At 64.8% G+C, this 55617-nt stretch carries 42 protein-coding genes and 8 pseudogenes; 29 read left to right on the top strand and 21 right to left on the bottom strand.

Translation table 11 applies throughout. From position 1 onward, the window contains the following. Positions 1-323: 323 nt before the first annotated feature. The 4 genes from lpqS (AWC08_RS39835) to AWC08_RS08615 all read right to left on the bottom strand — a co-directional run bounded on the left by lpqS (AWC08_RS39835) (position 324) and on the right by AWC08_RS08615 (position 3746). Positions 324-782, bottom strand: a complete 459-nt coding sequence (gene lpqS / locus AWC08_RS39835; protein WP_473234614.1) for a putative copper homeostasis (lipo)protein LpqS — start codon at positions 780-782, stop codon at positions 324-326. 119 nt (positions 783-901) lie between these two features. Beyond that, a complete protein-coding gene (locus tag AWC08_RS39840) occupies positions 902-2065 on the bottom strand; it encodes a PPE family protein (RefSeq protein ID WP_083271074.1) in 1164 nt (387 codons plus the stop codon). A gap of 93 nt (positions 2066-2158) precedes the next feature. Beyond that, positions 2159-2590, bottom strand: coding sequence for a hypothetical protein (locus tag AWC08_RS35055; RefSeq protein ID WP_142283478.1), 432 nt, complete (start codon positions 2588-2590; stop codon positions 2159-2161). 100 nt (positions 2591-2690) lie between these two features. Further along, the gene (locus AWC08_RS08615; RefSeq protein WP_055577414.1) at positions 2691-3746 is read right to left on the bottom strand and encodes an IS110 family RNA-guided transposase; all 1056 of its coding nucleotides are present in this window, start codon (positions 3744-3746) and stop codon (positions 2691-2693) included. 321 nt (positions 3747-4067) lie between these two features. On the opposite strand from AWC08_RS08615, the gene AWC08_RS08620 reads away from it, so the two are divergent. After that, on the top strand, positions 4068-5102 hold the full coding sequence (locus AWC08_RS08620) for an IS110 family RNA-guided transposase (RefSeq protein ID WP_065135592.1): 1035 nt from the start codon (positions 4068-4070) through the stop codon (positions 5100-5102). Positions 5103-5285: 183 nt separating this feature from the next. Here AWC08_RS08620 and AWC08_RS08625 read toward each other — a convergent pair. Next, positions 5286-5579, bottom strand: a pseudogene (locus AWC08_RS08625) (PE family protein); the annotation flags it as partial. A 308-nt stretch (positions 5580-5887) separates the two neighbouring features. On the opposite strand from AWC08_RS08625, the gene AWC08_RS38985 reads away from it, so the two are divergent. The 3 genes and pseudogenes from AWC08_RS38985 to AWC08_RS08635 all read left to right on the top strand — a co-directional run bounded on the left by AWC08_RS38985 (position 5888) and on the right by AWC08_RS08635 (position 7071). After that, positions 5888-6010: a hypothetical protein gene (locus AWC08_RS38985; protein WP_256101373.1), complete on the top strand. Its 123-nt coding sequence runs from the start codon at positions 5888-5890 to the stop codon at positions 6008-6010. Beyond that, positions 6003-6383 (top strand): annotated as a pseudogene (locus tag AWC08_RS08630) (HAD-IC family P-type ATPase); the annotation flags it as partial. The gene AWC08_RS38985 and the pseudogene AWC08_RS08630, both read left to right, overlap by 8 nt. Positions 6384-6450: 67 nt before the next feature. Beyond that, positions 6451-7071 carry a DUF5134 domain-containing protein gene (locus AWC08_RS08635; RefSeq protein ID WP_055576599.1) on the top strand — a complete coding sequence of 207 codons (621 nt, stop codon included), beginning with the start codon at positions 6451-6453 and terminating at the stop codon, positions 7069-7071. 747 nt (positions 7072-7818) lie between these two features. Here the strand turns inward: AWC08_RS08635 and AWC08_RS08640 are convergent. After that, the gene (locus tag AWC08_RS08640) at positions 7819-8733 is read right to left on the bottom strand and encodes an alpha/beta fold hydrolase (RefSeq protein ID WP_082986533.1); all 915 of its coding nucleotides are present in this window, start codon (positions 8731-8733) and stop codon (positions 7819-7821) included. 365 nt (positions 8734-9098) lie between these two features. Here AWC08_RS08640 and AWC08_RS08645 point away from each other — a divergent pair. After that, positions 9099-9721, top strand: a pseudogene (locus AWC08_RS08645) (DUF1275 family protein); the annotation flags it as partial. Positions 9722-9845: 124 nt separating this feature from the next. On the opposite strand, the gene AWC08_RS08650 reads toward AWC08_RS08645, so the two are convergent. Further along, on the bottom strand, positions 9846-11423 hold the full coding sequence (locus AWC08_RS08650) for a PPE family protein (protein ID WP_069433244.1): 1578 nt from the start codon (positions 11421-11423) through the stop codon (positions 9846-9848). Between the two features lie 313 nt (positions 11424-11736). Between AWC08_RS08650 and pstS the strand changes: the two genes are divergently transcribed. Both pstS and AWC08_RS08660 read left to right on the top strand, forming a co-directional pair. Continuing rightward, positions 11737-12843 carry a phosphate ABC transporter substrate-binding protein PstS gene (gene pstS, locus AWC08_RS08655; RefSeq protein ID WP_069433245.1) on the top strand — a complete coding sequence of 369 codons (1107 nt, stop codon included), beginning with the start codon at positions 11737-11739 and terminating at the stop codon, positions 12841-12843. 18 nt (positions 12844-12861) lie between these two features. Continuing rightward, positions 12862-14844: a serine/threonine-protein kinase PknD gene (locus AWC08_RS08660; protein WP_069433246.1), complete on the top strand. Its 1983-nt coding sequence runs from the start codon at positions 12862-12864 to the stop codon at positions 14842-14844. Between the two features lie 137 nt (positions 14845-14981). On the opposite strand, the gene AWC08_RS08665 is transcribed toward AWC08_RS08660, so the two are convergent. Then, positions 14982-15734, bottom strand: coding sequence for a DUF305 domain-containing protein (locus AWC08_RS08665; protein WP_232007807.1), 753 nt, complete (start codon positions 15732-15734; stop codon positions 14982-14984). Positions 15735-15859: 125 nt separating this feature from the next. On the opposite strand from AWC08_RS08665, the gene AWC08_RS08670 reads away from it, so the two are divergent. Next, on the top strand, positions 15860-16525 hold the full coding sequence (locus AWC08_RS08670; RefSeq protein WP_065135598.1) for a class I SAM-dependent methyltransferase: 666 nt from the start codon (positions 15860-15862) through the stop codon (positions 16523-16525). Positions 16526-16954: 429 nt separating this feature from the next. On the opposite strand, the gene AWC08_RS08675 is transcribed toward AWC08_RS08670, so the two are convergent. The 5 genes and pseudogenes from AWC08_RS08675 to lpqS (AWC08_RS39845) form a co-directional block, all read right to left on the bottom strand. Then, positions 16955-18097, bottom strand: a complete 1143-nt coding sequence (locus tag AWC08_RS08675) for a threonine synthase (RefSeq protein WP_232007808.1) — start codon at positions 18095-18097, stop codon at positions 16955-16957. 140 nt (positions 18098-18237) lie between these two features. Beyond that, positions 18238-20491 (bottom strand): annotated as a pseudogene (locus AWC08_RS08680) (heavy metal translocating P-type ATPase). A gap of 36 nt (positions 20492-20527) precedes the next feature. Next, on the bottom strand, positions 20528-20734 hold the full coding sequence (locus AWC08_RS08685; protein ID WP_082986209.1) for a heavy-metal-associated domain-containing protein: 207 nt from the start codon (positions 20732-20734) through the stop codon (positions 20528-20530). 600 nt (positions 20735-21334) lie between these two features. Next, entirely contained in the window at positions 21335-22444 is a 1110-nt protein-coding gene (locus AWC08_RS08690) for a PLP-dependent cysteine synthase family protein (protein ID WP_197521989.1), read from the bottom strand. Positions 22445-22549: 105 nt separating this feature from the next. Beyond that, a complete protein-coding gene (gene lpqS / locus AWC08_RS39845) occupies positions 22550-22888 on the bottom strand; it encodes a putative copper homeostasis (lipo)protein LpqS (protein ID WP_462686461.1) in 339 nt (112 codons plus the stop codon). Positions 22889-23286: 398 nt separating this feature from the next. Between lpqS (AWC08_RS39845) and AWC08_RS08700 the strand changes: the two are divergent. The 3 genes and pseudogenes from AWC08_RS08700 to AWC08_RS08710 all read left to right on the top strand — a co-directional run. After that, positions 23287-23718, top strand: a pseudogene (locus tag AWC08_RS08700) (response regulator transcription factor); the annotation flags it as partial. 306 nt (positions 23719-24024) lie between these two features. Beyond that, on the top strand, positions 24025-25218 hold the full coding sequence (locus AWC08_RS08705) for a sensor histidine kinase (RefSeq protein ID WP_065132756.1): 1194 nt from the start codon (positions 24025-24027) through the stop codon (positions 25216-25218). A gap of 1085 nt (positions 25219-26303) precedes the next feature. After that, on the top strand, positions 26304-26894 hold the full coding sequence (locus AWC08_RS08710) for a class I SAM-dependent methyltransferase (protein WP_069433249.1): 591 nt from the start codon (positions 26304-26306) through the stop codon (positions 26892-26894). Between the two features lie 465 nt (positions 26895-27359). On the opposite strand, the gene AWC08_RS37470 is transcribed toward AWC08_RS08710, so the two are convergent. Together AWC08_RS37470 and lpqS (AWC08_RS08720) are read right to left on the bottom strand one after the other, a co-directional pair. Further along, positions 27360-27647 carry a hypothetical protein gene (locus tag AWC08_RS37470; protein ID WP_178132175.1) on the bottom strand — a complete coding sequence of 96 codons (288 nt, stop codon included), beginning with the start codon at positions 27645-27647 and terminating at the stop codon, positions 27360-27362. A 173-nt stretch (positions 27648-27820) separates the two neighbouring features. Further along, positions 27821-28192 (bottom strand): putative copper homeostasis (lipo)protein LpqS, encoded by a 372-nt coding sequence (gene lpqS / locus AWC08_RS08720; protein ID WP_083271077.1) that lies wholly within the window; start codon positions 28190-28192, stop codon positions 27821-27823. Between the two features lie 459 nt (positions 28193-28651). Here lpqS (AWC08_RS08720) and AWC08_RS38990 point away from each other — a divergent pair, with 459 nt between their 5' ends. Together AWC08_RS38990 and AWC08_RS08735 are read left to right on the top strand one after the other, a co-directional pair. Beyond that, a complete protein-coding gene (locus tag AWC08_RS38990) occupies positions 28652-30643 on the top strand; it encodes a serine/threonine-protein kinase (protein WP_069433252.1) in 1992 nt (663 codons plus the stop codon). 1293 nt (positions 30644-31936) lie between these two features. Then, positions 31937-32475, top strand: a pseudogene (locus AWC08_RS08735) (ERCC4 domain-containing protein); the annotation flags it as partial. Between the two features lie 20 nt (positions 32476-32495). Here the strand turns inward: AWC08_RS08735 and AWC08_RS08740 are convergent. After that, positions 32496-33737 (bottom strand): annotated as a pseudogene (locus AWC08_RS08740) (IS701 family transposase). A gap of 372 nt (positions 33738-34109) precedes the next feature. Between AWC08_RS08740 and AWC08_RS39570 the strand changes: the two are divergent. Beyond that, complete coding sequence (locus tag AWC08_RS39570; protein WP_419196907.1) at positions 34110-34355, top strand: Lsr2 family DNA-binding protein; 246 nt, start codon at positions 34110-34112, stop codon at positions 34353-34355. Positions 34356-34712: 357 nt separating this feature from the next. Further along, positions 34713-36227, top strand: coding sequence for a multicopper oxidase family protein (locus tag AWC08_RS08750; protein WP_069433254.1), 1515 nt, complete (start codon positions 34713-34715; stop codon positions 36225-36227). A gap of 86 nt (positions 36228-36313) precedes the next feature. Here the strand turns inward: AWC08_RS08750 and AWC08_RS08755 are convergent, their stop codons facing one another. Continuing rightward, positions 36314-38566, bottom strand: a complete 2253-nt coding sequence (locus tag AWC08_RS08755) for a heavy metal translocating P-type ATPase (protein ID WP_085087691.1) — start codon at positions 38564-38566, stop codon at positions 36314-36316. A 36-nt stretch (positions 38567-38602) separates the two neighbouring features. Continuing rightward, positions 38603-38809, bottom strand: coding sequence for a heavy-metal-associated domain-containing protein (locus tag AWC08_RS08760; RefSeq protein ID WP_055581886.1), 207 nt, complete (start codon positions 38807-38809; stop codon positions 38603-38605). 205 nt (positions 38810-39014) lie between these two features. Between AWC08_RS08760 and AWC08_RS08765 the strand changes: the two genes are divergently transcribed. Further along, positions 39015-39425 (top strand): hypothetical protein, encoded by a 411-nt coding sequence (locus AWC08_RS08765; protein ID WP_055581868.1) that lies wholly within the window; start codon positions 39015-39017, stop codon positions 39423-39425. Positions 39426-39498: 73 nt separating this feature from the next. On the opposite strand, the gene AWC08_RS08770 is transcribed toward AWC08_RS08765, so the two are convergent. After that, positions 39499-40224, bottom strand: a complete 726-nt coding sequence (locus AWC08_RS08770) for an LOG family protein (RefSeq protein ID WP_055581869.1) — start codon at positions 40222-40224, stop codon at positions 39499-39501. Between the two features lie 281 nt (positions 40225-40505). Between AWC08_RS08770 and AWC08_RS08775 the strand changes: the two genes are divergently transcribed. From AWC08_RS08775 to AWC08_RS08810, 8 genes are all read left to right on the top strand, one after another. Further along, positions 40506-40850, top strand: coding sequence for an NADH-quinone oxidoreductase subunit A (locus AWC08_RS08775; RefSeq protein ID WP_055581870.1), 345 nt, complete (start codon positions 40506-40508; stop codon positions 40848-40850). Between the two features lie 116 nt (positions 40851-40966). Beyond that, a complete protein-coding gene (locus AWC08_RS08780; RefSeq protein ID WP_231752709.1) occupies positions 40967-42091 on the top strand; it encodes a hypothetical protein in 1125 nt (374 codons plus the stop codon). Beyond that, positions 42084-43004, top strand: coding sequence for a complex I subunit 1 family protein (locus tag AWC08_RS08785; protein ID WP_069433255.1), 921 nt, complete (start codon positions 42084-42086; stop codon positions 43002-43004). The genes AWC08_RS08780 and AWC08_RS08785 overlap by 8 nt, the downstream gene beginning before the upstream one ends. Positions 43005-43020: 16 nt before the next feature. Next, a complete protein-coding gene (locus AWC08_RS08790; protein WP_055581873.1) occupies positions 43021-43584 on the top strand; it encodes an NADH-quinone oxidoreductase subunit J in 564 nt (187 codons plus the stop codon). Further along, a complete protein-coding gene (gene nuoK / locus AWC08_RS08795; protein WP_055581874.1) occupies positions 43581-43883 on the top strand; it encodes an NADH-quinone oxidoreductase subunit NuoK in 303 nt (100 codons plus the stop codon). Before AWC08_RS08790 ends, nuoK begins: the two co-directional genes overlap by 4 nt. Positions 43884-43888: 5 nt before the next feature. Then, entirely contained in the window at positions 43889-45721 is a 1833-nt protein-coding gene (locus tag AWC08_RS08800; protein WP_069433259.1) for an NADH-quinone oxidoreductase subunit 5 family protein, read from the top strand. 4 nt (positions 45722-45725) lie between these two features. After that, complete coding sequence (locus AWC08_RS08805) at positions 45726-47216, top strand: complex I subunit 4 family protein (RefSeq protein WP_069433256.1); 1491 nt, start codon at positions 45726-45728, stop codon at positions 47214-47216. Between the two features lie 15 nt (positions 47217-47231). Next, a complete protein-coding gene (locus AWC08_RS08810) occupies positions 47232-48629 on the top strand; it encodes an NADH-quinone oxidoreductase subunit N (protein WP_065133454.1) in 1398 nt (465 codons plus the stop codon). A 108-nt stretch (positions 48630-48737) separates the two neighbouring features. Here the strand turns inward: AWC08_RS08810 and AWC08_RS08815 are convergent, their stop codons facing one another. Continuing rightward, the gene (locus AWC08_RS08815; RefSeq protein ID WP_055581888.1) at positions 48738-49043 is read right to left on the bottom strand and encodes a metal-sensitive transcriptional regulator; all 306 of its coding nucleotides are present in this window, start codon (positions 49041-49043) and stop codon (positions 48738-48740) included. A gap of 443 nt (positions 49044-49486) precedes the next feature. Between AWC08_RS08815 and AWC08_RS08820 the strand changes: the two genes are divergently transcribed. The 3 genes from AWC08_RS08820 to AWC08_RS08830 all read left to right on the top strand — a co-directional run bounded on the left by AWC08_RS08820 (position 49487) and on the right by AWC08_RS08830 (position 52833). Beyond that, complete coding sequence (locus tag AWC08_RS08820) at positions 49487-49792, top strand: DUF1490 family protein (RefSeq protein ID WP_065133457.1); 306 nt, start codon at positions 49487-49489, stop codon at positions 49790-49792. A 61-nt stretch (positions 49793-49853) separates the two neighbouring features. Further along, positions 49854-52148: a copper-translocating P-type ATPase gene (locus AWC08_RS08825; RefSeq protein ID WP_069433260.1), complete on the top strand. Its 2295-nt coding sequence runs from the start codon at positions 49854-49856 to the stop codon at positions 52146-52148. Between the two features lie 67 nt (positions 52149-52215). Then, on the top strand, positions 52216-52833 hold the full coding sequence (locus tag AWC08_RS08830; RefSeq protein WP_055581878.1) for a DUF5134 domain-containing protein: 618 nt from the start codon (positions 52216-52218) through the stop codon (positions 52831-52833). Between the two features lie 477 nt (positions 52834-53310). Here AWC08_RS08830 and AWC08_RS35070 read toward each other — a convergent pair whose 3' ends face one another. After that, positions 53311-53526, bottom strand: coding sequence for a glycoside hydrolase 64/thaumatin family protein (locus AWC08_RS35070; RefSeq protein WP_082986266.1), 216 nt, complete (start codon positions 53524-53526; stop codon positions 53311-53313). 272 nt (positions 53527-53798) lie between these two features. On the opposite strand from AWC08_RS35070, the pseudogene AWC08_RS39575 reads away from it, so the two are divergent. Together AWC08_RS39575 and AWC08_RS39580 are read left to right on the top strand one after the other, a co-directional pair. After that, a pseudogene (locus AWC08_RS39575) lies at positions 53799-54062 on the top strand (IS1380 family transposase); the annotation flags it as partial. Positions 54063-54213: 151 nt separating this feature from the next. Then, positions 54214-54762: a hypothetical protein gene (locus AWC08_RS39580; RefSeq protein WP_371934630.1), complete on the top strand. Its 549-nt coding sequence runs from the start codon at positions 54214-54216 to the stop codon at positions 54760-54762. Positions 54763-55617: the final 855 nt, after the last annotated feature.

A 55617-nucleotide genomic window follows, 5' to 3' on the forward strand; every position in this document is an offset into this window, starting at 1 on the left:
CTCGAGCTTGGCCCAGAACCCCCGATCGGCCGGAGTCAACGGCTCCGAGATCCGCAACACCGGAGTATTGCCCACCAACCCGGCGGGCTGGCGGTGACTTTCGGCGGCGGGCTGGCACTGTACGGGGCTGCTCTGGCGTTTCGCCAACGCCGTTGACCGTGGAGTGCACGAAAGGCGAGATTCCAAAGATTTCAATGGTGAGCGGGAGAAGTTGTTGTCCATCTGATCGTCGCTTTCTGGCAACAGGCCACAGACGCGGCCATTGGCAAGGGGCAGCGGCCACCGGCCGTCGTGACATGCACAAACGGCCTGGCGCTGACCAATCAGCGACGAATTAGGCGCAACCGAATCAAGAGATCTTGACCGGTCAAAACAGCGCGAAGCCCGCGCGGCGGGCCCCCCCCCGCCAGTATGTTCTGCTGCCACCCCGGACTCGCACCGGCAGCCGCCGCCACGACAACACCCAAAGCGGCAATGGCAGCGCCCGGCGAGTTAGGCAGCACGCCAACCGCAAACGCTTCGTGGTGATCTACCGTCGGCGACCCCTTCGACACATGCGGATGGTCGACGTTGACGGCAAATTGACTGCCGAACGAGGCAACCAGAGCATGCGGCGGGTGGGAGGCAGGAACCTGCGACCGCAACGCGGAGTGCCCACCGAAGACAAGCACCCACATCGCGACGCCGACCGCCACGACCGCCACACCGGCGGCAGCCCGCCACCGAGGCCGCCCGAAGACGCCGACGCGACCCGCGTCCGTTCGCATCCGCACTGCCCCCATACCCCTCGAGGGTACTCGACCTCGCGGGGCGCCGCCACTATGAATGCTTGGGCACAAGCGCGTTTCTCGGCCGGGCCAGTGCGAGGCCGCACTCGGCGGCGACACTCGCTGAATAAGACTCACTCGCAGTTCTTTAGCCCAGCAACTGCGTGGGCATCACCCTGGGCTTGACACCATAGCGTGGCGCGACGCCATAGCCTGCGCGATCGGCCGCGGCCAAGGCCGGCATACCGGCTGCGACCGTCGTCGCCGTGCCCCCTTCTACGGGGGCCGTCCATCCCGAGCCGACCAGGGTGGCGCCACCAGGCGCAGCCGAGGTGACCGTCGTCCACGCTGTCGGCACGGACAATTTCCCGACCGAGGACGCCGAGCCCATAACCACAGATACCGGCGACCCGCCGGAAACTGCGGCTGCCGGCCCCGCCGTGCCCGCCAGAATCGTTCCGAAACTCGGCGGAACGACAGCACCGGCAGCGGCCGAAGCGCTCTGCGACACACCATGACTGACCCCACCGGCAACCGCTTGGAACATGCCCGAAGAACCGACGCCTCCTATCTATCAGGCCGGTGATGCTATAGGCGTCGTTCCAGATACCAATGTTCGATCCCGAGCCAACAAGGTCGTTCAAGAAACCGTTGGTGCTGGAAACGAGTCCCGCAGAAGAAGACTCGGCAGAGCCCGCCAGGGGAGACGCCACCGGTTGCACCGCGGCTTGGCTGACTGCTGCGGCTTGGGCGCCCGGCCCGACCGGGTTGGTGGTCTGTGTCGGCGAGGTCAGCGGGTTCAACGTTGCGGCGCTTGCCGAGGATACCTGGTAGCCGTACATGGCGACGGCATCTTGGACCCACATCTGGGCGTAGGAGGCCTCGGTCGCCATGATCGCCGGCGTGTTCACCCCCAGGAAATTCGTGGCGACAAGGGCTGCCAGCTGAGCCCGGTTGGCCGCTATCTGGGCCGGGGGCACCGTCATCGCAAACGCTGCCTCGTAGGCAGCCGCGGATGCCATGGCCTGACTGGCTGCGTGTTCAACTGCCGCGGCGGTGATGTTCATCCACCCGATGTAGGGCTCGGTCGCGGCGGCCATGACTGCCGACGACGGGCCCACCCACGGCCCGCCCGTCAGCTCAGAGATCACCGACTCGTAGGCGGAGGCTGTGGTAGTCAACTCGGCGGCCAGGTTGTTCCAAGCCGCCGCAGCGGCCATCATCGGCCCGGGGCCCGGGCCGGTATACATCCATGTTGAGTTGACCTCCGGGGGTAGCGCTCCGAAATCGACAAGCATTTCTTTCACCTAACTCTTGCTCATTGAACGATTGCGTTCCGTTCAGTGCCGGCGTCGCCCGCCAGGCGCCCTAAACGGCTGCCGGCTTGGGCATCACGGTGGGCTTAACGCCATAGCGCGGCGCACCCAAGCCGCCGGACGTCCCTGCCCTTGCCACCGACGGCACATGCCGGCTGGCAAAGTTGTCACCGCTGCAGCCCCTGGCGCGGCGCTGGCCGAAGCCGCGCCTGCCCCGCCGCCGGGGGCCGCGCCTCCCGCTGGTGCGGTTTCAGCGGCCCAACTGGCGGGCGCAGCCAACCCGCCGACCGACGATGCTTGGCTCGCAACACCCGCGAGCAATGGCGCCCCACCGGCGCCGGATGCGCCGACCGGCCCCGCCGCACCGGCGGCCGGAGAAAGTCCGCCCAGCCCGCCCGAAGCGAGCCCTCCGGCGCCCAAAGTCTCGGCGCCGTCAGCCACGGAACCGTTGCCCCCCAGCGATGTCCAGGAGAACAGACCCGACGCACCGCTCCCAAACGTATTCATCTGCTGTATTCCGATGAGGCTGCCGTTATTCAGCGCTCCCGGGATGAGACCAAACTGTCCAAACTGGGTCAACTGATCGATGATGACGCTCCTATAGATGTCAAGTGCTGAGTTGGGCGTAGTCGGCGCGGAGTGCGTGGAAGATCTCGCGGGCCAGGTAGCGCTTTTGGCAGCGGATGATTTCGGGCATGGACAGACCTTCGGTGGTGCGGCGGTCGGCGTAGGCGCGGCTGCGGGGGTCGTAGCGCAGTCGCACGACGGTGGCGATGTGCAGCGCGCTGTTGCTGGCGCGGTCGCCGCCGCGGTGTAGCCGGTGGCGGTGGGTTTTGCCTGAGGACGCTGGGATTGGGGCGACGCCGCAGAGGTGGGCAAATGCGGCTTCGCTGCGCAGCCTGTCTGGGTTGTCGCCGATGGTGACCAGCAGTGCCGACACGGTCTCTGGGCCGAGCCCGAATATGGCGGTGGTGGCCGGTGCGGCGGTCTGGGTGAGTTCGTCCAGTTGCTTTCGTAGGGAACGTGTTTCGGTGTCGAGATGCTGAGCCCTTTGGGCGATCGAGCGTAGGGCTTGTTTGGCCGACTGGGCGGGGTCGAGGAGGTTGGTCGGGTCGGGTCGCAGACGTGCGCAGGCGGTGACGAGCTGCGCCGAGGACAGAGAACGTAGCTGGGTGCGCAGGGGTTCGGGTGCGGTGATGACTATCGAGCGCAGGGTGTTGAGGGCGGCGGTGCGGGCTTTGACGGCGCCGTTGCGGGCGACGCGCAACATCCGGATGGCTTCGATGGGGCCGTCGGCGAGCTTCGGCGCTCCGCTCGCTTTGCCTGCCAGTACGGTTCTTGCTGCTGCTTCGGCGTCGATCGGATCGCTCTTACCGCGTTGGCGGCGGAGTCGTCGGTCAGGTCGGGGAACTTCGAGTACCTCGATGGACTGCTGGTGCAGGTAGCGGGCAAGCCCGGCCCCGTAGGCGCCGGTTCCTTCGACACCGACCTGGCCGAGTTTCCCCTTCGACCGCATCCATGTGAGCATCGATGCGTAACCTGCTGGTGTGGCGGAGAATTCGGCATCAGCGATCAGCCGCCCGTTGCGATCGATGACCGCGGCGTGATGGGTGGCGCAGTGTGTGTCCACGCCGCCGCTAACGAGTCGTTTGCTGCCGGCCATGTGCGCGGTAGCCCCTTTCCGTAAGTCGGGCCGTGCGGAAAGGGGTGGACAGCCAGTGATGGGCCGCGGGCGAGCACGCTCCTGACTTGTTGAATGACAACCGGATACCGCGAAGATCTTTGTTTTTCGCAGTGTCCGAGGGTGCCGGACGGCGTTGGCTCGCACTGCTCCTTGCCGCCTGAGGGCTGGCTCATTGATAGCGTGCCGCCGCCGTCTGGCACCCGTGCGGTGTGGCTCGACAGAGGCATGCAAGTAGATCGACTTGAAGTCAGGGTGCCCACCGCGCACGTCCCATCCCAACGAGCGCAAGGCCGCTAACCCGTGATTCTGATCGGTATTGATCCGCACAAGTCCACCCATACCGCAGTCGCAATCGACAGCTCGGGCAAAAAGATTGCTCAACGCCGCCTCCCGGTCAACGCCGGGACTTTCCGGCAGTTGATTTCCTGGTGCCAGCACTGGCCGCAGAGAAGGTTCGCCGTAGAGGGCGCCGCCGGGTTGGGCCGCGGTATCGCCCAGCAGCTCGCTGCGGCCGGCGAGCACGTCGTCGATGTTCCCTCCACGTTGTCGGCGCGAGCCCGGATGCTTGCCACCGGCGGCAACCGCAAGACCGACGCTGCCGACGCGCTGCACGTCGCCCATGTCGCGTTGTTCCGCCCGGATTTGCGCCGCGTCTGCTCTGAAGACCAGACCACCATCTTGCGGCTGCTTACCGAACGTCGCGATGACCTGGTCAGCGAGCGCACCCGCCTGCTCAATCGGCTCCACGTCCTGCTGCGCGACCTGGTCCCCGGAGGAGCGCCCACCGCGCTGTCTACTGACAAGGCCGCCGACATTCTCAAGTGGATCAGGCCGATGACCGCGACCGACTGCTGTCGGCGCGACCTCGTCCGTGACCTTGTCGCCGACCTGCGGCGCTTCGACCGGTTGATCAAAGGCAGCGAAACGCAGATGCGTGATGCTTTGAACGCCACCGGAACTACGCTCACCGAACTGCCGGGAATGGGCATCGTCCTTGCCGCCAAAGTCCTCGGTCACGTCGGAAACATTGACCGCTTTCCGACCGAACATCACTTCGCCAGCTACACCGGCAGTGCCCCGCTGGAAGCCTCGAGCGGCAACACGGTCCGCCACCGACTCAACACTGGAGGCAATCGTGCCCTCAACAGCGTGCTGCACATCATCGCCACCTGCCAAATCCGCGACCCCGGAATCGGACAGAACTACTACCGACGCAAAATCGCAGAAGGAAAAACACCCGCTGAAGCACGCCGCGCCCTCAAACGCAGGCTCTCCAACGCCGTCTACCGCACGCTCAAGCGTGATCAACGGAAACTCCTTCCCGAAGCCGCTTGACACACAGAGGCGCTATCAGGTCACACCGCTTCGCGCCGAAGCCCGAGTTCTCATGTGGTGGATGCCGCCCCAAGGCTCGACAGGTCCTCACGAAAGGCACTCGATCGGCCAGGAAATTTCGGGGTCAGATCCTCGGGCCGGCATCCGATAACCATCATCACTGGAAAATTCAGAGTCGGACGAGGCGGCGGCCGCGTTGGCGGCTTCTGTTGTGCCGTACGCACCCGCGCTGTTGCCCAGGGTGCTCACCAGCAGCTCTTGGATTGCCTGGGCTTGGGCGGCGATCGCTTGGTACCGGGTGCCGTAGGCAGAAAATACTTCGGCCTGCAGCGCTGATATCGGATCGGCGGCTGCAGGAATCACATCAGTGGTTGCGGCTGCTGCTGCCGCGCCCTGCGCAGCCATCGAAGAACCGAGACCCTCCAGCTTGCTCGCCGCGAAGGTCAACGCTTCAGGCTGTGTGATTACGAAAGACATTTACTTCACTCCTCACAGTCATGGTTGTCCAAGAACAGTCGATGTCGTCGCTGGCTCCCGGCCGTGATTGAACGAGCCCGGGTCTCCTGGCGACCCTGATTGGCATCCGCTGCTGGACACTTTGGATCGGCGCGGCAACAAACGACGTCGCCGGCAATGTGGTAGCAACTCCCGCAGAGGCGGCCGACGGCGGAATGCGCTCTGGCACCACACGTCGGCTGCGATACCCGCGCAACTGTGGCATCACCGGCATCGCCGTCGGGGTCGCGAGGCCCAGGGCGCACGGGCCGTCGGCCGGAGTCACTCGGATGGTTGACTCGGTCAGCCAGCCGCTGCACGTGCGGCTGGCCGCTGCGGTCGAGGCCGGCTCCGAGCATCCCATCGGCGCGGCTATCGTCGCCGGCGCCCGCGAGCGCGACCTCGATGTCTGAGGTCCGCCGCCTGCAAGGCGAGGGGCGGCTGGTGGCCATGGTCGGCGACGGCGTCAACGATGCCCCCGCGCTGGTGCAAGCCGATTTGGGCATCGCGATCGGTACCTGTACCGATGTGGCGATTGAAGCCTCAGACATCACGTTGATGTCGGACCGCCTCGACGGTGTCGTGCGCTCGATCCAGCTGTCCCGCCAGACTCTGCGCACGATCCACCAAAACCTGGGCTGGGCCTTCGGCTACAACACCGCCGCGATACCCCTGGCTGCATTCGGCCTGTTGAACCCAGTGGTTGCCGGTGCGGCGATGGGGCTTTCCTCGGTCAGCGTGGTGACCAACTCGCTACGGCTCCGGCGCTTCGGCCGCGGTACATGACAATAACGCCCGCCACTCTCGGAGTGCATGGACCCGATCGTTTTCGACCTGAGCGGCCCCCGCCGGCATGATCCACGACCTACTAGTGCGTTGGGTCGTCACCGGACTGTTTGCACTCGGCGCCCTGGGATGCGGCGTGCCGATCCTCACGCGACGCCGGCCCGCGACGGTGGTTGTCAGCCGCAGTCTGCATTTCTTGATGGCAACAGGTATGGCTGTGATGGCATGGCCGTGGGGCGCGCGGCTGCCGGCCTCCGCGCCCGCGGCCTTCTTCCTGTTGGCGGCGGTCTGGTTCGTGGCGATCGCGTTGATCACCGCCCGTTCGCCGGCCGCCCGGGCGTCAGCGGGTTACCACAGCCTGATGATGCTGGCAACTGCATGGATGTATCTCAGCATGAATAGCCTGGGCTCGCTTACGGCTTCGCTCAGTCAACCGCCTGCCCCGATGCCCGAAATGAACATGGCCGCGATGGACCACACGGCAACCACCCAACCGCCCACCTGGGTGACCACGATGAACTGGCTTGGAGTCGTTATCTTCACCATCGCAGCAGCATCTTGGGTTGTGGCATACCTCCGCGAGCGCAGACGCAGTACGATCCAACCTCCGCTACTGGGAGACATCACCGAAGCCATGATGGCCACCGGAATGGCGATTTTGTTCGCTGCCGCGCTGATCGAACTTTGACCTCCGCGCACAATTTGTAATGCCCGGGGGCCGGATACTGTTTGGGGGGTACGGTTCCTATGGTGCTGCCTCGAGCGCTTCAGCCCTTGGAGGGCAGCGGCATGAACACCGTTGCGGCAAACTCCGCTACAGCCGTCAACGGCACCTCGACGGCGCCGTCTTGAGACCTCCGTGCCACTTCCAGCTGGCCGGCCCACCCACTACAAATGAAGGGCCCTTGGTGTCCCTACGCCACCGGATATGTGCCCGCCATGCTGATACATCGCACAGACGGACGGAAATTGAGGTACCGCTGATCAAGAGAAGACCGCAGGGCGCAATCCCGGGCAGCCTCGACGAAAACTATTGCGGCGACTCGCATAGAGGCCTTCGTTACCCCCCACACGGCATACCTCTGCCAGTATTGCGTGGGTGGAGGAGGTCGCGGTTCCGACGAAGCGCTTTGTGCGACAACGCACGGTGAGTACATGCATCAGCATGGCCGCTATCATGGTCGCGCAGAGCAGTCCCGGGGCGGTTATCGTCCACCCACGCCGCAGCCCATACTGCATCAAAGGTATTGCCCTTCAATGTACTTGTGCGGCGCGGTCGCTTCTGACGGCGCGAGATTCCCCGGCGGGGCCGGACCCACGCGTGCCACCGCAGAAAGCGACGCCTTGAACAAGCTGCGCGGCAGGAAGATTGTCGACTCGGCGCGCAGCTAAGGCTCAGCGTCGAGCCGCGGATACCGCCCTTGACAATCCGAAGCTAGGCAACGCTCAGCACATCACGGATGGCCGCGACAACTACATCGGGCCGTTCGACAGGCAGCCACGAGTGGCTCGTTCCGTCAGCGAACACAAGTTCGCCTCTGGGAAAACGCTTGACCAGTGCACGATTGGACGCATCCATCTTGGCATACGTAGCGCGCCACCGGGTTCGCGACCGCGGCACAATCACCCGCACCGGCACATCCGGCAGTGATGCGCGTTCGAGTTCTCGCTTCACTTCGCGCAAATAGCTCGTATGACGCGGCACAAGCCGTGCCGTCTGCAATGCCGCCCAAGGATGATTATCGACATAACGGTAGAACCAGCCCAATCTCGGCTTCGAGATATCCTTCGGCGCCATCCGCCGCAACACGCGCCGGCCCAAGCTGGTCCTGGGAACCCTCAGCAGCTGGGCGATCCCGAGGAGGAAAAGTCCTGCGGCAGCCAGGGTCATCCCTACCAACTCGACAAGTCGTGATTCGGTTACCGGCGCAGAGGGATCAAGCAAGACCAACCCGGCTACTTCTTGTGGATGTCGTAAAGCGAACATCTGCGCGACCAATCCACCCGACGACCACCCCACGATCACTACCGGCGCAGCGCAACGCACTTGATGGATTACGGAGTCAAGGTCATCAGCCATTTCGGCCACGCTGCGCCGAGGTGGACCATCCGCGTCACCACTACCAAGACGGTCGTAGGTTACGACAGTGGAAAAGGACGCGACCCACTGTTCCAACACGCCGCCGAAGGAGTCCGTCGTTCCTTCACCTGCCCCACCGGCTTCAAGGAGGACCGTAGGCCCCTGACCAAGCAGACGTGCGCGAGTGACTCGCTCACCCAGATGGACCCGGGTGGCGGCTTGCGTCGGCAATCTAAGTTCCCTCTCGTGGTGGACACCGCTGGTCGTCATTGCCGCCCACACGCGGAATAATGGAAGACGATTGGAGTCAGTCTAGCGCGGCTGCTGTCGAGGGCCGTACCATCACAGAGTGAACAATTTCTGCGGCTCTGCGTGGCGCGTCTGAAATAGGTTCAGGTACAGCGCATTTACTCGTGTTGGGGGTGCGAATTTTGCGGCTGAGGCACTGGCGGTGGATATCGCTGTCCCGTTGCTGCTTTAACACGAGATGGGCTGGCGTCAGCGACGTCAACTGCGGGCTGTCCACACCGTTCTGCGAACACGGCCTGCGCACTTCACACGATCACGCCCGCCGGTTTCGCTGCCAAACGCAGCATTGCCTACCGGATACACCCAGACCAGCAACGCTACGGAAACTCACAGCGTTAACGACAAAGATCGGCCAGCACACCACCAACCCATTGCTGCATCCGGTAACCATGATCGCGGCGATCGTGGTCGATTTCTCGGGGGCGTCATGGTTTCCGGCGTGCTGTTGGCTCCCACGCACTGTCATACAGGCCCTCGCCACGCCGCGGTCCTGATCGGCGAGGCAGCGCTACTGATTGCCACTGCTAGTATCGAACACCCGTTGATCCGGGCGCCGCTGGCTGCCGCGGCGTGCGGCCTGCAGAATGGGATGATTTCTGGGCTTCCTGAAATGCCCATCCGCACAACGCACTTCACCGGCACCACCACTGACTTAGGGCTTCTCGTAGCCCTTAGTCGCCGCCACGGATTGGATTATTGGAAAGCAGCGATCCTCAACACAACGGTGCTGCTGTTCGTCGGCGGCGCCGTCGCCGGAGTGGTGGTGGGCGGTCGCATCGGCGACCGGGCGCTCACCCCGGCCGCGGTCGCGTGCCTCGCTTTCGCGGCGGCCAACGCATTGCATCACTGCAGGTGTCGCGAGCGGTTGACAACAGCACACCAACCTCCGCCCCCGCTGCCCGGACACGCGCGGAGCGCAGCAGAGCCGAAGAACACAATCAGCCGGTGACTCCTGCCGAGCTGCGGCGGGGTTCGCCAAATCGCTTGGGGCGCTCGTCCGCTCGAGCATGTCAGTCCGCACCTGGGCACGGGAGGCAAAAGGATCTGCGAACGGGTCGACGGCCCGTCAGCACTCAGCTGGCACCGGCCTCGTCCCCGCGCCAAGTGCCCGGAATCATCGGCAGTTTCGGCCCGCTACCGAACTCGTCTTCCTCCAGCCTGGCCATGCCTCCCGCCGCAATAGCCGCTTCCCTGCTCGCTGTGCCGGCAAATCCCAAAGTTCCGGCGCCTTGTTCGGAAAACACGGCTGACGGCGTCGATTCCCCACCCGCTGGCGCGCCCCAGTCCGGTTCGACGTCGACGTTCATGTTCATGAACTCATCGTTGTGGTCGTGCAGCCCCGCACGCCGACGTCGACGTGTCCGCGAACGCGCAGCCGCCCCGGCTGCAGCCGCAGCGACATCGGGCTCCGGCGCCTTCTTCTTCGCGGCAGCGCTGGCACTGGTCCTCATGCCCGATCCGTGCCCGATGCCGGGGCCACCACCGACCAGAAACGGAAAGCCTGGTCCCGTAATTGCCGAAGCTGGAGGCGGTGTGGGGCCTGCGCTGGCAATGGAGCTGGTAGCAGGCGCAGGAGTGGGGGCCGGAGCCGGAGCAGTGGGAGCGACTGACGCTACCGGTGCCATCCCGACCGCGGGTGATACCGACGCTGGCGGTGACCCGGGCAGCGCCACGACGGCGGGGACCGCCGGTGGCTGGACAGCGGCGAGGCCCGACAGTCCTGCTAAGCCGATGGCCGCCCCCACATTCGAGGCGGCGGCACCGAACGCGAAAGCAAGCAACTGCGGTGACTGAATCAAGGCTTGGAAGAGTTGCGGTATGTGCTCTGGGTAGTCGACGAAAATGAGATAGGAATAAGACTGAAACGCCTCTTGCGGATTTGTAAGCAGTTCTTGGATAAACGTTTCAAAATCTTTCGGGAATTCGATGGCACGGGCCACCCACCAGTATGGGTCAGCGGCATTGGTGTAGTCCTCGAAAGGAAGTCCGTTGAGGGTGCCTTCGGTGACATTCCAATCCACCCGACCGCCGGAGATGTTACGTAAGAAATCGGCAACGACGTAGTCGATCACGGTGGGTTCGCCGGCGTGCGTCTCCACACCGGTGCCCGCGCTGGACTGTGTCTCCTGGACTATCTCCGGGGCTGTTCCGGTTGGCGAAGTGGACGCCAGGGCCGCATCCGAGACGGTTTGGTAGGTAGCCATGGTGCTGGCCGCCTGGATCCACATTCGGACGTAGTCGGCTTCATTGAGCGCGATCGGGATGGTATTCATCCCGAAGAAGTTTGTGGCAACCAGCGTTCCGTGAATGACGTGGCTGGCGGCTAGTTCTGGGAGCGTCGGCATCGCTGCCAGCGCTGCTTCGTATGCGGCGGCTACAATTTCATGCTGCGCCGCGGCCCGCGCGGCGGTTGTGCCTGCGCGCGTCAGCCACGCCAGGTAAGGGATGTGGGCGGCCACATACTGCTCGACGCTCGGACCTTCCCAAACTCCCGCTTGCACCGCAACGAGCAAAGCCATGAGTTCGTCAGCAACGTCCGCGTACTCGGCACTCAGCGACGACCATGCCGTGGCGGCAGACAGCAATGAGCCTGCCCCGGAGCCAGCGCTGAGCAGGGTTGAGTGGACCTCGGGTGGTGACGCCATCCACATCGTGGCCAATGTGCACACTCCTTCGCCCGACTGGCTTCGGAGCTTAGTGAACCTGACAATCATTTTCAACAGGTGGAAGTGTGCTTCCTTAAGCATATTCGCAGCCGTCAGGTCCCGGCCTGTTCAGCGGTGCGTCGGTAGCCTCGGATGGTCAGCTCCGTCAGTCCTGAGTGGCGTCCAACGTTGCTGTATCGGTAACTGCTCCAAGGTGGATCGTGATGAGCCATAAGTCAAATCAGTCGACGGCGACCGCTTCCCCCGGGGGGATGGCAAAGTATATGTGGTGGTCCCTTTATCCCGTCAGAGGAGTTCTGTGACATTTTGTCGAACCGACGTGGTGGGCCTGCTGCTTGTTGGCGCGCTGTTAATATCGGGATGCGGTGGCAGCAACAGTACCTCCGCTCCCTCCGCGGGGCCGTCGGCGAAAGTCGACTGTGGTGGGAAACCGGAACTCAACGCCAGCGGCGCGACCGCACAAGCGAACGCGATACAACAATTCGTCAATGCCTACGCCCACGCGTGCCCTGGTTACACGCTGGACTACGAGGCTAACGGCTCGGGCGCCGGCGTCGAGCAGTTCATCAAGGGCGAAACGGATCTGGCCGGGTCCGGTGTGCCGTTGGACCCGGCCAAAGGCGAAACCAACAAGGCGGCGGCACGGTGCGCGTCCCCCGCCTGGCAGCTGCCGGCATTGTTTCAGCCGATCGCGGTCACTTATCACATCAACGGGGTGAGTTCGCTGAAGCTGGACGCACTCACACTGGCCAAGATTTTCAACGGCACCGTCACCAGGTGGGACGACCCGGCGGTCAGGGCGCTCAACGCAGGCACCAGCCTGCCCTCGTCGCCCATCCGGGTCATTTTCCGCAATGACGACTCCGGTAACTCGGCCAACTTCCAGCAATACCTCAATGCCGCATCCGACGGCGCCTGGGGCAGAGGCGACGGCGAGACGTTTGAAGGGGGCGTCGGTACCGGCGCCGACGGAGACAATGGGGTGACGGCGGCCCTGCAGACTACCGACGGATCGATCACCTACACTGCCTGGTCATTCGCGCTGGGCAAACAACTGAACATCGCCCAGATCATCACCTCAGCAGGTTCAGATCCCGTGTCTATCACACCCGAGACAGTCGCCAAGACGATCGCGGGAGCCAGAGTTGTGGGTCAGGGCAATGATTTGGTGTTGGATACGTCATCGTTCGCCAAGCCGACGCAGCCCGGCGCGTACCCGATTGTAGAGCCAACGTATGAAATCGTCTGTTCGAAGTATCCGGAGTCCGCCACGGGCAGAGCCGTCAGGGCGTTTATGCAGGCGATTATAGGTCCGGGGCAAGACGGCTTGGCGCAGTATGGATCCATCACACCGCCGAACTGGCTCCAGGCGAGGCTGGCGACAGCGGTCAACGCTATCTCTTGATCAACATGAAGGAGTTTGATGGCAGGCGTCAGTGAGTCCGGGCCGAGGGCAGGCTCGCTTGTCGGGCCGTATCGGCTGATGCGGCTACTGGGTCGTGGCGGAATGGGCGAGGTCTACGAGGCCGAGGACACCCGCAAACACCGAGTGGTGGCGCTGAAGTTGATCTCGGAGCAATTCTCTGCCGACCCGGTGTTTCGCGAGCGGATGCAGCGCGAGGCGGACGCCGCGGGACGGCTGACCGAACCGCATGTGGTGCCGATCCACGATTACGGCGAGATCGACGGGCAGCTGTACCTGGACATGCGGCTGATAGACGGTATTTCTTTGCGCCGCATGTTGACGGCCTATGGTCCGCTGACACCGGCGCGAGCAGTGGCCATCGTGCGGCAGGTCGCCGCCGCGCTGGACGCCGCACACGCCAGCGGGGTTACCCACCGCGACGTCAAACCGGAAAACATCATTATCGGCATCGACGACTTCGCCTACCTGGTCGACTTCGGCATTGCCCGTGCCGCAACCGATCCGGGGCTGACCCACACCGGAATGGCGCTGGGAACTTATAACTACATGGCCCCGGAGCGATTCGCCGGCGACAGAGTTGACTTCCGGGCCGACATCTATTCGCTGGCATGTGTGTTGGCCGAGTGCTTGACCGGGTCACCTCCTTACCCCGGCAGCAGCATCGAGAGGGTGATCGGCGCGCATCTGATGGAGCCCGCTCCGCGGCCCAGCCAACTGCGGCCCGGCTTAGTTCCGCCGGGTCTCGACCAGGTGATCGCCACAGGAATGGCCAAGAACCCCGAGGAACGCTTCCGCAGCGCCGGTGAACTGGCCGCCGCCGCCCACGCCGCACTGACCACAGCCGAGCAGAACCAGGCGGCCGCGATTGCGCAGCGCGGCGAGCGAACGATCTCATCGACCGGTGCCGGCCCAGCCGCCGCCGACTCTGTCACACAGGCCAGGCCCTGGTCAGCGATGTCAAGTTCGCCCGCGACCCAGAGCGGGTGGACACCGTCACCCGCCGACACCTCCAGCTGGCGCAGCCGCCCGAACGTCCCACCCTTCGTCAGCCCTACCGGCCCACCGGACCCGGCCCCCACATCTGGGGCACGGGCGAAGCCTCGACGCAAACGCATGTGGGTCCCCATCGGCGCCACCGCACTAGTGGTGATCATCGGCGTCATCGTCGTCGTCGGACATCTACTCAAGCCGAAACCGCAACCGGCGGCATCGGCGCCCGGACAGACAATAGTGCCGATGACCGGGCTCGGCTTTCCCTTTTCGCCGGGCGGGGTCGCCCTGGACAATACCGGCAGCGTGTATGTCACCAGCCAAGGCATGTACGGGCGCGTCGTGAAGTTGGCTGACGGGTCGTCCACCCCGACGGTACTGCCGTTCACCGGCCTCTACCAACCGCAGGGGCTGGCAGTAGACGCCAACGGCACCGTGTACGTCGCCGACTTCAATAACAGGGTGGTCAAGCTGGCAGCCGGATCCAACACCCAAACCGTGATGCCTTTTACCGGCCTCGCGTACCCGCAGGGCGTGGGGGTCGATGCTACCGGCAATATCTATGTCGCAGACCGCGGCAACAACCGAGTGGTGAAGCTTGATGCCAAATCCAACACTCAGGCTGATCTGCCGTTCACCGGCCTAAACCATCCAGATGGTGTCGCCGTAGACCTTTCGGGCAGCGTTTATGTCACCGACTCGGACAATGACAGGGTGCTGAAGCTCAACCCCGGGTCGAGCACTCCGACGGAGTTGCCCTTCACCGGACTTGCCGTGCCCTCGGGTATCGCGGTAGACACCGCCGGCGCCGTCTACGTCACCGACCACGAGACCGGCAAGGTGGCCAAGCTGGACACCGGATCGAGCGCCCCGACAACGCTGCCGTTCACCGGCGGCCATCCCGTGGGCGTGGCGGTCGACGCCTCCCGCAAGAAGGTGTTCGTCGCCGACAACGGCAACGGCAGACTGGTGCAGCTGGCAGCGGGATAGCCGGCAGGGTTTCCGCTATCCGCTGCATGGCCGAAGTTGGCCGGTCCAGTGCGAACCGGTCCAGTGGAAACTGCTTTTGGCGAATCCTTGAGCCGGCGCCACGAAGTGAGTAAACGCCGCAATCACAACAACGCTCGCTACAGCGAGCCCAGAATCGCCTGCATTGTCGTGATCTCCTTCTGCTGGGTGTCGACGATCGACTGCGCCATCGCAGTAGCAGCAGAATACTGACCGGACTTGATTTCGTGCTGCGCCATGCTGATTGCGCCCTGATGATGCTGGATCATCTGGTTGAGGAACAACTTGCTGGCGGCGACACCTTGCGCGTCTCGCAGGGCTTGCATGTCTTGCTCGGACATCATTCCGTCCGTCCCACCCATCCCGGGCATGCCGGGCGTTCCGCTTTGACTCGGCATCCCGGGCATGCCGGGCGTTCCGCTGTGGCTCGGCATGCCGGGCATGCCGCTGTGGCTCGGCATTCCGGGCATCCCGCTCTGACTCGGCATCCCGGGCATCCCGGGCATCGACGACGAGGGGGACATGCCACCCGGGGTCGTCGGCTGTCCCCACTGGTTGAGCCACGTTTGCAGCTGCTGAATTTCTGGCCCCTGCGCCGACTTGATCTGGTTGGCCAGGTCGATCACGCGAGGATCGATACCCTGCTTTCCGAGAATGATGTCGCTCATCTGGATCGCTTGCTGATGGTGGGCAATCATGTGCTGGGCGAACATGACGTCTTGATCGTTGTGCGCCTGCGAACCCGCTGGCGAACTCGAGACACTCGACGACCCGGCCGTCGTGGCACTGGATCCGGCCTGGTTGCCGGAGCTGCCGCATGCGGTGAGGGTCAGTAGCCCCACGACCGCAGCTGTAGCTGCGGAGGCGGTCATCGATCGTTGCACCATCAGGATGACTTCCTTTCGATAATCAAGAGAGCAGAGTCGTTTTCAACATACCTATACGGGTACACGGTAGCAGGCACGGGCAGGCGGCCCCCGTGGCGAAGGAGGTTTCAATGCAATCAGGTACCGAAACTGCGCGTCGGCGCGGTCCCCGTTCCGAGGGTATTTCGCCAAGGGCCTACGAGGCGTTGTCCGAGGTCTGGTATTTCGGCCAGCGCGCCCGTATTTGGGACCGTCTCGTCGTATCGTCCGGCGCGCGGCCGGGTCAAAGAGTACTCGAACTTGGTTGCGGCACAGGATATTTTGCTCGCCGAATCGCCCCAGTGGTGGGTCCTTCGGGAGTGGTGGTGGGAATCGATCCGTCACTGCCGTCCCTAGCCTATGCCGCGGCACATTCCCCGCCGCACTGCACGTTTTATCCAGCGCAAGCTCAGAATCTGCCCTTCGCCGATGCGTCCTTCGACGTCGTTGCGTCAAGTCTGACCTTCCATCACATTGCGCCTGACCATCGTCTCGTGGCGATACGCGAGGCGCTTCGGGTGTTGCGGCCGGGCGGACGGGCGTGCATCGCTGATGTCTGTCCGCCGCGGATTCGACTTCTCGAGCGCGTTGTCAGCGCGGCGCACGGTCGAGCGGAGATGCACGACATCTTCGACAGACTTCGCGCGATGATGGCCGAGGCGGGCTTTACCACCATGGCAACCGGTCGCGTCTCGCGACTGTGCTACATCACGGCCGAACGGCCGCACGATCTGACCGCCGCCTTCGCAGACGTCTGAACGTTGGTACGGGCTCGTGGGTCGGTGCTCGACGGTGAGGGCGAAAGTGTCTTCAGCCTCCGCCGCCGCCGGAACCGGTACAACCAAGGCCTGCAACGGGGTTGAAAGAGTCGTGGCGCCAATTGCCATCCCAGTTCGGGTCGCACACGGGGTTGGCATGGGGCCCAGAGCAACACGCATCAGTTGGGGACGGTGCAGGTTTTGCCTCAGCGTTGACCGCGCCAACCTAGTCACCCCGCGCCCAAGGTCGCTGTGTTGCAACGGTAACCGCGGCAGTCGCCATCTCTGGCTTCATACCCAGGCGCTACCCGGAAAGTGGCCCGCCAAACATCGGCGCGGCTCCAAAGGGGCCTGACCGGTTGTGGCACCGTGATAATTCCCAACCGGAGGCCCCGTAACCGCGCCGACGCGGCCGTGCGGATCGGCGCGTCACGGGCACATGCCGGCCGGTAGCGCCGCCTCAAGGGCTGTCAAGGTCGGCGCCAGGACCGGCAATTCGGGCAGGTGGCCGGCCGTGGAGCCCGGATCTTTCAGTCCGGTCGACGTCGACAGCAAGACGACGCTCTCGTCAGCATCGATCCAACGTCGAGAAGCGAGCTGCCGAGCGGCAAGTACCGCCAACACGGAGGCGCCCTCTGCGTAGATGCCCTCGCCGGACGCCAACTCGAGCTGCATACGGACAATCGCGTCATCGCTTGGTTCTGCCACGGCGGTACCGTTGGTGGCCCGGATCGCCTCCACGCCTTGATAGGTGGCCACCCGCGCAGCGACCGAGAACGCGAGTGACTGCCGAGTGGGCACCGTCGGCTGACGTCCCGGTGGGGCTTGGAGCCCCTGCGCGTAGGCGCCAAACGGATCGACCGCGACCAGCCTGGGCATGCGGGTTGTCAGGCCGAGACCGATCAGGTCGGCAAAACCCCGGCGGATTCCGGATAACGCGTCCCCGTAGGCGGTCGGGACGACGACCACGTCGGGCGCTTCCCCGAGTTGTCCCCACAGCTCGTAGGCGATCGTCTTGTATCCCTCGACCCCGAACGGGTTGGAACCGATCGGCGGAGTCACTGCCCCGGATATCGCAGTCCAACCGAACGCCTCGACCGCTTGACGCAGTACCGACCACCGGTCCGGGCCTTTCTCGTACGCGACGAGGCAGGCGCCGTAGCCTCGAATGAGAATGCTCATCTCGCGCGGTATCGATGACAATGTGAGGACCACGCACCGAAGCCCTGCCGCGGCTGCGTAGGCGGCCACTGCCGCGCCGTGGTTTCCCGTCGATGAGACGATGACCGTCGATGCTGCCGACGCCGCCGCCTTTGTGACGGCCGCCGCCGCCAGCCTGTCCTTGAACGACCACGTCGGATTTCGAGATTCGTCTTTGAGCATGAGCCTATTTAGGCCAAGCCGAGGCCCCAGCCGATTCAACGGAATGACGGGCGTCTGGCCTTCGCCCAAGGTCACCGGAGCGTCCTCTGGCGCCAGCGGCAGCAACTCGCGGTATCCGAAGATTCCTGACTGGGATGCCTTCCATGGCAGAGGGCCCGGATTGATCGCGTAGACGGGGGTTAGATTCACCCCGATACCTTCGCGTGCGCATCGCGGACACCCGAAGGAGGCTCGATCTTCCGGCGCCTCTTCGCCACAGCGGGGACACCGGAGCGATCCGAGATACCGTGCGCTCATATCGGGGGGCTCCCGCTCGGTGGCAGCTTTGGCTATGCGTGCGGTTTGAAGGTGCGCAGCCGGAGGCTGTTGGTGAGCACGAATACTGAGGAGAACGCCATCGCCGCACCCGCCAACATGGGGTTGAGCAGGCCCGCGGCTGCCAGCGGCAGTGCGGCGATGTTGTAGGCGAACGCCCAGAACAGGTTGCCCTTGATCGTCGCCAACGTCTTACGCGAGAGCTCAATGGCGGCGGGCACCGCGCGCAGATCACCGCGAACCAGTGTCAGATCGCTGGCCTCGATCGCGACGTCGGTACCGGTCCCCATCGCAAGCCCCAGATCGGCCTGCGCCAGGGCCGCGGCGTCGTTGACACCGTCACCGACCATGGCCACCACCTTGCCCTGGGCCTGCAACCGTCGCACCACCTCCACCTTGTCTCGGGGCAGCACGTCGGCGATGACCTGGTCGATGCCCACCTGCCCAGCGATGGCACGGGCTGCGGCTGCGTTGTCGCCCGTCAGCATGATCGGGGTCAATCCCAGCGCACGCAGCCGCTCGACGGCCTCGGCCGACGTCGGCTTCACCGCATCGGCGACCACCAGGATTCCCCTGGCCGTGTCGTCCCAGCTGACCACGACCGCGGTCTTGCCTTCGGACTCGGCCTGACCCAGCGACCCGGTGAGGCTGTCCGGTAGCTGCTGGCAGCGATCCGCCAGCAGTTGCCGGCCCACTGTCATGGCGTGACCGTCGACGATGCCCTGCACGCCCAACCCTTCCCGGTTGGCGAAAACCCTCGACGGGGGGCAGCTGACCGACTTTGTCACGAGCTGCCTTCGCGATCGCGCGGCCGATCGGGTGCTCGGAGGAGTCCTCCAGCGCGCCCGCCAACCGCAGCACCTCGGCGGGCTGCTCATCGGGTGCAGCGATGACATCCAGCAGGGCCATGTTGCCGGTGGTGACGGTGCCGGTCTTGTCGAGCACGATGGTGTCGATTCGCCGCGTGGACTCCAGCACTTCGGGTCCCTTGATCAAGATCCCGAGTTGTGCCCCACGGCCGGTGCCGACCATCAAGGCGGTCGGTGTGGCAAGACCCAGGGCACACGGGCACGCGATGATCAGCACCGCCACCGCCGCAGTGAAAGCGGCGGCAACCGATCCGGTTGCCGCGATCCAGAACCCGAGTGTCGCCAATGACAGCGCGATCACGATCGGCACGAAAATTCCCGAGATCCGATCGGCCAACCGCTGCGCCTGCGCTTTGCCCGATTGCGCCTCTTCGACCAGCCGCGCCATTTGCGCCAACTGGGTATCCGACCCGATCCGGTTGGCGCGCACCACGATTCGCCCGCCAACATTGACGGTGGCGCCCACTACCTGATCTCCGGGGCCGACTTCAACCGGCACCGACTCACCAGTGAGCATAGAGGCATCCACCGCCGAGGAGCCCTCGATAACCAGGCCATCGGTAGCCACCTTCTCGCCAGGGCGTACCACGAATTCGTCACCGATGGCGAGTTGCTCAATCGGAATGCGGTGCTCGACACCGTCTTTGCGAACCGCGACCACCCTGGCGCCGAGTTCGAGCAGCGCCCGCAGCGCCGCACCGGCCCGCCGCTTGGACCGGACCTCAAAGAACCGGCCGGCGAGAATGAAGGAGGTGACGCCTGCGGCCGCCTCCAGATAAATGTTGCTGGTGCCATCGGTACGGGAGATTGTCAGCTCGAATTGGTGCCTCATGCCCGCCATCCCGGCGGTGCCCCAGAACAACGCATACACCGACCAACCCAGTGCGGCGATCGTCCCCATCGAGATCAGCGTGTCCATGGTGGCGGTGTGGTGCCGCAGGTTCACCCACGCGGCCCTATGAAATGGAAGCCCACCCCACACCACCACCGGCGCGGCCAGCGTCAACGAGAGCCACTGCCAATTGGCGAACTGCAGGGCGGGCACCATGGCCATCGCAAGCACCGGCACGGTCAACACCAGTGAAACCAGTAGTCGTTGCCTGATCGCCGCCGCCGGATCGGTCGCTGCGCCCGGCACGGCAGACTCGTCGTTCGTGGCCGGTGAACCCTGGCTGGGCGGTTGGGCGGTATAGCCCGCCTGCTCCACCGTCATCACCAGCTGATCGGGTGCGACGTTGCCAACGTAGTCAACGCTGGCCCTCTCGGTGGCATAGTTGACCGAGGCGCTGACGCCGTCGATCTTGTTGAGCTTCTTCTCAATTCGGGCGGCGCACGAAGCACACGTCATCCCACCGATCCGCAGCTCAAGATGCCGGGCGGTTTCCGTGGCGGAATCCATGCTCTGTTTCCTTCAGTCCAATCGCGACAGGTCGTCTTAGGGGACCAACTGGTAGCCGGCCTCTTCCACCGCGGCCTTGACCGCATCCAGCTCGACCACGCCATCGCTGTCAATGGTCACCCTGCCGCTGCCAAGCTCCACGTCCACTGCCGTGACATCAGGAATGCTGCCAACTTCCTCACGAACAGAGGAAGCGCAGTGCCCACAGGTCATCCCAGAAACAATCACGGTCAAGGTACTCATGCCGCTCTCCAATCTGCTGCACCATGCTTGGATAGATCATACCCTTATACCCCCGTAGGGTAAGGAATATTCCTTGCCACTCGTCGCCGGATAGATCCGAACGAGCGACCTGGGCATGATCGCTTCCGATGCTGCTGCTGCTTGACGCGTGCGGCCCTTCCTGGCGACTTGATTTTCTCCTGGTCGGTTCCCTCGATGTGCAACGTGGGGGCGTGGCCTACGGCGCATTCTGCGGGCGTCCGCTGCGACCGGGCGAAGCCGAACTGCGCCACGGACGAAGACAGCACTTTTACGCCGTTAAGGCCGGGTCGATGGTGACTTCCCAGCCGGTGGATGTGACCGCAGCCAACTCGGTGAGTTGCGCGGTCGGCCGGCCGCGTTGGGCTACGACCACATGCCGCCGCATGGCGACCCGCTGCTTTTGGTTGCGGACGCTGTCGCCTGGCACCGCGTCGACACGGGGTTAGTTTTGAGGCGACGCGGACAAGCTGAAGAACACCAGTTGATGGTTTGGTGAGGTTAGCAGGACGGTGAATAGTTCGGCCGGACTTCAACATCCGGCTCGGCGTACAAGCTGCGGAAACTGGCCGATAAAGCCGATCAACGCTTTCCAGCGGCCGGGTCGATGACGACGGGGCAGCGGGTCCAAGACTGCACGACGCATTCGGTGGGGTGATTGATCACCGCCGGTTCGCTCGGCGGCTCGACGCCGAGCAGAGCGTGCTCGCGGCAGTAATCGTCGTTATAGATGGTGTCGAAGTAGCGTTGCGGCCCGTCCGGGAATACCGCGGCGACGGTGACGCCGCGCGGGTGTGTTCGGACAGCCCAGCCCGCGACAAGTGCGACCGCGCCCACACTCCAGCCGCCGCTGACGTATTGGGTCGAAGCCAAGGCACGACATGCCCATACCGCCTCTGCAGGGGCAACCCAGTGTGCTTCGTTGAAGGCTGGATAATCCACGTTCCGGGGATAAATGCTTGACCCGAGGCCGCGCATCAGTCGGCTGGCGGCTGGTTGCCCGAAGATGGTGGAGCCGATGGTGTCCACGCCGATCAGCTTCAGGTCAGAATTGTGTTCGCGCAGCACCCGCGCCAGCCCCGCCGAATGTCCACCGGTTCCCACCGAGCACACCAGTACGTCGATATTCCCCAGTTGGGAAATCATCTCCAATGCCATGGGGCGGTAGGCGTTCACGTTGTCGGGGTTGTTGTACTGGTCGGGATACCAGGCATGCGGATCGCCGGCCAATAGCTCGGCGACCCGATCCTTGCGCGCCTGCTGCCACCCGCCGACCGGATGAGGCTCGGTGACCAGGTCGAGGTGGGCGCCGTAGGCGGTGAGCATGCGCTCGATGATCGGCTCCATGCCCGGATCGGTGACCACGGTGACAGGATGTCCGTAGACGGTCCCAGCCAGCGCCAAACCCAGGCCCATTGTGCCGCTGGTGGATTCGACGATTCGCGCACCGGGCAGTAAGTCTCCGCGCGCCCGGGCCTGTTCCACCATGTGCAGCGCGGGGCGGTCCTTCATCGCACCGGGATTAAGTCCCTCGAGCTTGGCCCAGAAGCCGCGGTCCGGATCGCTGAACGGCGCGGACACCCGCAAAACCGGCGTGGTGCCGACAATCGTGTTCGCCCGTCCCTGCGTGCCCAGCGCAACAGGCTGAGATGCTAAAGGTCGGTCGTTCTCAGGAGGCAGAGCAGAATTCATGTGATTGTCGCTTCTGCGTGAAAGCCGCGGCACAGCGCGGCAGTTGACAATGACAGAAGTCACCAACCGGGGTGGCAGCAGAGCCACCGGTCTGACGATGACCGATCAGCGACGAGTGATGCACAACCGGGAAAAAATCTGTATGCCGGTCAACGAAGCAGTGAGCCGACCGGGTGGCGGCCGCATGGTTGGCGACAGGATGGCCGCCAACCAGCCGGCAATGGGGATGCCCGCCTTGGCGAAATCGGAACCGGGCAGCGGCGCGATTCGCGGTAAGACCGCGGCAGCAGACAAGTCCGACGAACAGATGGATTCATGCTGAATTTCGTTGTGGTTGGCGTGCGCGGGAACACGATCCGCAGATGCCGATACCGAGCGATGTGAATGGACCGGGGAGACTTCACACCAGGGCAAGGCGACTCCTGCGCCCAAAACGAGCACCATCGCCGCGCCGAACACGAGAACGGTGAACCTCAGGCGAAAGGTCGTAGGGGTGCCGCTGAAACTTACAATGACCCGACTGTAACAGCACCGCGACCCAAAAAACGGAACCGCACACCCGAGCCGTGCATTACGAACCAACAACTTGCAGGAAGTCCTGCTTGTTGGGAAAGACCGCACGGCTTGACGAAGCGTTTTGAACCGACTTGGGCCGCGTCGGTCGGGGCGTCATCGAGGCGCAGGCTCGGTACGAACTTCGTCATGACAATCCGTGGACACCGACAGGTTCCCGGTCAAAGAGGACGATCACCGCGACAGCAGCGCAGGACAGGTGAATTCCCTCGACATCGCTCCGCGCCGGAAAACTGGTACAGCATGATCCCAGCAGGCATTATGGATGGATGGAAACAGGGGCGCAGACTCCAGCGATCGGCGCAGGCTATCGGGCATTGGTCGTCGACGACGAAGTTGTGCTTGCCGGAGTGGTCGCCAGTTATCTCGAGCATGAGCAGTTCGAAGTATGTATCGCTCATGACGGGTCCGATGCGCTCACTTTGGCCCGTGCGTTTCACCCTGATGTCGTTGTCCTCGATCTGGGCTTGCCGGGGATGGACGGCATCGAAGCCTGCCGCCAGCTGCGCATTTTCTCCGATGCCTACATTGTGATGTTGACTGCCCGCGGTAGCGAGGCGGACACGCTGATCGGATTGTCGGTGGGCGCTGACGACTATGTGACCAAGCCCTTCAGGCCCCGCGAACTCGTCGCCCGCATCCGTGCGATGCTGCGCCGACCGCGCACTGTGCAGCCAGGGAGCGGGGACGCCGGCGCCGAGGCCACGGCCGACTAGGAGGAAGTCATTTCTGTGCGTCACCTTCGCGCACTTCTTGCCTGGACGCAACTTGACTCCTGCGGAACGCCGAAAGGGCTAGACTGCTACCCAGAAGAGCAGTCGACCGAATCACCTCTCAGCTCACGACAGCAGGTTGACCCGCGTAAGACCTTGGGGAGGAATGATCACCTCGTCTAGACCGGCTCGGCAAGGTCCTCCGCACCCCGTGGAGCGAACACGGCAACGAGCAATAGGGCCGCGATCGACCATCGCCGTGACCTGCGTCGAATGTCGGATGGGAATTGGCCAATGAGTGACGACACCACACCGCGTGCCAAGCCGCGCCGGTTCTTGCGGCGGCCCGGCATTGGCTTGCGCCTGCTGCTCGCCCAGGCATTAGTGCTCGCCGTCGGAGCGATAGCCACCTGGGCGATTGCCGCCGTCGTCGGACCTCGGCTTTTTCAGGAGCACATGCATCGGGCCGTGCCCGTCGGCTCCTTTTTGGAAATACACGCCGGCCACGCCTACAGATACGCCACCACGTACGCCGTCGGCGGCGCCCTTGCGATCTCTGCGCTACTGGCGCTGGCGGTCAGTTGGTATGTCAGCCGTCGGCTGCAACGGTCGATTGCCGAGGTCGCCGCCGCTGCGACCGAGGTCGCCCGCGGCCGATACGACATCCGGGTGTCACCTATCCGCCTCGACGAGGATTTCGACACGCTCGTTGACTCGTTCAACCAGATGGCGGCCCGGCTACAGACCGTCGACGCTACCCGGCGGCAGTTGTTCGGCGACCTGGCCCACGAGATCCGCACCCCTGTCTCGGTGCTGGAGGCCTACGTGGACGCGCTCGAAGACGGGGTGCGGTCGCTGACCCCGCAGACCACCGCGATGCTGCGCGACCAGACCCGCCGGCTAGTGCGATTCTCCGAGGACACTGCTGCACTTGCCCAAGCCGAAGAAAGTGCCTTCTCGATGGCCTTCGACTTGATCGACGTGCGCGAGATGATCGATGTTGCCGTGACGGCCGCGCAGGAACGCTATCGGGGCAAACATGTCGATCTAGTTGTCGCGTTACCTGCGAACCTCCCCCCACTGCGAGGTGACCCGCAACGGTTGTCTCAGGTCCTAGGTAACCTGCTTGACAACGCGCTACGCCACACGCCGCCGGGGGGACGCGTCGAAGTCCGCGCGGCCGTGGACGGCTCCGAGTTGGCGCTTTCGGTCGTCGACAGCGGTGAGGGCATCCCCGCCGAACACCTACCCCATGTGTTCGAACGGTTCTATCGAGCCGATCTCGCCCGCGACCGGGGCTACGGCGGAGGCGGAATCGGACTAGCCATCGTTAAGGCGCTGGTTGAGGCCCACAACGGACGCGTCGCCGCGGCCAGCGACGGCATCGGCAAAGGCGCCGCGTTCACCGTCACCCTGCCGCTGGCTGCATCGGCTGCCGAGCGCACCCGTGAAACCGTGGTATCCGGCGAAAGAGCCAGCTCTACCTAGCTCCGAGCCCACGTGAGTACGCTGTCGGGGGTGCCGGAACACGGAAACGCCTTCTGAACTGGGATGATTCGCGTTCCTTACGCATCTAACTCGGCCTGGTTTCAGAAGGGCACTGTCGGTGAAAGTGTCGCGTAATTTCTGCAGTGTCCGAGGTTGACCGGTCTTGCATCCGCCAGACTTCGGAGAGTTTCTGAGTCCACGAGGTCTTTGCAGAGGTGGGCGAACATGCCCCCACGCGCCTTGACGGGCGCGAGCTGGTGGGCTATCGCCGACCAACGGGTGCCTACACCTTCGCGCACAGCGACATCGACGGCTTTGCGGAGGGAGCCACCACGATCCGGGCGTGGAACCGAGCGTCGTGCCATGGCCGTCAGCGCCCGCATCGAGGTGGTCTCGCCCGCCCCGGTCGGCGCCGACAGCTGGCACACCAACTCACTGGCAGCCCGAGGCCGTCGACCGCGGCCTCCACTAACGCCCGCGGCGACCGGTCGGTGTCGATCGGTAGTTGGGGGCCGATCAGCTCCACAGATCGGCGCGGGGCGAAAGGTTGCCTTTCCACCGCCTCGGCCGCGGCCAGCAGCCGCTGCCGCACCAGCGGCGCTTGGCGGCCGCGCTGCGCGGGCGCGCGCCTGGCGTGCAGCGCGGCAAGCCTCGCGATCAAATCGCAAACCCCGCAATCCTCCCGCCGCATTCGCGCCAGCTGCGGTCCCATGTGGGATTGCTGGCCGCAGCGCCGATGAAGTGACCGACACGCGAAATTCGTTGTACTACAGCGATACCGGAGGGGTTGTCGCGTGTCGCCGGCCATCAGCTTGACTGTGGTGCCCAATTCATTCAAGGCCGAGTCGATGATGCTGGGGCTGGTTTGAAAATGGCGCGTATCGTAGCTACAGTGCGCGAAGGTGACAGCGCCGGGGAAGTCCGTCTGGCTGGTGCCTGTCGGTCCGGCGCTTGTGCTACCGAGCGGATGGCGACTGTGTTACCCGTAAACATTGAATGTATTGCGATCATCATGGGGCGATGCCTGCCGGTCGGGGCAGCTCCCGCAGCCGCTACGCCGCTGAATATCAAGGAGGCCAAGGCGTATGCCCACCATGTCCAGAATCGAATCCGCATTCTGCCGCAGCGCACCCTGGCGAGTCTTTGCTCGTCGAATCGTAGTCCCCTGGGCCTTGCAGGGACTGAAACCCACCGGCAACGTCCTTGAGATCGGTGCCGGCAGTGGCGACATGGCCGCCCAGATCTTGTCGATCTATCCAGATATTCACATCACCGTCACCGACTTCGACGACGCCATGGTCGCCGCCGCGCGGCGACGGCTCGCGCCATTTGGTTCCCGTGCTACCGCTCAACAGGCGGACGCCAACGCACTCCCGTTCGGCGACAACACCTTTGACACCGTGCTGACGTTCATTATGCTTCACCACACTGTCGCTTGGGAACAGGTCCTCGCCGAGGCGGTGCGCGTTCTCAACGTCGGCGGCACCCTTATCGGCTATGACCTGCTGTCCGTGGGACCCTCCCGCATCCTGCACCGTCTTGAAGGCGCGCCCCACCGGCTCATCCGCCGCGGCGAGCTCCAACCGGTGCTGGACAGACTGCCGCTCGCTGATGTTCAGCTGCGGCACAATCCACTTCTTGCCCGCTTCAGCGCAACAAAGCGGTCACGTGCCTGAGCCAGCCCGCGTTGGACTAACTGACGTGTGCGGCGGGATGACGGGCGATGTCGGTCCGTGGGGAAACGGTCGGCGGGGTGTGTCGAGGTGCTCGGCGACCTTTGAGCAGTTTGTCGGTCAGCGCGTCGCGCACCCGGTCGTGTTGGGCTACAACCGATTCAGTGTCGGGATGATCGAGGACAGAATGCAGCAGGGTGCAGTGCGGCCTTCGGTCCAGCGACCTTGAATCCTTGGTGCACCAAATCACTCACGGTCACTTGCGCCTCGGCGTGAGGCGCCAGCCCACTATCGCTTTGCTGGACCGGCAAACCACCACCCCCTAACCGCCCTGCCGCCTGGGGTTGACTTCTAGCGGCGGGCACGGCATGGCGGTGTCGCTAGACACCGCCACGCCGTGGCGAGTCCGCCGGGTGCGCCGCTAGCCAGATGCCAACCAGCTATGGCGCGCTCAGCACACAGGAATCGCTAGTGCCCGCCGTGGCCTCCGCCGCCGTGGCCCCCACCGCCGTGGCCTCCACCGCCATGGAAACCACCGCCGTGGCCTCCACCGCCGTGTCCTCCACCGCCATGGAAGCCACCGCCGTGGCCTCCACCACCGTGTCCTCCGCCACCGCACACGGGCCACACGCACCAGGGGTCGCTCGGGAAGGGCCCCGGCTGCGCCTGGGCGCCAGCTGCAGCGCCCAGACCGGCCAGTCCCAAGCCCAATGTCATTCCGACTGTCGCTGCGGCGGATGCAAATTTCTTGTTCATGTTCTTCCTCATCTCTAGGGTGTTCTTCTATTACGGCTAGCCCCTGCGACGAGATACGAAACATCACTCATATAAACGTCGTTTCGAACCAGTGCGCCACAAAGGGCGAAATTTGACGTTGGTCAGGAGTCACCGGCCGTCATGGCAGAGCACAACGACCTGACGCTGACTGATCAGCGACGAGCGAGGCAGAACCGCGTCAAGAGGTCTTGACCGGTAAGAAACGGAAGCATTCGCGGTGGACCCCGCGTGGGGGCCATCGCAAGATTGGTCAGCGCAACCGCGATAGCGACAACCGCCGTCACGACACCGACCTCAACCAAGGTGGTAGCCGACCGCGGTAACGACGCGGTGGCGAACACGTCGTGGCATTCGATCAACGAGCTGTTGAAAAGGTGGGCGTGGTCGACGTTGACGGTGACCTGCCCGCCCACCGAGGCCAGCAGTGCATGTGGGTGGTGTGGTTCACGGGTCTGCGAGGGCAGCATTGCCGAGTGACACACCAGAATGAACAGCCACGTCACAGCGGCGACGGCGGTCAGCAATCGCCACCTCGGGCCGCTCAGTGGAAGCATAGGCGAACGCGCGCCCACGACGCTTGGCCGCTCACCCGCAGTCACGGGAAGCGAGAAGTCACGAACCGGTGCCGTCCGTGCCCAACCGGACCTCATACCCCTCCAGGGTACGCTGCGGCTAATCTTCTGACAACCGACACTAGGGTTTCGGACGCTCAACTCGAACGTTGGTGCGTGACGTCGGGCGCGGGTCGTGTAGCCGGTGAGGTATGTCGCACTGGGCAAGCTCAAATGCCCGCTGGATCGAAATCACTTGTTCCTGGTTAAGGTTTGACCGCGTATCCGTCACCGCGGAAACACGAACCGACGGCCGAGCGTAGTGAATAGTTGTCAATAAGCCAATCGAATGCAGGTATCGGATTCCGCAAGCTTTCCGCCCGCTTCCCCGGAAATTAACACTTACTGTCTGGGCGGACCTATTATTTGTCCATGCCACTGGCGGTCGGCGAAGCTTTTGCGGGATTCATTATCCTGCGGGTGCTCGGTGAGGGGGCCATGGGCACGGTATATCTGGCCCAACATCCGCGGTTGCCACGCCAGGATGCCGTGAAGGTCCTTTCGGCTCACCTCACCGCCGACCCGGAATACCGGGCCAGGTTCGTGCGCGAGGCCGACATAGCCGCCGGCCTTTCGCATCCCAACATTCTCGGCATCCATGACCGGGGCGAGTCCGACGGCCAGTTTTGGATCTCCATGGATTTTGTCCGTGGCAGTGATGCGGCGAGATTGTTGCGCGAGCACTTTCCCCGCGGGATGCCCGTGGGCCTGGTCATGCAGATCGTCTTTGCCGTCGCGTCGGCTCTGGATCACGCACATCAGCGCGGTCTTCTGCATCGTGACGTCAAACCGTCGAACATCCTGATCGCTGACCTGGGGTCGGAGGCACAACGGGTATTCCTGGCCGACTTCGGCATTGCCCGGCCGGTCGATGACACAGCGGGTCTGACCGCCACCAACGTTTCCATTGGCACGGTTGCCTATGCCGCGCCCGAACAGCTGATGGGTGAGCCCATCGATGGCCGCGCGGATCAGTATGCGCTGGCCTGCAGTGCTTTTCACTTGCTGACCGGCGCCCAGCCTTACGACTTTTCCAGCGCTGCAACCGTGATCACCAAGCATGTGATGGCGCCGCCGCCGCCGATCGGCCACCGCCGCCCCGAATTGGCGCCGCTGGAGCCGGTGTTCCTCATGGCGATGGCCAAGAAGCCGGCCGAGCGGTTCGCCCGCTGCAAAGAGTTTGCCGCCCAGCTGCAACGGGCGTTGGACTGGGCCGCCGCCTCTACCCGACTTGCGCCGCAACCTATCCTGGGGCCACACACCCAAGACACCCAAACTGTGGCTGCGGGATATGCGCCCGCCAGGCCTCTGCCGCCGTCACCGTCACTACCACCACCATCAGTACCAACACCCTCGCTACCGCCGTCACCATCACCGCCACCGGCGGGCAAGGGGCGAGAACGGCGCAACTCCGTCCTGGTTGGCGCTCTGGTAGCGGTAGCATTGCTGATCGCCGGTGGTGGGATCTTCGCGATCGTCAAACTTGCCACGCACGACCATCAGACCGAGCCGGCATCGCCGACCGCCACGGCGCCCGGCGCCAGTCCCGCCGCGGGCCCTTTCACGGGCACGTATAGGGGCGATAATGGCCAAGCCCTCGGTCCCGGCCTCGACGGCGGGCCTCTGGCAGGCTCGAAGCCGTCAACCGCGACATGGAGCGTGCGCTCGGTGTGCCGGCCTACTGGCTGCCTGGCGACCGCATCACGCCAAGGCGGTGAAACCACAGCACCTTCGATGATGGTCTTCGACGACGTCGGCGGACGCTGGTTGGCCGTGGCACTCAGCACAGACACCTGCCGCGACGCGCCGTCCGAATTCTGGGTTGTGATGACCTTGCAACCGCGACCAGACAGCGCCCTGGCCGGGGAAATCAGCAAAACCAGCGCCAACGGCTGCGCTACACGAACACCAGTGACCTTTACCCGCACCGGAGACGTCGACGTCAATAGCGTTGCCGACCCGGCGAGCCAGCCGCCACGGGTGGTGTCGCCGGCCGAAGCGCTGCGCGGCCGCTACCACGACACGGTCTCCTCGGCGGAGGGGATGAAGCCGAACGAGTACGACTGGACGGTCCGTACCGAGTGTCTTCGCACCGGCGATCGGTGCATGAGCTTTTTCCACGCGCCTCCCAATGCGTCCAAGCCACTCGTATTCAGCAGCGGAAGCTGGACCTGGTCTGGCGGGTCGGACGGAAAGTGCGGGAACGGCGTTACGGCGCCGGTGAAGGAAACGGTCGAGTTTTCGCTGCCCCAACCACCCCAGGATCCGATCACGTTGCTCGTCGGGCGCGGTCACCACGAACAGACCGGAGCCTGCACCCACAGCGCGCACTTCGACGAAAAATTCGAGCGCACTGGCAATTAGCGGTCGTGCATCGGTGATCATTCCGTCCACGTCGTCGACAAATGCCCGCATCACACCGGATCGCCAACTGCCCAGGCGTGAACGTGAAATCCCAAACCTGAACGGGCAGGACCCATCCCGCGGGTAATGACCGTAACCGACCAACCCGCGGCGGCACCTGTAGGCAGTTCCCGTCGCGTGCTGGCCGTGAGGCAGGCCAGAAGGCTACCTGTATTGCCGGACAGGGGGCGATCTGCGTGAACGTGAACGCAACGCTCGTCATTCCGGCCGCCCCTTGATGCGGCGCAGTATCCGAGCAAGGCGTGCGCCGAACGCCATAGCAGCCACGCTACGTGCGTGATTGCCGTGGCCGGCACCGCCGCCGCGCCGAGAACATGCCGCCACCGAAAGGACCTACACCGCAACGGCTTACGAGACTGCTGATTGGGCGCGACAAGGCGTTCGACGAACCCCAGCTGGAACCCTTCTACCTGTGTGGCATCAAATCCGATCGCCGGAGGTATTTAATGGGCGAGGCGGGAAGCGGTTCCGGGCCCGTGTAGACCGTAGGCCTCCGCTGGAATTCATCGTCGTCGATCTCGCTAAGCTAAGTGCATAGCGTTGTGCAAGCAGGCTTTCCACTTTACCTGGCCCGGCAGCTGCGGACGAGCCGGCGCCGCGCGATGAACTCACGTAGCGCGCCACAAATACGACGGCAGTACTCACCAATGCCCGAAAACATCACCATCGTCACGGTCAGGACCTGCGGGTTCGGCTATACCGCGTTTGCGGCCGATGCTTAGTGCTCGCTGACCAAGGACACCGGCTTGGTCGAACGCGCGCTGCACTAACAGCCCAGTTCCGCCTCCGCTAAGGCCATCTGTTTAAGGATGCAGTACATCACAGTGACGTCGGAAGTCGTTACATCGCAATACGTTACGACGAAACACTTCTGCTGGCCGGGCTAATCTCATCGGTTGAGAAGGTCGGTGATGCCCTCGACAATGCTCGACAATGCGTTGCGCGAGAAGACGACCGGGCTCTACAAGACGGAGTGCGTCTGCGAAGGTTGCCCCGTTCCGCAGCGGGCCGATACGCACCCTGGCCGACCAGGAGAACGTCCCCTCGGCGTGGGTGAGCTGGTATAAAACGAGCACTGGTTGATGTACCGACTTGGGCGGATCCCACCCACAGAAGCCGAGACCGAGTACTACGCGCGGCGGCAAGCCGGCGACTCCATCGGCCGTCCGTAGGTCCGGCGTGGCGGCGGGGGTGCGCCACCGAAGGAAATGCGGTCCGGCAGACTCAGAGCTTGTGGTGGAGTTGTTGACCGCGGTCAAGCCGGAGGAAGACTCCCGGCCGCCGTTGTTGCTGCGGGTCCCGCTCGCTGGCGGTGACCTGCTGTCCCGCACGTCGGGGACCTGGCCGCGGAAAAGGCTTTGTTCGCCTACCCGGTACCGCTGGACGAGTGGCCCGCCGATCCGGTGATCGTCGAACGAGTGCCGTTGCGCTCGTGTCGTCGGCGCGGCGCGGCGATCGACGTGACCTTTGAACGGTCCCGGCGCAACCGCTCCCAGCTCGTGTTCACCCACGGTCGGGGCCGGGATATGGTGTTTTGGGCAGTCACCGCGCACCCGCAAGCAGGCACGCCCGAATTGCGCACTCCGACCGCCCGCGCCCACGGCATCGACGAGCTGCAGATCGTCGTCGACAGCCACGAGCAGTACCGGTTCCCCACCCAACAGGTCACCACGGTCAAGCGGGCGCTGCCGCGTGGGGACTACGGGATGGTCGTCGACAGTCAGCTGGTCGCCAGCGTGAAACACAAGTCACTGGCCGATCTGAGCGCTAGTACTGCAGCCGTAGATCGTGGTCATTGGGTTTCTCGTCGTCGGTAGTGGGATTGGCGGGCTCGGTATTGGTGTTGTCGTCGCCAGCGTGACCAGGCCAGCAGGCTGATGATGGTGCGGGTGGTGGTCAGTAGTAGGGCGTCGAAGAGTCGGCGGAATTCGTTGACGGTCAACGTGATCAGGCCTGCGGGTGTGGGTGTGGTGTCGCGTTCGGTGGCGGTGGCCACGGCCAGGAATGCATAGGCGAGCATGGCAGGGTGGTCCAGCGGTGCCAGGAGCGCCAGCGCCGAACCTGGTGTTGGTCAAGACCGGTCAGACCTTTGGCGGCTTGGAAGGATTCTTCGATGCGCCAGCGCTGGCCGGCCACGGCCACCAGGGTGCGCAGTGGCACCGGTTTGGGGCTGTAGCAGCGCAGGTAAGCGTGCTCGCGGGTGGTGTCGTTGCGTCGGATCAGCAAATGGTGGATACCGGTGTCGGTGTCATCTTCGGCCAGCAGCCGAAACCAAGCCCACGAATACAGCCGCGGTCGGTGCGCGCCGGGGCCGGCGGAGTGTTGCTGCCAGGCGTGGGACGGGATCAGCGCCGGGAGGGCATCGACGCGGATCGGGCCGGCGTCGGTGGGTACGCGGCGGTTGGCCGCGACGGCCAACACATAGCCCAACTGGTGGCCGCGCACGGCCGCCCGCAGCTTCGGGTCGGCGCCATACACTTCATCCCCAGCCACCCACGCCGCGGGAACTTCTGCGGCCACAGCACGGTCGATCAGCGTGCGGCCAGGGCAGGTTTGGTCGCGAAAACCCGCTTATCCTCGGGGATTCCGGCATCAGCGCAGCGCTCCGAGTCCTCGCACCACGACGTGGGCAGATACAGTGCGCGATCGATCAGGGCGTGTCCGCGCGGGGCGGCATAGGTCAAATACACCGCCACCTGGGAATTCTCGATACGCCCTGCGGTACCGCTGTATTGGCGTTGCACCCCGGCCGAATGGATGCCTTTCTTGATGTCGCCGGTCTCGTCCACGATCAGGATCGCGCCGCGATCACCGAATGCATCGGCCACGTAATCACGCAGATCATCGCGCACGTCATCGGCATCCCAGCTGGCCCGCCCAACTGGTGCTGCAGCCCATCAGGGGTGGTCGCGCCACGATGTTCGGCGATGGTCCAGCAATTCTTGCGGTCCAAGCCAGAGACCATCCCGGCCATCAGCTCACCGGTATGGCGCAGCGGCTCATACCGGGCGAAACGCGGCGCGATCCGATCCATCACCGCCGAAAACTCCGACAACCACCGATCCAGGTCTACGCTATGAACCGCGGCGACCGCGGCCAATTCAGATGTATTCACAAACTCCGAACAATGCCGCGGTCACCGCCCTGACCAGCGCAGACACGCCGAAAACACACCAATCTCAATCTACGGCTGCAGTACTAGCCTCACCGGCGGCAAGCTGCGCTACCAGGTCGGCGACCTGGCCGCGCTCCCGCGCGCGGCGGTGGTCATCGCGGATCGCTACTCGCAACTGTTCAAGCTTGACCGTGTCCGCCCCGCTGTAATCGCCGACGGCCTGGCCGAACTGCAGATCCGCTGGCCGAGCGTGCCCGTTGTGTTCTGCGAGACCCGCCGACTCGCTCAGAAATGGACCTACCGGTTCCTCGCCGCCACCCACGCCTGGGCGATCACCGAAAAAGCTGCCCTGCAACGCGTTTCACCCACACTCTTGGCATCAGCGAACTCGATGAGGCGCCCGCATCGCCGGCACCGCCAACCGCACAGGTCCGCGCCTGGGCCCGCAACGCCGGGTTGCCGGTACCCGATCGCGGGCGGCTCCGCCCCGAGATCTGGACTGCCTCACACGACGCCAACCCGCCGAACCAACCCTAGCGCCCACAGCCCCTACCATGCTCCACCACCAGATCGAAAGCACACCGATCACACGAAAAAGGTGTGCACCAAATCCGGGATGCTTCAGAGCACCCCAGGGGCCAGCAGGTGGGCGGGTCGTTTTCCAGTTCAATGTGAACTGTGGTGGCGCACACCGTCGGTGCCGCAGCCGAGGCTGGTGGGTGCATTAGGGACGGGTAGCGATTCGGGCAGCGGGTACTCGACTATCCGCGCAAGCACTTCGCGACGCGTAGCTGCGGTGAGCGCAGGCTGACCTGCTCCGAATACTCGGCGCCGGCTGCCGCCGTGACCCGTTTAGCTGCAGGCAAACCGTCTAAAACGTCCAGGAAGGGAACAGTGGTGAAAGTAGGGTGGGATGCCGTTCAACTGAACCGGCGGGCGTTGCTCGCTGCCTCGGCCGCCGGCGCAGCCGGGTTGGCCCTGTCAGCATGCGGCCGCAGCGACCCCTCACCCACCCTCGGGCAGGCCATCGCAGCCACCGAGCGGGCCCGGCCGCACACCGGACGCACCGTGACCGCCACACTGACAGCGCAACCCGCGTCCATCGACCTCGGCGGGCCCGTCGCCCGCACACTGGCCTACGGCGACGCCCTGCCCGGCACGCTGATCCGCGCCAACGTCGGCGACGAACTGGCCGTGACGGTGAAGAACCGGCTCAACAGCCCTACCTCAGTGCATTGGCACGGCATCGCCCTTCGCAACGACATGGATGGCGCGTTTCCCGCCACCCCAAACATCGCCGCCAACAGCGACTTCACCTACCGGTTTTCGTCGCCTCATCCAGGCACATTCTGGGGTCATCCACACGTCGGCCTGCAGACAGACTACGGGCTGTATCTGCCGGTGATCATCGACGACCCCGCCGACCCAGGCCGCTACGACGCCGAATGGATTGTGCTGCTTGATGATTGGACTGACGGAATCGGCAAGAGTCCACAACAGATCTATGACGAGTTGAGGGGCACCCAGATGCCGGCCTCGGCCCCGGGCGAGCATGACATGCCCGGAATGTCCGCGGTCGGCCGCAGCGCTTTGCTTGCCGGAGACTCCGGCGACGTTGACTACCCCTATTACCTGGTCAATGGACGGGTGCCGGCGGCACCGACCACGTTCAACGCCAAACCCGGACAGCGCATCCGCATCCGTCTCATCAATGTCGGTGCCGAGACCGCCTTTCGGGTAGCCCTGGCGGGTCACGTCATGACGGTCACCCACACCGATGGTTATCCCGTCGTCCCCACCGACGTCGACGCGCTGCTGCTGGGCATGGCCGAGCGCTACGACGTCGTCGTCACCGCCGGTGACGGGGTGTTCCCGCTGGTCGCCGTACCCGAAGGCAAGAAAGGGATGCCGGGCAGAGCCATGCTGTCGACCGCGGCCGGCGCCCCACCAGACGCCAGCTTCCAGCCCTCAGAGCTCAACGGCCGGGTCGGTACCGTCGACATTTTCACCGCTTCACCGGCGGCCACCCTGGGGTCGCCGCAATCGGAGGTGAATCTGCCGCTCGAGCTGACCGGATCGATGGAGAAGTATGACTGGTCCATCAATGGCAAGCCTTACCCGGACAATCCACCAGTGACCGTCAAACAAGGCCAGCGAGCCACCCTCGCCTTCACCAATTCCACGATGATGTACCACCCCATGCATCTGCACGGTCACACGTTCCAAGTGATCAAGTCCGACGGCAGCCTGGGCGCCCGCAAAGACACCGTGATCGTGCTGCCCAACCAAAAACTCAACGCGGTGCTCGTCGCCGACAACCCGGGCACCTGGGTGGTGCATTGCCACCACACCTACCACCTGGAGGCGGGCATGCAGTCCCTGCTCAACTACACCGGCTATAGCGACTGACCACGTCGCATCGCCGCTGGTGTCTGCACTGTCGACTGTGATGACGCCAGCGTGCCTACTCGTTTCCCGCTCGGTGGCAGCTTTGGCTATGCGTGCGGTTTGAAGGTGCGCAGCCGGAGGCTGTTGGTGAGCACGAATACTGAGGAGAACGCCATCGCCGCACCCGCCAACATGGGGTTGAGCAGGCCCGCGGCTGCCAGCGGCAGTGCGGCGATGTTGTAGGCGAACGCCCAGAACAGGTTGCCCTTGATCGTCGCCAACGTCTTACGCGAGAGCTCAATGGCGGCGGGCACCGCGCGCAGATCACCGCGAACCAGTGTCAGATCGCTGGCCTCGATCGCGACGTCGGTACCGGTCCCCATCGCAAGCCCCAGATCGGCCTGCGCCAGGGCCGCGGCGTCGTTGACACCGTCACCGACCATGGCCACCACCTTGCCCTGGGCCTGCAACCGTCGCACCACCTCCACCTTGTCTCGGGGCAGCACGTCGGCGATGACCTGGTCGATGCCCACCTGCCCAGCGATGGCACGGGCTGCGGCTGCGTTGTCGCCCGTCAGCATGATCGGGGTCAATCCCAGCGCACGCAGCCGCTCGACGGCCTCGACCGACGTCGGCTTCACCGCATCGGCGACCACCAGGATTCCCCTGGCCGTGTCGTCCCAGCTGACCACGACCGCGGTCTTGCCTTCGGACTCGGCCTGACCCAGCGACCCGGTGAGGCTGTCCGGTAGCTGCTGGCAGCGATCCGCCAGCAGTTGCCGGCCCACTGTCATGGCGTGACCGTCGACGATGCCCTGCACGCCCAACCCTTCCCGGTTGGCGAAACCCTCGACGGGGGGCAGCTGACCGACTTTGTCACGAGCTGCCTTCGCGATCGCGCGGCCGATCGGGTGCTCGGAGGAGTCCTCCAGCGCGCCCGCCAACCGCAGCACCTCGGCGGGCTGCTCATCGGGTGCAGCGATGACATCCAGCAGGGCCATGTTGCCGGTGGTGACGGTGCCGGTCTTGTCGAGCACGATGGTGTCGATTCGCCGCGTGGACTCCAGCACTTCGGGTCCCTTGATCAAGATCCCGAGTTGTGCCCCACGGCCGGTGCCGACCATCAAGGCGGTCGGTGTGGCAAGACCCAGGGCACACGGGCACGCGATGATCAGCACCGCCACCGCCGCAGTGAAAGCGGCGGCAACCGATCCGGTTGCCGCGATCCAGAACCCGAGTGTCGCCAATGACAGCGCGATCACGATCGGCACGAAAATTCCCGAGATCCGATCGGCCAACCGCTGCGCCTGCGCTTTGCCCGATTGCGCCTCTTCGACCAGCCGCGCCATTTGCGCCAACTGGGTATCCGACCCGATCCGGTTGGCGCGCACCACGATTCGCCCGCCAACATTGACGGTGGCGCCCACTACCTGATCTCCGGGGCCGACTTCAACCGGCACCGACTCACCAGTGAGCATAGAGGCATCCACCGCCGAGGAGCCCTCGATAACCAGGCCATCGGTAGCCACCTTCTCGCCAGGGCGTACCACGAATTCGTCACCGATGGCGAGTTGCTCAATCGGAATGCGGTGCTCGACACCGTCTTTGCGCACCGCGACCACCCTGGCGCCGAGTTCGAGCAGCGCCCGCAGCGCCGCACCGGCCCGCCGCTTGGACCGGACCTCAAAGAACCGGCCGGCGAGAATGAAGGTGGTGACGCCTGCGGCCGCCTCCAGATAAATGTTGCTGGTGCCATCGGTACGGGAGATTGTCAGCTCGAATTGGTGCCTCATGCCCGCCATCCCGGCGGTGCCCCAGAACAACGCATACACCGACCAACCCAATGCGGCGATCGTCCCCATCGAGATCAGCGTGTCCATGGTGGCGGTGTGGTGCCGCAGGTTCACCCACGCGGCCCTATGAAATGGAAGCCCACCCCACACCACCACCGGCGCGGCCAGCGTCAACGAGAGCCACTGCCAATTGGCGAACTGCAGGGCGGGCACCATGGCCATCGCAAGCACCGGCACGGTCAACACCAGTGAAACCAGTAGTCGTTGCCTGATCGCCGCCGCCGGATCGGTCGCTGCGCCCGGCACGGCAGACTCGTCGTTCGTGGCCGGTGAACCCTGGCTGGGCGGTTGGGCGGTATAGCCCGCCTGCTCCACCGTCATCACCAGCTGATCGGGTGCGACGTTGCCAACGTAGTCAACGCTGGCCCTCTCGGTGGCATAGTTGACCGAGGCGCTGACGCCGTCGATCTTGTTGAGCTTCTTCTCAATTCGGGCGGCGCACGAAGCACACGTCATCCCACCGATCCGCAGCTCAAGATGCCGGGCGGTTTCCGTGGCGGAATCCATGCTCTGTTTCCTTCAGTCCAATCGCGACAGGTCGTCTTAGCGAACCAACTGGTAGCCGGCCTCTTCCACCGCGGCCTTGACCGCATCCAGCTCGACCACGCCATCGCTGTCAATGGTCACCCTGCCGCTGCCAAGCTCCACGTCCACTGCCGTGACATCAGGAATGCTGCCAACTTCCTCACGAACAGAGGAAGCGCAGTGCCCACAGGTCATCCCAGAAACAATCACGGTCAAGGTACTCATGCCGCTCTCCAATCTGCTGCCAAGCGCCGGATGATTCCTGTCTACCATACCCCCCTAGGGTAATCAAGGCGGCGGATGAAGAGGTGCACCCCGATTTCCTCCCCGCAATCGCGGTGTCGTGGGTGCGGCATGCGGTAGAACTAGCCTGTACCCGGTTTACCCGCCCACATGCCCCACCATCGATGCGGCGACGAAGGGACAGCAGATGGCAAAAGACCAAGCCGACACCGTGACCGCGGCCACGACACCATTCGCGCCAGGGACGATCGACCGCTCACTGCACCTGATCATCAACGCAATCGAGTCCAATCCGCACACGCCCGGCGCAGACGTCGATGTGACGCTGCACCTGCCAGGGGGAACTGTGACCGGTATCATCGAGCCCTGCTGGCATTTCGACCAGAAGGTCCTTGGCTACCTTCAAACGGTCGGTGGGGACCACAGCCGACAGACCTCCACCGATGGCAACTGTCCGAACTGCCCCAACGGGGGCGACCTCCACGAGTACATGCACCTGTCGCGAGTTACCTACCGCCGCAGTGGCGAGGAAGTCTATTCACACGATCAGCTCCGCGTGCGGATGTCTGACATCTCGTCCTGGGCCTTCGGTCGTTAGGCCTTTAAGGACCCGACGTCGCACAGGCCCGACGAATGGCCACGACTCAGATCGTGCGCGTTTCGACATCGCCTCACCGCGATGGACGGTAGGTCTCCAACTGTCGGCGGCGCCATCGCTTGACGAGCTCGCCGATCTCGTCCGGATCGTCGGCGATCACGAGCAGGTCGACGTCTGCTCCCGATACCAGTCCCGTCTCGAGCAGCCGATCACGAATCCACCGCTCCAACCCGGTCCAGTGGTCCGAACCCGCAAGCACGACGGGGAAGTTGCGTATCTTCTGAGTCTGTATGAGCGTCAGGGCCTCGAAAAGTTCGTCGAGCGTTCCAAAGCCGCCCGGAAGGACCACGAACGCCGAGGCGTAGCGGACGAACATCAGCTTGCGCACGAAGAAGTAATTGAACTGAAGGGAGAGGTCGATGAACGGATTGGGCTGCTGCTCATAGGGCAACTCGATGACCAGGCCTATCGACCGCACGCCGGCGTCGCGGGCGCCCCGATTCGCGGCCTCCATGATCCCCGGCCCACCGCCGGTGATGATGTCGAATCCCAAACCGCCCAGGCGCGCGGCCATCTTTCGCGCCATCTTGTAGTGCGGGTGATCCGGCGGCGTCCGCGCGGAACCAAAGAATGACACGGCATGGGTGACGTCCGCCAGGGCCGCAAAACCATGCGCCACCTCGTCGCGGATCCTGGCAACGCGGCCGGGATCGCTGCCCGACAGCGGCGGAAAGCCCGGCCCTAAGCAGGACAGCAGATCCTCATCGCACGTCGCGGGGCAGTCTCTTGATTCGTGCATTTGAGTCGATCGTGCCACGGCCGCGGCGCCGATGAAACTGAAGCGGCACAAGCAGCTTCGTCTTGTCGGCCTCGGGCAACGAACGTGTTCGCGCCCGTACCCTTCGTCGGTTGAAGATTCCCCCCGGCTAGGGCTGGTACCTTATGTCGACGGCCATTGACCGGCGGCCGGGGACGCATATCGCGGACCAAGGCCGCCAACGGACAAGGGATCGACGGCAAGGGTTTGAGAAGCGGCCGCAAGGGTACCGATTCGGCGACCACAACAGACTAGGAGCCGCGATGTATGCGGGTGTGGCGTGGACCCTATCGGTTACCGTGGCTGGGCTTGTCAGTGTCTACGGATTGCATCGCGTCAGTGCGATCAGCCCGAACATGCTGACAACACTGCCTTTTCAGTCAGGGTGGCCACCTGAAGAGCATGCGTTGTCGCGATATCACGTTCGCTGGTATCTGGCGACCTTGGTGTTCCTCGCCTTCGACGTCGAGATGTTGTTCATGTATCCCTGGGCACTGGTCGTCATCAAAATGGGCGCGACCGCCATCACTGAAATGTTTGCGTTTCTGGCAGCGCTGCTGGTGGCGGTGGCCTGGGCGTGGCGCGAGGGCGCCCTGCGATGGGTCTGACACGCCGGCTGGCGCGATGCGCAGCACGCCGGGCGCACGTGCTCCTTGTAGAGGCCCCTGGGTTCTGGGTGGTGCGCGCACAGACCGAACACCGACTTCGAGTCCGCGGTTGGTGCGTGGCTGAATCCCCCGCGGACGCTGACGTGTTGGCGATCTGCGGTACACCGGGACCGGAACTGAATGAGGCGATCGACCGGGTCTGGGATCAGATGCCAGGTCCTCGGGTTCGCGTCGAGTTGCCCGATTCCAGCGCGGTCGAATCGGCACTGCACCGTGCGGCCATGCAGTTGGCCGAGGTCGAAGTGCACCGCCGGGACGCGCGCGAGCGGGCGCAATCTCCGGAGCTGAACGGCAATGACCACGGCGAACACGAGCACCAGGAGCACCACGCCACCAACCACGGCGAGCACGAGCACCACCAGCACGGCAACCACGGCGAGCACGAGCACCACCAGCACGGCAACCACGTCGAGCACGAGCACACCGAGCACAACGCCCGCAGTCGCGGCAAGCCCGAGCACACGGACCACAGCGCACACCAGCACATGCACCACGGTGGGATGGACATGGCGCCGGCTGGGATTGCGCTGGCCGAAGGTGGCGACGACCGTGACGGATTGGAAATGGATGTGCTGCACCTTCGCCTTGGGCCGGTCCTGCGCTACTGGCCCGCGGGGCTGGTGGTGCGGTGCTCGTTGCAGGGGGACGTGCTCACCCAAGCCGAGACGTGGATCGCCGACAGAGAAGTCGGCGACCACGTTCCGCCGCCCGGACCGAGGGCCCACCTCGCGGCGCGACATTGTGATCATGTCGTTGATCTGCTGGCACTGGCCGCCTGGCCGGGTGCGGCCGCAATCGCCCGTCGCGCGCGGGACGAGCTGCTCGGCGAGGCCGACGCCGGGCACGCCGCTTCCCTGCTGGACACCCTGCACAGTAAACTTCGCCGCTCGCCAACGCTGCGCTGGTCGTTGCGCGACGTCGCATCGCTGACCCCCGAGGACTGCAAGACCCTCGAGCTGCCCACGGCCCTGGCCGGTGACTGCTACGACCGCCTCCTCGCCCAGGTCGACATGGCGCGGCACGCGCTCACGACGGGACCAAGCGGTGTCGCCGCAGCTGCAACCGGCGTCTTCGACGCAGTGCCTGGGCTGGTGAGCGGACTGGACGTCGGGGCCGCCCGGCTGGTGATCGCCAGCCTGGGCATCGACACCACACCGCATCCGGGCGGTCGCTATGGCTGAGGTCTCGGTCACGGTGGTTTCGGGCGCCTGGGCGCTGGCCGGTGTCGCCTTGCTGCTGTGCCTCGGCTTCTACGCGGCGACCCTCGACGTCGTGCTCACGGCTGACGGCGGCAAACCGGGCACTGCGCTCTACGAAGTCGCACGGCTGATGCGGCAGCGCCGCCGCACCACCGTGGCCGCCGATACGTTGCTGTGGCGCGCCGGCGGAGCGGGCCTGATTCTCGCCGCGTCGCTCATGGTGACTGTGGTGCCGCTCGGGCGCTGGACGCTGGCCGATCTCGACGTCGGGGTCATGTGGTTCAACGCCATGGATGTCATGGTGTGGGCACTGGTGTGGCTTGCCGGGTGGGGTGCAAATTCCGCCCATCCCCTCGTCGGCGCGTATCGATTCCTGGCTCACGGGCTCGGCTACGAGATGCCGCTGATGTTCGCGCTGGTCGCCCCGCCCGTCGCCGCGCAGAGTCTCCGGGTCGCCGATGTGGCCGCCGCTCAACAAGGGCTGTGGTTCGCGGTATGGATGCCGATCGCGTTCGTCGTGTATTGCCTTGGGGTGGTGGCCTTTTCGGTGTGGGGACCCTTTTCCGCGGCACTGGGAGCTGATATTGCCGGCGGTGTCAGCGCGGAACTGTCCGGCGTGGATCGACTCGTATTCCAGGCCGGCCGCTACAGCCTCCTGGCGGCCGGTGCGGCGTTCGCGGTGCCGATGTTCCTCGGCGGCGGCGCCGGTCCGCTCCTACCGGCCTGGTCGTGGGTGCTGCTCAAGACCATCGCCGTGCTGTCGGTGTTCGTTTGGCTGCGCAGCCGGCTTCCGGTGCTGCGGCCCGAAAAGTTCTTAGAGATCGGGTGGATGGTGCTCTTGCCGCTCACGCTTGTCCAAGACCTCGTCGTGGCCATCATCGCAGTGAGATCGTAGTGAGGAAGTGACTCTCATGACTGTCCACATCGTGTTCGGCGTCCTAGCAGTGACCGCCGTGCTGGCCGGAACCGCGGTCTTCGTCGTCGACTCCATGGCCCGCGCCACCTACGCTCTGGCCATTTCGTTCATCGCGGTCGGCATAGTGGTTGTGCTATTGCAGCAGAACTACATCGGCATCGTCATCATCTTGATGATGGTGATGGAGATGGCGGTCATGGCGGTCTACATGGTCATGTTCATGGGCATGAACCCGGCGCTGATGCCCATGAGCATGGTGCACGACAACCGACGCGCCGTAGCCGCCGCAATCGGAACGTTCCTGATTCTGGCGTCGGGGATCCTGCTGACCGACTGGCCGGCGCGGCGCGGCGCACCGCCGAAGGATCTGACCTTCGCCCTCGGCCAGGAGTTGATGGGCCCCAGCATGCTGGCCATGACGGTGATCAGCCCGGTGATGGTCGCGACCATCGTCGCCGGCATCGTCCTGGCCGCCCGCCGCGGCCGCTATGACCGGTTCGGCGACAATCTCAAACGCAAACCCGCGAGCGATCCACAACCCGGCGGATTGGGCCGATGACGCTGCAAACCGTGCTACTGGTCGCCGCGGCGCTATTCAGCGTCGGCCTCTACGGAGCACTCTCACAGCAAGTCGTGGTCATGGTGATGATGGGCCTCGAGCTGATGATGAACGCCGTCATCCTGGCGGCCGGCGGATTCTGGTGGTTCTGTTCACCCGCACCGGCCGGACAGGTGATGGCGCTGGTGATCATCGCCGCCATGACGGTAGAGATGGCGATGGGTTTCGCGGCGGCCACGCTGCTGCACCGGGAGCGCCGCACAGACATGACCGACTCGGCTGCCGACTTGGCCGGGTGAACGGGGTGACTTCGACGACGCAGCCAGCCTTATGGCTGTTGATCTGTCTTCCGGCAGGCTGCGGCGCGGCACTGCTTCTCACGCGCCGCGGGGATCGGTTCGCGCCTGGAATATCGATCGCGGTGTCGGCGGTTGTGTTGGCGTTGTCGATCGTGGTCGCGATCACTCACCCCGCGGTCAGCGTCGCGTTCGTCGCGGGCGGGCAGTTCGGGTTGTCCGTCGATAGCCTGTCGGCAGTGGTGATCCCCGCGGTCGCGATGGTCACCTTCTTCGTCTTGATGTTCGCCGTGGCGGACATCCGCGACGCGGCGGGCCGATTCCACGGGTTGATGCTGTTGTTCGCCTCCGCCGCCCTGCTGACCGCAACAGCCGCCACCCTGCCCGCGCTGCTGCTGGCCTGGGAGGTGATGGGGGCAGCGTCGTATGCGCTGATCGGCTTCTGGTGGCGCGACGACTTTCGAATGTCGGCCGGCCTCACCGCATTCGTGACCACCCGCAGCGCCGATCTCGGGCTGTATGTCGGCGCCGGCGCGGCGCTTGCCGGCGGCGCGGGATTTGCGCTGGCCGACCTGCCCCAGGCAACCGTGACGTGGCGCAACGTCATTGCGGTCGGCTTGTTCATCGCCGCCTTGGGCAAGGCGGCGCAGCTGCCGTTTTCGTTCTGGCTTTCCCGGGCAATGGAGGGCCCCAGCCCCGTCAGCGCGTTACTGCATTCCGCAGCGATGGTGGCCATGGGCGCATACCTGCTGTTGCGTATCCAGCCGCTACTGGCAGCGACGGGATGGGCGGCCGAATGGGCGGCCTGGACGGGGGCCGTGACCGCGGTGTTGCTCGGTGCTGTCGCGGTGGCTCAACGCGACCTCAAACAGCTGCTCGCCGCCTCCACCGCGGCGCAGCTCGGATTCGTGGTGATGGCAGCTGGGGTCGGGGCGATCAGCGGCGGCGCCGCGCAGCTGGTCGCGCACGCCTTCACCAAGGGCGGGCTCTTCCTTGCCGCCGGCGCATGGCTGTCACTGTTGGACACCAAGCAGCTCGACACGCTGCGCGGTGTGGCCCGGCGATGGCCGCTGCTCGGCTGGTCCGCCACCATCAGTGCGGCCGCTTTGGCGGGTATCGCGCCGCTATCGTTATGGGCGACCAAGGACGCGGTGCTAGCGGTTGCGCTCGACCATTCGATCGCTCTTTATCTCGTGGGATTGGTGGCCGCCGCGCTGTCGGCGGCCTACGCGGGGAAAATCCTCATCACGCTGTGGGGTGCCCCAGCGCCGATCGGAGATTCGCCGAATCCTCAAGGGCTCAACGTCTTTGGACAGTTGCCCATCCTGGTGTTCGCCGTGGGTGCCGCCGTGGCAGGGGTGTTGGCATTGCCGCCGATCGCGCCGACGCTCAGCGGTGTCCTTGACCACCGCTCGACCGTCCACCCCGCCACGGCCGAACTGGCCACGTCGGCGCTATTGGCGCTGCTGGTCGTGGCCGCGGTAGCGCGGTGGGGGGTGCCCGAGCCGCGATGGGCCGCCAACTGGCTCGGTCTGCAGCGGGCCGCCACCACGGTGGTCGCCCGTCCCACCCTGCGCCTGGCTCACGCGCTGGCCCGGTTCGACGACGGCGTTCTCGACCGCGCCGTGGACTGGGTCGCTGCCGGGTCGCTGCGAGCGAGCCGGTGGGCCGCGCGCATCGATGACCGTCGTGTTGATGCCGCGGTGGAATCGGTGGCAACCCGCACGCGTCAGCTCGGGGCGCTGGCGCGCAAGCCGCAGACCGGCCAACTGCACCAGTACTACCTCACTGCCGTGGTGGTCATCGTGGCAGCCGTCCTGCTTCTGATCGCGGTGAGGTGACCAGGTGCTCAGTTTGATCGTTTTCCTGCCATTGGCCGCCGCGGCGGGTGTGCTTGCGCTACCGAAGTCGGGCAAAGCCGCAGCCCGCTGGGTGTGGGTCGCCGTCACCGCTGCGGATCTGTCGCTGACGGTGCTGGTGTGGGCACGCTATGCGACACCGGACCCCAACCGGCTGGCTTTCGAGGAGCGGGCCCGCTGGATCCCCGGGGTCAACAGCAGCTACCACATCGGGGTCGACGGTGTGTCGCTGCCGCTGGTGTTCATGTCGGCGGTGATCTTCTTGGCCTGCGCGCTCTATGGGCTGCGGGGTCGCGACCGGCCCAGGTCACAGGTGGCGTTGTTCCTGTTTCTGCAGACCGCGAGCTTAGGTCTGTTCGTCGCCGCGGACTTGATCTTGTTCTTCGTGTTCTTCGACCTGTCGATCGTGGCGATGTACTTCGTGATCGCCGGATGGGGCCACGATAACGCCGCCCGCTCGGCGCTGAAGTTCTTCCTCTATACCTTCCTGGGTTCACTGGCGCTGCTGGTGGGCTTCATCGGCTTGTACATCGCCGCCAACCCGCACACCTTCGACATGCTCGAGCTGATCGCCGCCAACCCGCTGGCAGATCGCCCCCTGGCCGGCGGGCTGGTCCTCGCGGCGATCCTGCTCGGTCTGGCGGTCAAGACACCCACGGTGCCCTTCCACACGTGGCTTCCCCCCGCTCATACCGACGCTCCGGCCACCGGCTCGGCCGTGCTGGCGGGGGTACTGCTGAAGATGGGCACCTACGGGTTCGTGCGAATCGCGATGCCGATGCTGCCACACGCCTGGCGCGCGTGGGCCTGGGCGATCATCGCCGTCGGCGTCGTCTCGGTGCTTTACGGAGCCCTGGTTGCATTGGCGCAGCAGGACTTCAAGCGCATGGTCGCCTACACCTCGGTAAACCACATGGGCTACATCGTGCTGGCGCTCGGCGCTGCCGGCCTGCTCTCGCCCAGCAGCGACCAGGCGCGTGCGGTGGCGGTCAGCGGAGCGGTCACACAAATGGTCAGCCACGGGCTGATCACCGGGGCGCTGTTCTTGCTCGCCGGGGTGTTCTACGACCGCGCCGGCAGTTACGACATGGATTCCTACGGTGGCCTGGCTGGACCCGCCCCGAAGCTGGCTGCGCTGTTCACACTCGGCGCGTTCGCCTCCTTAGGGTTGCCGGGATTCTCCGGCTTTATCGCCGAGTTTCAAATCTTCACCGGCGCCATCGCCGCCGCACCACTGACCGCGCTCGCGCTGCCGGGCATCCTGATCACCGCAGCCTTATTTCTGCGTGCCCTGCAGCGGATCTTCACCGGCCAGACCCGTGGCCACTCGCACAACTTCCTCGATCTGCACCCTTCCGAAACCGGCTCGGCAGGAATGCTTCTCACGCTCTCGATCTTGATCGGCGTTGTGCCGCGCCCACTGCTGGATGTGATCGAGCCGGCGTCACGCACGCTGATCGGGCTGGTGGGGAGATAGCTTGTGAACACTGCGATGCGGCCGCTGCTGATGCTGCCGGAGATGCTGACGTTCGGCGGTGGCTTGCTGGTGCTGATCGGCGGATCGTTTATGCCGCGCCAGCGACAATGGTGGGCCCGAATCGTCGCAGCCGCAGCGCTTATCGGTGTCGTCGTAGTCTCGGCGGTAGGAATCACGGCACCGGATCAGACAGCGTTCGACGGAGCCTTCGCCGCCGACACCACCACCGCGGTGGCGCGGATCACCGCCGCGATCGGCGTTCTGGTGGTTCTGGCGCTGGCCGGCGACGACATCACAGCCACGGCGCGGGAAAGCGAAACCTATGCGCTGCTGTTGTTTTCGACCACCGGCGTCATGGTGCTCGCCGGAACTGACGACCTGCTGGTGCTGGCCACCGGATACCTGCTGGCCAGCATCCCGCTTTACGGGCTGATCGGACTGTCGCGCTCGGGCCAGGCGGCCGAGGCAGCCGTGAAGACCTACTTGATCGGCGCCCTGTTCGGGATCACTTTGCTGCTGGGTGTGACCGTCCTTTACGGGATCAGCGGGGCCACCCGCTACAACGACCTTGCCGCACAATTGCGGGGCGCTCCGGTAGCGGTGGTGGTGACAGGGGTCGTGGCCGTGGTGGCAGGTCTGATGTTCGAGGCAGGCGGCGTGCCCGGGCACTTCTGGGTTCCCGACGCCACCCAAGGCGCCCATGGTGTCGCGGCCGTCTACTTGACGACAGTGCCCAAAATCGGCGCACTGATCGCGCTGTACCGCGTGGCCGCCGTGGTGCCGCACACGGTTGCATGGCCACTGCTGATCGCGATATTCGCTGTCGCGAGTATGACATTGGGCAACTTGGCCGCCTACGGACAGCAGGATCCCCGTCGGCTCCTGGGTTGGTCGACGGTGAGCCAGGTCGGCTACCTCCTAGTGCCGATCACCGTCGCCGGCCACAGCCGACTGGCCCTTCCGTCGTTGCTGTTTTATCTAATCGGCTACACCCTGACCAACAGCGCGGCGTTCGCGGTGAGCACCGCGCTGCCCGATCGGCGCGACCTCAGCGCCTACCGTGGCCTGGCGCGCACCCGGCCCTGGCTGGCCGGGGCGCTGCTGGTGGCGCTGCTCGGACTGGCCGGCACCCCACCCACCAGTGTCTTCGTCGCAAAACTCACCACCGCCATGGCCGTCTGGGACGGTGGTCTCGCGTGGTTGGCCGTGGTGGTGTTCCTCAACAGCCTGCTGAGCCTCGTCTACTATCTGCGTTGGATCGCTCCGGTGTTCCAGAAGCCCGAAATTCTTAGTGATTTCACCACCGGCGAATGGTCTGCGCGCACCGCGATTATTGCGGCAGCATTGAGCCTGGGGATCGGCGTTACGGCGGGGCCGCTATGGGACGTGCTCTCAACAGCACCACTGCGGTAGCCGGTGCGCCCCCGCGCCGACATCACACGAGCACGCCATCCTAAACCGGCCGCGAAGGATCACCCACGCCGGTGAGCGGTCCGCAAGCAGTCGGCGATGGGTCAACGGTTAGGAGCGCACGAGTCGGGCGATCGCCGCCGAAGCCTCGGTGAGCTTCGCGTCGGCCTGTGCGCCGCCCTCAGCGATTGCCTGACTGACGCAGCTATCGAGATGGTCATCGAGAAGGTTTAAAGCCACAGACCGCAACGCGCTGCTGGCCGCGCTGATCTGGGTCAGGATGTCGATGCAGTACTTATCCTCGTCGATCATTTTGGAGATACCGCGGATTTGGCCCTCGACTCTGCGTAGGCGCTTAGCGTATGCGTCTTTATTCGCCGCATACCCGTATGTGGTTGCCACCTGCACTCCCAGCATTCTGGTCATCGGGTGGTTCACTTCGTTGCCGCGAGCTGAGCGTGCGTGGTCGGCCACCAATGACGTCCTCGACGCCACTATACCCGCCAGCACGTCCAGCAACGTGGCATTTCGCGCCACCAGCGGCCGAGATGGCTCCTGCGTTCGGCATTGACCTGACGCCGCCGACCCGATACCCAGGCCGAGGTTGTAGCCGCAGCTCAGCCACGCTCCCGGCGGCCGCTTGTGGCCCGTTGCGCAGCTCAGGTCACGGCCTGCCGGCTTGCCGGCGATCCGCCCCGACCTTCCGATTCCCCGCTTGCGGCGGGTACCCTATGGGGGTACGGTCTCAGCCATGGAAAGGACTGCGCCTGCTGACCAGGTGCCGCACAGCGACACGGGCGTATTGAGAACCTGACTGTCCGCAACCCGTGACAGCCAGCAATGGGAAGGAAGTGTTCAAGATGGCGTGGCAGCGAATTCTGGTGAAGGCGGTGCCTACCGTGGTGACCGGACTCGTCGGCGCCGCGGCCTATGAGGCCCTGGCGAAGGCGCCCTGGCGCAAGGTGACGGTCAGCGCAACCGCTGTGGGCCTTCGCGCCGCGCGCGCGACCGAGCGTAAGACCAAAGCTGGTGCCGAGCGTGCTCGGTTGGCAGTGGCCGACGTCCTGGCTGAGGCAGCAGACCGCATCGGAGAACGGGTCGAACCCCCCACGGTGGTACCGACAACCTCGACCTCGACTCCCAAGGCCGGCGATGCCTGCCATTGACACCCGGGTTGGTCTTGACATCTGCCCCACGCTGACCATCATCTCCCAGGGTGGCGGACGAATACGTGTGCGCGTCAACGGTTTTGACCTCGACGAAACACGGGCGGTCGCGATCGAAGATGCTGTTGCCAAGGTGACCGGTGTGCTGGCGGTCCGTGCCTACCCGCGATCGGCCTCGGTAGTGATCTGGTATTCGCCAGATGACTGCGACACTGCTGCGGTCATGTCGGCGATCGAGGACGCCCAGCACACGCCCGCGGAATCGGTCCCCGCACGCGCCGCCCACTCCGCGCGATCCGGCGAACCCGGAGTGGTGCAAAAAATTGCCGGCGGGATTTATCGGCTGTTGGGACTCGCGACCGGCCCTGCAGCCGAACCGGTTGCCGGCCAGGGCGGCTGTCATCAGCCAGCGGCGTCGTGTCACGGGGAGCCACCGGCAGACGCCGACGGCGAGCAGCGCAAGTGGCTGCGACGCGTATGGCTGGCCGTGCCGCTGGGGTTGGTATCGATGGCGGCGCCCATGGTGTTCGGCGCCTCCTGGGTGGGGTGGTTGGCCTTCGCGGCGACGGTGCCGGTGCAATTCGTGGCCGGCTGGCCGTTCCTGACCGGGGCCCTCCAGCAGGCGCGGGCCCGCACGGCCAACATGGACACGCTGATCACGTTGGGCACGCTGACAGCGTTCGCCTACTCCACCTACCAGCTCATCGCCGGGGGGCCGCTGTTCTTCGACACCGCGGCTCTGATCATCGCCTTCGTGGTGTTGGGCCGCTATTTCGAGGCCCGAGCGACCGGTAAGACCCGCGAGGCGATCAGCAAACTACTAGAAATGGGCGCCAAGGAAGCCTGCTTGCTCGTCGACGGCCAAGAGATTCTGGTGCCGGTGGAGCAGGTGCAAGTCGGCGACCTGCTGCTGGTACGACCCGGGGAGAAGATTCCCGTCGACGGCCGGATCATTGAGGGACGTGCCGCCGTCGACGAGTCCATGCTGACCGGTGAATCTGTGCCGGTCGAGAAATCGGTGGGGCACACAGTGGCCGGGGCCACCGTCAACATCGATGGGCTGCTGACCGTGCGTGCCACTGCCGTCGGGGCCGACACCGCGCTGGCCCAGATCGTGCGCCTGGTCGAGCAGGCCCAAGGCGGCAAAGCCCCCGTCCAGCGGTTGGCCGACCAGGTCTCGGCGGTATTTGTTCCCGCCGTCCTGGGCGTGGCCGCCCTGACGTTTGCCGGCTGGGCGATCTTCGCGGCCAGCCCGATCGCGGGCATGACCGCGGCGGTCTCAGTGCTGATCATCGCCTGCCCCTGTGCGCTGGGGCTGGCCACACCCACCGCAATTATCGTCGGCACCGGCCGCGGCGCGGAAATGGGCATCCTGGTCAAAGGCGGCGAGGTTTTGGAAGCGTCGAAGAAAATCGACATCGTGGTGTTCGACAAGACCGGCACCCTCACCCGCGGCCAAATGCAACTCACCGACGTCACAGCCGATGACGGGCTGGAAACTGATCTTGTCCTGGGGCTTGCCGCCGCAGTCGAGTCGGGCTCCGAGCATCCCATCGGCGCGGCCATTGTCGCCGGCGCCCGTGAGCGCGGCATCGACATTCCGACCGCCACGGCGTTCAGCAGCCTGGCCGGCCACGGAGTGCGGGCCGATGTTGAGGGCCGAAGCGTGGTAGTGGGCCGGCGCAAACTCATCGAGGAAAACGGCCTGCGATTGCCCGATCGTTTGGCGGCAGCCGCCGCCGAACTCGAAGCCCAAGGCCGCACAGCGGTATTCGTCAGTTGCGATGATCGAGTGGTCGGCGTGCTCGCGGTCGCCGACACGATTAAAGACGACGCCCGCGACGTCGTGCGTCAGCTGCATGCGATGGGGTTGCGGGTCGCCATGATCACCGGCGACAACACCCGCACTGCGGCAGCCATCGCCGATCAGGTCGGCATCGACCAGGTGCTGGCCGAGGTCTTGCCCGAAGACAAGGTCAACGAGGTCCGTAGGTTTCAAGAGCAGGGCCGGCTGGTCGCCATGGTCGGTGACGGTGTCAACGACGCCCCGGCACTCGTGCAAGCCGACCTGGGGATCGCGATCGGAACCGGCACCGATGTGGCCATTGAGGCCTCAGACATCACCCTGATGTCCGACCACCTCGACGGTGTGGTGCGGTCGATCCAGCTTTCCCGGCAGACGCTGCGCACCATTCACCAGAACCTGGGCTGGGCCTTTGGCTACAACACCGCCGCCATACCCCTGGCGGCATTGGGGCTGCTGAATCCCGTCGTCGCAGGCGCCGCCATGGGGCTGTCCTCGGTAAGCGTGGTCACCAACTCCCTGCGCCTTCGGCGCTTCGGCCGCGACCGATGACAACGGACTGCTGTCCCGGCGATCCACAATCTCCTCAACCACCGCGATCGGAGCGGCCTGCGATCTTATGATCCACGATTTGCTGCTGCGCTGGGTCGTCACGGCACTCTTTGCGTTGGGAGCCACTGAATGCGGCCTACCGCTTCTCATCAGACGCCTTTCGGCCACCGCGGCAGTCAGCCACGGTCTACACCTGCTGATGGCCATCTCCATGGCCGTGATGGCTTGGCCGTGGGGCACACGGGTACCCACTCTCGGACCCGCCGTGTTCTTCCTTCTGGCGGCCTTGTGGTTCGTCGTGATAGCCATCATCGCGAACCGAACACGCTATCCCCGAATGTCCAACGGGTATCACGCGTTGATGATGCTGGCGACGGCGTGGATGTATGCCTCTATGAACAACCCCTTCCCCGTTCATTCCCCACACTCGCCGAGCACTCCGATGCCCGGCATGGATATGGCGGCGATGAATGAACAGGCGAGCAACGAAGTACCCACCTGGTTCACCGCAATGAACTGGCTCGGAGCCGTCATTTTCACGGTCGCCGCAGTTTTCTGGGTATCCAAATACTTCGTCGAGAAGCGGCACACCGCAACGCGTCTCGGGCCACTCGGCGATGTCGCGCAGGCGATGACAGCAGCTGCGATGGCAATCTTGTTCGGGGCAACGCTGTTCGCGATTTGAGCAGCGCAGCGCCCAAGCGCGTCGCCCTCCGGTTCGAGCCACTTCTCCGTGCCCGCTCCCCCTATTGTCCGCGCCGACGATACGGGTGCAGCATGAAACCAGGCGTGAGCACGACGTCAAGCGAATCTGCAGCAGTCCGGTCTCGGCGAGCCGGCTATCACAGAGATAGTTCAAGCGCAGCAGTACCGCATCCCGCCGTTTCCCGGAATACGCATAGCGGTCCAAGACGCGTTGTGCCTAGTCAGGCAGGCAGGAGGTCTGCATCATTTGCCTCCTCACGTTCCTGGTGGTGGCCGGCGCCGGGTGCCCGGCCAGCTGTGCCGACTCGGGCGCACGTATACATCGAGGCGGTCCCCCCGTCCGGGGTAACGCTGTACTGGAAAAGGCCGCTGGCGTCGACCTGTCCAGTCACCGTGTAGCCAGGGCCGTCGTAATGAATTGGTTAGCTTGATAATTCGACCAGAAGGCGTCGATAGGCTAATCGAGCCAGGTGGCCAAGCCGCCGGGCTGGGCGCTCCGGGGAGCCAGGATCCGCAGCGGGTCGCCGTTGCCGTCGTTGAGGAGCAGGGCCTGGAACTCAGTCGGGACCGAGGCCGAGTACAGCGTGAACACTTGGCTCCGCGACAGTGTCATGCCACGGGTGTCCACAAAACCACTCGGAGTCTCCTGCCCTAACGTGAATGAGAACGGCACGACGCCACGTTGGTGATCGACCACTCCGACAACAAGATCGGTGCGACGCCGACCTGGAAGAAGTCGTTCGGGCACCATCCGCTGCTGGCGTTCCTGGACCGCCCCGAGATCGCCGGTGGCGAGGCCCTGGCCGGGCTGCTGCGCACCGGCAACGCCGGCTCCATACCGCCAGTGACCCCGTCATCGTCTTGCAGCAAGCGCTGGCGGCGCTGCCCGCGCCGTGGCGACCCGACCCGAGTCGTGGCGATGATCCCGACCGGCCGAAGGTTCTGGTGCGCTGCGATACCGCCGGGGCCACTCACGACTTCGCCGACGCCTGCCACGCTGCCGGGGTGGGGTTCTCCTTCGGCTACCCCGTCGATTGGCGGGTGCAAGACGCCGTGGACACCCTCAACCTCGCCGAGGGCTGGTACCCGGCGATCGACACCACAGGTGGGCTCCGCGACGGCGCCTGGGTCGCCGAGGCCACCACTCTGGTCAACCTGAGCAGCTGGCCGCCCGGCACCCGGCTGATCCTGCGCAAGGAACGACCCCATCCTGGCGCGCAGCTGCGGTTCACCGACGCCGACGGCATGCGGGTCACCGCCTTTCATCACCGACACGCCCCCCGGCGTCGTACCCGGCCAGGTCGCCGGCCTGGAACTACGGCACCGCCAACACGCCCGCGTAGAAGACCGCATCCGCGAACTGAAGGCCACCGGCCTTCGCAACCTGCCCTGCCAGTCCTTTTGGGCCAAAGCCGCCTGGCTCGAGACAACCCTCGCCGCTGCCGATCTGGTCACCTGGTGCCGACTCATCGGCTTCAGAAACGATCCCGGCCTGGCCCGCGTCGAGATCACCACTTTCCGTTACCGCGTCCTGCACGTCGCCGCACGCATCACCCGCGGCGCCCTGCAGGACGCGGCTACGCATCGACCTCACCTGGCGCTGGGCCATCCCCATCGCAATCGCCTGGCAGACCATCCGCACCGCCTTCGGATAACCGCCAGCCCGACTGCCCACCGATCACGAAGGACCTACCGGCCCTGGAAAGCCCGCCCCACCCGGCGACACGGGACAGATCGATCACACCATCACACCAAAAACACTACCCGGCAACACAACTCGGAATCAGAATCAGCTCACACCATCCGATACGAAAAATCCGGGCTAGACCTTCATCGTTTTACCGCCTTGACCGCGCCTGATGAGTCCGCGCTGTGTTCGCCGCCGGCGGCGAAGAGGCCCCCGTCGTGAGTCGCCGATGCACGGTATTCGTCAAGGCAGCGCGGTAGAGGTCAGCGTGCCGGGCGCGCTGGTCAGGGTCGGTGATGACGATCAAGTGCCCCTGGCGGTTTGAACCCGACGGTGCCGGTAAGGCATGCGAACACAGTCCTTGATCACCTCCTGCGGGACCGGTCGGTCGAAGTCCATCCGCCGGCGAACCGCACGCGGGGTGGTCAGCAACTCATCTGGGGACAGTTTCGATGATGCCGGACACGGGTTGATCGTCCCAGCTAATCCGGGGTGAAGCGCTGATCCCACGCCCGACTCGACTCTCAGTTTGCCACCGCGCAACCGAAGTGAGACTGCTCGCCGAGGCGAGAAGCCGATCAGGACTTGACACTTAACCTCCTCGGAGGCCTAGAGAAACGAGATAGCCTGGAGGCAGCCGGGTCCCCCCGCACAGCCATCGACCGCCTCGGCCGCCCAGAATTGCCCGAGATAACCCGCACTATCACCGAACTCAGGGCCGGCCGCATGGCGTGTTGTCCTGCGGCTCGAACGGTACTAGGACCACCTCCGACTCCCTCCCGACACCCATTCACTTCCTAGCTCGGCACCAGTTACAGGACAAGCCATTTCGAACAAATCTCAGTGCGTTTCGGCCGGGGAGGGCCTCCACAGTTCCCGCCGTCAGCATCTGAACGCTGCGCACCCCCCTTACGCGGGGAGTCCTTCGCGGCTGCACTTCCAGGATCTTCACCGCTTCCATTAGGGCGCGGTGGCCTCGACGAGCATTGTCGGTCCGAAGTGTTGACGACGGTCCAAACGTAGGCCAGGAGTGACGGTCGAAAAGTAGGCCACGTGGTCGTATTTATTGTGCCGTGT

Origin of the sequence: Mycobacterium gordonae (assembly GCF_002101675.1) — a bacterium.
In the GTDB taxonomy this organism is placed as follows: domain Bacteria; phylum Actinomycetota; class Actinomycetes; order Mycobacteriales; family Mycobacteriaceae; genus Mycobacterium; species Mycobacterium gordonae.

Coding starts and splice junctions, on each gene's coding strand:
- AWC08_RS08755 (WP_085087691.1), bottom strand. CDS start 38,566: ATGGATTCCGCCACGGAAACCGCCCGGCATCTTGAGCTGCGGATCGGT.
- AWC08_RS08690 (WP_197521989.1), bottom strand. CDS start 22,444: ATGAATTCTGCTCTGCCTCCTGAGAACGACCGACCTTTAGCATCTCAG.
- lpqS (WP_462686461.1), bottom strand. CDS start 22,888: ATGGTGCTCGTTTTGGGCGCAGGAGTCGCCTTGCCCTGGTGTGAAGTC.
- AWC08_RS08830 (WP_055581878.1), top strand. CDS start 52,216: ATGATCCACGATTTGCTGCTGCGCTGGGTCGTCACGGCACTCTTTGCG.
- AWC08_RS38990 (WP_069433252.1), top strand. CDS start 28,652: ATGCCACTGGCGGTCGGCGAAGCTTTTGCGGGATTCATTATCCTGCGG.
- AWC08_RS37470 (WP_178132175.1), bottom strand. CDS start 27,647: ATGAACAAGAAATTTGCATCCGCCGCAGCGACAGTCGGAATGACATTG.
- AWC08_RS08670 (WP_065135598.1), top strand. CDS start 15,860: ATGCAATCAGGTACCGAAACTGCGCGTCGGCGCGGTCCCCGTTCCGAG.
- AWC08_RS08705 (WP_065132756.1), top strand. CDS start 24,025: ATGAGTGACGACACCACACCGCGTGCCAAGCCGCGCCGGTTCTTGCGG.
- AWC08_RS35055 (WP_142283478.1), bottom strand. CDS start 2,590: ATGAATACGTTTGGGAGCGGTGCGTCGGGTCTGTTCTCCTGGACATCG.
- AWC08_RS08615 (WP_055577414.1), bottom strand. CDS start 3,746: ATGGCCGGCAGCAAACGACTCGTTAGCGGCGGCGTGGACACACACTGC.
- AWC08_RS08770 (WP_055581869.1), bottom strand. CDS start 40,224: ATGCACGAATCAAGAGACTGCCCCGCGACGTGCGATGAGGATCTGCTG.
- lpqS (WP_473234614.1), bottom strand. CDS start 782: ATGGGGGCAGTGCGGATGCGAACGGACGCGGGTCGCGTCGGCGTCTTC.
- AWC08_RS08820 (WP_065133457.1), top strand. CDS start 49,487: ATGGCGTGGCAGCGAATTCTGGTGAAGGCGGTGCCTACCGTGGTGACC.
- AWC08_RS08815 (WP_055581888.1), bottom strand. CDS start 49,043: ATGCTGGGAGTGCAGGTGGCAACCACATACGGGTATGCGGCGAATAAA.
- AWC08_RS08765 (WP_055581868.1), top strand. CDS start 39,015: ATGGCAAAAGACCAAGCCGACACCGTGACCGCGGCCACGACACCATTC.
- AWC08_RS08810 (WP_065133454.1), top strand. CDS start 47,232: ATGCGGCCGCTGCTGATGCTGCCGGAGATGCTGACGTTCGGCGGTGGC.
- AWC08_RS08790 (WP_055581873.1), top strand. CDS start 43,021: ATGACTGTCCACATCGTGTTCGGCGTCCTAGCAGTGACCGCCGTGCTG.
- AWC08_RS08660 (WP_069433246.1), top strand. CDS start 12,862: ATGGCAGGCGTCAGTGAGTCCGGGCCGAGGGCAGGCTCGCTTGTCGGG.
- AWC08_RS39840 (WP_083271074.1), bottom strand. CDS start 2,065: ATGCTTGTCGATTTCGGAGCGCTACCCCCGGAGGTCAACTCAACATGG.
- AWC08_RS39570 (WP_419196907.1), top strand. CDS start 34,110: ATGGACCTACCGGTTCCTCGCCGCCACCCACGCCTGGGCGATCACCGA.
- AWC08_RS08760 (WP_055581886.1), bottom strand. CDS start 38,809: ATGAGTACCTTGACCGTGATTGTTTCTGGGATGACCTGTGGGCACTGC.
- AWC08_RS08640 (WP_082986533.1), bottom strand. CDS start 8,733: ATGACGACCAGCGGTGTCCACCACGAGAGGGAACTTAGATTGCCGACG.
- AWC08_RS08785 (WP_069433255.1), top strand. CDS start 42,084: ATGGCTGAGGTCTCGGTCACGGTGGTTTCGGGCGCCTGGGCGCTGGCC.
- AWC08_RS08665 (WP_232007807.1), bottom strand. CDS start 15,734: ATGACCGCCTCCGCAGCTACAGCTGCGGTCGTGGGGCTACTGACCCTC.
- AWC08_RS38985 (WP_256101373.1), top strand. CDS start 5,888: ATGGTTGACTCGGTCAGCCAGCCGCTGCACGTGCGGCTGGCCGCTGCG.
- AWC08_RS08775 (WP_055581870.1), top strand. CDS start 40,506: ATGTATGCGGGTGTGGCGTGGACCCTATCGGTTACCGTGGCTGGGCTT.
- AWC08_RS08635 (WP_055576599.1), top strand. CDS start 6,451: ATGATCCACGACCTACTAGTGCGTTGGGTCGTCACCGGACTGTTTGCA.
- AWC08_RS08650 (WP_069433244.1), bottom strand. CDS start 11,423: ATGTGGATGGCGTCACCACCCGAGGTCCACTCAACCCTGCTCAGCGCT.
- AWC08_RS08710 (WP_069433249.1), top strand. CDS start 26,304: ATGCCCACCATGTCCAGAATCGAATCCGCATTCTGCCGCAGCGCACCC.
- nuoK (WP_055581874.1), top strand. CDS start 43,581: ATGACGCTGCAAACCGTGCTACTGGTCGCCGCGGCGCTATTCAGCGTC.
- AWC08_RS08685 (WP_082986209.1), bottom strand. CDS start 20,734: ATGAGTACCTTGACCGTGATTGTTTCTGGGATGACCTGTGGGCACTGC.